Origin of the sequence: Streptomyces sp. NPDC046915 (genome assembly GCF_040644935.1) — a bacterium.
Taxonomy (GTDB): domain Bacteria; phylum Actinomycetota; class Actinomycetes; order Streptomycetales; family Streptomycetaceae; genus Streptomyces.
This window is the reverse complement of sequence record NZ_JBEYXB010000034.1, coordinates 1-54,749: the sequence shown is the minus strand read 5'-3', so window position 1 is coordinate 54,749 and position 54,749 is coordinate 1. Positions and strand designations below refer to the sequence as shown.

The window sequence follows — 54,749 nt, the reverse complement described above, 5'->3', positions numbered from 1 at the left end:
ATACGGGTAGCGCACCCGATCCCATACGACCTCCGTGCGCGCGCCGTCGAGACCGATCACGAACAGCCGTACGTCCGCGTTTCCGGTCCCCGCCGCCGGGTAGGCGACGTGGTTCGGCTCACTCTCCGGATGGGCCGGGTCGGCGATCCACCACCGCCCCACCGGCGTGTCGTCCGCGCGCGCCACGAGCAGCCGGTCCGACCGCGGGGACCACCAGAAGCCACGCGAACGAGACATCTCCTCGGCCGCGATGAACTCGGCCAGCCCGTAGGTGACGCCCTCCGACTCCGGCTCCGCCAGCGCCCGGTCGCCCTCACCCTCGGCACCCACCACCCGCAGGGCGCCCCCGACGACATACGCCACGTGCCGTCCGTCGGGCGCCGGCCGCGGATCGATCACCGGCCCCGGAACGGGCAGTTCACGCGCGGTCCCGGCCCGCAGCTCCGCCGCGAAAAGCCGCCCTGACAAGGTGAAAGACGCCAACTCGACGGCCGCGTCGGTGGCGTAGCCGACGATGCCGGCGCCGCCCTCACGGCTGCGCTCGCGGCGTGCTCGCTCCTCGGGCGAGAGCTGTTCCGAGGCGCCTTGCAGCAGAGCGCGCGGGTCGGCCGCCACGCGCTCCCCGCCGTCCACCACATCGATGACCCACAGGGAGTTCGCCCGGTCCGTACCGGAGTGCGAGCGCAGGAACGCGACACGCGAACCGTCGGGCGCCACGGTGAATGAGCGCGGCGCGCCGAGGGTGAACCGCTGGGTGCGGGCGTGCCGTCGGGGGAAGGAGACAGGCTCGGTCGTCATGCCTTGACCATATTGGCCATGCGCCCCCTTGTGCGGCCGTGCGCCCAGCGATGCGCAAGGGCGGATAGTTATGATCACTACCGCCATGTGGGTATGAACCTGCTGGCTTGCGTATGGAATTGCTGGACCGATCTACAACCCCCATAGTCCGTCCCACCCCCCGCGTCCCTGGATCTTTGGAGGTGAGCCGCCGTGGCACTCTCGATTTCGGCGGTGGTGCTGCTGGCGATCATCGTCTTCCTGCTGGTCAAGAAGTCAGGCCTGAAGGGCGGTCATGCGCTCGTCTGCGTCCTCCTCGGCTTCTACCTGGCCTCCTCGACGGTCGCCCCGACGATCAGCGAGCTGACGACCAACGTGGCCAGCATGATCGGGAGCATCAAGTTCTGACGGGGCCACCCGCTTCTCCCCCGTGCTGGAGCGCCCTTTACTCGGGTCGTGGAAGCACGACAATGCCGAAGAAGCGGGCGGCCCCTACGGTCACTCGCAAACGCCGGACACGAAAAACGCCCATGCCTCCGGCGCCAGCGCGAGCTGGGGGCCGGCGGTGTGCTTGGAGTCGCGGACCTGCACAGAGCGGGGTGCCATCGCGATCTCGACGCAGGAGTCGCCGTCAGGACCACTGCTGTAGCTGCTCTTGAACCACGCCAGTTCGGAGGCGTCGCCGACAGTGGGCTTGCGGATCATGCTTCTCCCAGCAGTTGTTCGATGACGGCTAGTGACTCCGTAGGGGGAAGAGCCTGCGCCCGGATGGTGCCATACCGAAGCTCAAGGATCCGCAATTCCCTCAGATTTTCGACCGGGCGGCCGTTGAACGCGCCATCGGAGCGCCCGACCCCCGTTCCATCCTGGAACCTCAGCAGTTCGATTCTTCCGCTCATTCCAGGATGCGGCCCGCTGTCCATCGGCATCACCTGAAGCGTGACGTTGCTCAGCTGCCCCACGTCAAGCAAGCGCTCGAACTGCTGCCGCCGCACCATTGTGCCTCCAACCCTGCGGCGCAGCGTGGCCTCTTCCAGGACGAAGCTGAGAGCGGGTGCGGGCGACCGTTCGAAGACGGATCGCCGGGACATGCGAGCGCCCACCCGTCGCTCCAAATCCTGAGGCGTATAAGCGGGCTGCCAGCACTCCAGCAGGGCTCGGGCGTACTCCGGTGTCTGCAACAGGCCGTGGATGTTGCTGGTTTCGTACACGCGGATCTCGACGGCCTGGGCTTCCAAGTCCGCCAAGGCCCGCACCTTCTTCGGGTACCGGACCTTCTCCACGTCCTCCTTCATCGCCGCGAGCAGCCCACCCGCCCCCAACACCTCGTCCGCCTTGTCCAGATACTCGGGCCGGGGGATCCGCTTCCCACCCTCGATCTTGTAGACCAGGTCCTCCCCGTAGCCGACCGCAGCCCCGAACTCGCCGGCCCGCAAGCCCGCTGCCTCCCGCCGCAGCTTCAACTGCCGCCCCACCGTGGCGATCACGGCCACGCCCCAGTCGTCGTCCGGGTCCACCTCCCAGCCCGGTTCGTCCGCCTCGGTCCTGAGCAGTACCGCCTCGCCGTCCACCGACATCCGCGCCCCTCTCCCGTAACGCCTGGTGCTCGCGCGCCCTACCCGTACGCCCGCAGCCGACAGTCCGGAAGCCGCCGGGCAACCAGCGGAGGGTCACCGTACGCAACTGCGTAGTCACGCATCACGGTATGCGTCACCAGCCACTCTGAGTGACGTGAATCAGGAAATCGGCGGCCTCCAGCGGCGGCACCCGGTCGACGCGGCGGAGGTGGCGGCCGGGGACGCGGGGTCGGGGGCGAGGAACTCGTAGGCTGGGCCCATGACGGAACTGCCCGATCGGCGTCTGCTGCTGGTGCACGCGCACCCGGACGACGAGTCGATCAACAACGGCGCGACCATGGCCGCGTACGCGGCCCGGGGTGCCCGGGTGACGTTGGTCACCTGCACGCTCGGGGAACGCGGTGAGGTCATTCCGCCCGAGCTGCGGCATCTGACCGGTGCCGCCCTCGGTGAGTACCGGCTGCGTGAGCTGGCCGCCGCGATGGGTGAGCTGGGCGTCGCGGACTTCCGGCTGCTCGGCGGCGCGGGGCGCTACGGGGACTCCGGGATGATGGGCATTCCGGACAATGACGACCCCGCTTGTTTCTGGCGGGCCGATCTCGACGAGGCCGCCGGACATCTCGTCCAGGTGATCCTCGAGGTCCGCCCCCAGGTCCTCGTCACCTACGACGAGAACGGGGGGTACGGCCACCCCGACCACATCCAGGCCCACCGCGTCGCCATGAGGGCCGTGGAGCTGGCCGCCGAGGCGGGCCGGCGGGTCCCCAAGGTCTACTGGAACCGGGTTCCGCGTCCCGTCGCCGAGGCCGCCTTCGGCCGGCTGGCCGATGATCTGCCCGGTCTGCCCTTCGCGAAGGCCGCTGCCGTGGACGACGTGCCCGGCGTGGTCGAGGAGGAGCGGATCACCACCGCGATCGACGGCAGTGCCCACGCCGCCGCCAAGGCCGCCGCGATGCGCGCGCACGCCACCCAGATCGAGGTCGCCGAGCCCTACTTCGCGCTCTCCAACGAGCTGGCGCAGCCCCTGTTCACCACCGAGTACTACGAGTTGGTGAGCGGTGAGCGACCGGACGCCGTCGGGCAATCCGGGCGCGAGACCGATCTGTTCGCCGGGATCGAGGAGACGTCATGAGCGGGGCAGACCGGGGCTCGATGCTCGCGCAGCCGTTGCGGCGTCCCTCGGGCGGACGGATCGCCGCCCTTCTGGGGCTGTTCGTGCTCGGTGTGGTGGTCGCCATGGCCGGGGCCCTGGTGCAGGCCGGCTGGTTCCCGGGCGGGCTGCTGCTCGCCCTGGCGGGCGCCGCCGGGCTGTTCCTCGGAGGGGCGTACGCGATGGGCAGTCGCGCCGGGGCGGTCGCGCCGGTGGTCGGCTGGATCGTTACCGTCATCTTCCTCACCGCCAGCCGTCCCGAAGGGGATTTCCTGTTCGGCGCGGGTGGCGGTTCCTATCTGTTCCTGCTCGGCGGCATGGCCCTCGCTGTGATCTGCGCCACCCTTGCGCCCGGACGGCAACCTGGGGCCGGTGCCGCCCGACTTGGCAAGTGACGTACCACTTCGCCATGCGGCGCGCGTGCGAGTCCGGTGTGGGTTTCCCCAGCGGTCGTGGGATAAGCGCCAGAAGTGGCCAGTATGGTGGTGCGCGCCGCCGAGTCGCCCGAGAGAGGTCGTAACGCGGGCGGCGGAGCCAACCGGGAGAACCTGCCTTGAGTCGTGAAACTGACACTCCGTCCTCCGGGCCCAACGGGCGCGGCGGAGCCGCATACCCCTCGGGCACGCCGCCGTACGGGACCCCCATGGTTTCCGACGACGGTGCGGACGCGGGCCGTTCGGCCGCGCAGCCGGAGGAACGCAAGACCGAGACCACGCTGACGACCCGCATCCGGATCAACATCCCCGGATCGCGGCCCATCCCGCCGGTCGTGATGCGCACGCCCGTCGCGACGGACACCGAGAGCGTGGCCGACGACGCGGGCGCGGACCCGCAGCCCGCGGCCCCCACCGCGACCTCCACGGGCACCGTGGAGCCCCCCGCCGAGCCCGCCGCGCCGGGCGAGGAGAAGACCAGCGACTGGTTCGCGCCCCGCAAGTCCGGCGCGCCCAAGGGCGGTCCGGGCGGCGGCGGCACGAACGGCGCCGGTCTGCCCGGCGGTTCCGCCGCGGGTGCCGCCGCGACGCCGGGCGCCGCCACGACGCCGGGCGCGGGAGCCGCGGGCGGTACGCGTCCGAACGGTTCCGGGGCTTCGGGCGCCACGCGTCCGGGTGGCTCCGGCACCTCGGGCGGTACGCGTCCGGGCGCGGGGCGTCCCGGTGGTGTGGTCGGCTCTATGAGCGTGCCGGGCGCGTCCCGGTCCGGCGGGACGAACGGCGCGGGCCTTCCCGGCGCCACCGGCGGTCCCGTCGCCCCCGGGCACGGCGGCGGCACCGGATCGTTCGACGTCACCGAGGCGCTGGCCGCGGGCCCACTGGGCAACGGCAACGGCAAGGGCAACGGTCCCCGCCCCGGCGGCGACGAGCCACGCCGCGACGAACTGCCGTACTTCGCGGACAACGGCCGCGGCGGTCCGAACACCCAGGGCGGCCCGGCCGGGCCCGGCGGCCCCAGCAACTTCAACGGCCAGGGCGGCCGAGGCGGCGCCGGCGGACCGCAGGGCCCCGCGGGCCCCACCAGTGGCCCGGTCACCGGCGACGGCCCGCTGGCCCTGCCCGTCGGCGCCGCCCCGGGCGGTCCGAGTGCTCCGGGTGGACCGGCCGGACCGGGTGGCCTTGGCGACATCGGTCTGGACCCCGGTATGGCGTTCGACGCCCCGGGCGGTTTCGGCGGCCCTGGCGCCACCGGCGCCCCCGGTGCCCCCCGTACGCGTCCCGGCACGGGCCCGGTCCCGGGCCGCGGTCCCGGCGGCGGCCTGAGCGACGACACCGCCGTCCTCACCCCGCAGAAGCCCGCCCCCGAGGGCACCCCCGGCTACGCTTCCCCGGCGGACAACGTCTCCGGGCACACCGTCACCAGCGGCATCCCGGTCGTCCCGCCGGGCTCGGGGTCCCCGTTCGGGCCGGGCACGCCTGCCGACGGGCCGCTGGCGCACACGCCGCCCAAGCTGCCCGAGCCGGTCGCGCAGAACGTGCCGGAGACCAAGCCCAAGAAGGCCAAGAAGAAGGGCCGCAGCAAGCTGGTGCTGCTCGGCGGCGGTGTGGTCATGGTCGCCGGTGTCGCCTACGGCGCCGGGCTGCTGATGAACCACTCCGACGTGCCCAAGGGCACCACCGTGCTCGGCGTCGAGATCGGCGGCGGCACCCGTGACGAAGCCGTCAAGAAGCTCGACGACGCCTTCGGCGACCGGGTGAACAAGCCGCTGAAGCTGTCGGTGGGCGGCAAGACGGTCTCCCTCACGCCGGACCAGGCGGGCCTCCAGTTCGACTTCCAGTCCACGGTCGGCTCGGCGGCGAAGAGCGACTACAACCCCGTCTCCGTGATCGGGTCGCTCTTCGGCCAGAAGCGGGTCGTCGAGCCCGCGATGCCGGTCGACGAGGAGAAGCTCCAGGCGGCCCTGGAGGGCGTCGGCGGCGGCTCCGGCTCGGTCACCGAGGGCACGATCGAGTTCAAGTCCGGCAAGGCCGTCGCGGTCTACGGCAAGGCCGGCAAGGCCGTCGACGCCGCCCGGTCCACGGAGGCCGTCAAGGAGGCCTACCGCACGGCGGTGGAGACCGGCACCGGCACTCCGGTGACCGTGCCGACGACCACCAAGCAGCCGACGGTCTCCAACGCCGAGGTCGACCGCGAGATGAAGAAGTTCGCGGAGCCGGCGATGTCGGCCAACGCGACGGTGCAGACGGACGCCGCGCACTCGGTCCCGATGAGCCCGCAGAACTCGCTGTGGAAATTCCTCAGGGTGACGCCGGTCAACGGCAAGCTGGTCGACAAGCCCGACCTGGCCGCCCTGAAGAAGCTGTACGGCCAGACGTTCGACGGCGTGCTGATCACCCGGGCCAACGGCAAGAAGACCCCCCTCACGCCGGAAGAGGTCTACATCAACCTGCGCACCGCGCTGATGAGCAAGACCAACCGGATCGCGGTCATCGACACGAATCCGAGCTGAGCGGGCCCGACGCGGAGGGGGCGCCCGGTGATCACCGGGCGCCCCCTCTTGTCATGTCATGCCCTTCGCATGACATCTGTCATCCGGCACTCAGGACCGCCGACACTGACGACGACCCGGGCCCTGAAGCCAGCATGTACGTCATGACAACGACAGCGGCGACCACCACCCCGGTGGTCGGGTTCGATCAGGTGAGCAAGACGTACGGGAGCACACGGGCCGTGGACGGGCTCTCGCTCCAGCTCCACCCGGGCGAGACCGTGGCCCTGCTGGGCCCGAACGGTGCCGGCAAGTCCACCACCCTCGACCTGCTGCTCGGCCTCAAGCAGGCCGACGGCGGCACGGTGAGCGTCTTCGGCACCAGCCCGCGCGAGGCGATCGTCGCCGGACGCGTGGGCGCCATGCTCCAGAGCGGCGGGCTGATGGACGAGGTCACCGTCGCCGAGCTGGTCAAGCTCGCCTGCGATCTGCACCCGAAGCCGTACAAGGTCGCCGACGTGCTCGCCCGCGCGGGCATCGCCCAGATCGCCGACCGCAAGGTCAACAAGCTCTCCGGCGGCCAGGCCCAGCGCGTCCGCTTCGCCCTCGCCACGGCCGGCGACAGCGACCTGATCGTCCTGGACGAGCCGACCACCGGCATGGACGTCTCCGCCCGCCAGGCCTTCTGGGCCACCATGCGCGAGCAGGCCGACCAGGGGCGGACCGTGCTGTTCGCCACGCACTACCTCGAAGAGGCCGACGCCATCGCCGACCGCGTGCTCGTCCTGCACCGGGGCCGGCTGCTGGCCGACGGCACCGCCGCCGAGATCAAGGCCAAGGCGGGAGCCCGCCGCGTCTCCTTCGACCTGGAGGGCGAGATCGACGAGACCGCGCTGCGCGGCCTGCCGTTCCTCGCCACGATCGGCATATCGGGCCAGACGGTCCGCATCCAGTCCACCGACGCCGACGCCACCGTGCACGCCCTGTACGGCCTCGGTGTCTACCCCCGCAACCTCGAAGTCGCCGGGCTCGGGCTCGAGCAGGCCTTCGTCGCCATCACGGAGGCCGAGGAGGCCAAGGAGGTCACGCAGTCGTGAACAGTCTCATCAAGCTGGAGCTCGCGCGCTCCCTGCGCAACCGCAAGTTCCTGTTCTTCTCGGTGATCTACCCCTCGGCCCTGTTCCTGCTCATCGCGGGCAACGCCGACAGCCACACCAAGATCGACGGCACCGGTCTGACCGTGCCGACCTACATGATGGTCTCCATGGCGTCCTTCGGCGCCCTGACCGCCGTCCTCATGGGCAACAGCGAGCGCATCGCCAAGGAGCGCGAGAGCGGCTGGGTACGGCAGCTGCGGCTGACCACGCTGCCCGGGCGCGGTTACGTGCTCGCCAAGACCGCGAGCGCCGCCGTGGTCAGCCTGCCGTCCATCGTCATCGTGTTCGTCGTCGCCGCGGCCGTGAAGGACGTACGCCTCGACGCCTGGCAGTGGCTGGCGCTCACCGGCTCCATCTGGGCCGGCAGCCTGGTCTTCGCCGCGCTCGGCGTGGCCATCGGCTACCTCGCCACCGGGGACGCGGTCCGCCCGATCACGATGATCACCTACTTCGGCCTGTCGATGCTCGGCGGCCTGTGGATGCCCTCGACGACCTTCCCGCAGTGGCTCCAGGACATCGCCAAGTGGCTCCCCACGCACGCGTACGCTGCTCTGGGACGGGCGATCGAGCAGAGTCAGGCCCCGCATGCCCAGGACATCGCCATCCTCGCCGTGTTCTTCCTCCTCTTCGCGGGCAGCGCGGCCTGGCTGTACCGGAAGGACACGCTGAAGGCGTGAGCGTCATGATGGAAGACCTGCGGGCCGCCGACGAGGCCCGGACAGAGCGGCTGATGCGCATGGGGGAGGCGCCCCGCAACAGGAGCGAGCTCGTGCGCAAACTGGTGTGGATCGTGCCCTGGCTGTTCTTCCTCGCCGGCCCGGTGAGCGACCTGACCGGGGGCCACCACACCACCGGCGCCACCGTGGCCGGCTGGGCGGGGTTCGTCTCCTTCACCGGGATCTATCTGGCCGTGGTCTTCCGCAACATGGGGCGCCCCTTCCGCGGCCCGTTGGTCGGGGCCCTGGTGGCCGTGCTCTTCGCACTGGCCGTCGTCCTGTCCCTCACGCTGGGTGACAACTGGCTCGGCCTGTTCGTGTACGTCTCGGTCACCTGCGGGGCGACCCTCCCGCTGCGCGTGGCGTACTGGACGATCCCGACGACCACCGTCGCGATGATCCTGGTCGGGCTGCACGTCGGTCAGGAGACGGCCTGGGGCCTGTTCCTCGTCGTGCTGCTCGTCGGCTACTCCATGAGCGGCGTACGCCAACTCGTCCACACGACCGTGGAGTTGCGCAAGGCCCGGGCCACCGTCGCCCAGCTCGCCGCCAACGAGGAACGGCTCCGCCTCGCCCGTGACCTGCACGACCTGCTCGGCCACTCGCTCTCCCTGATCACGCTCAAGAGCGAACTGGCGGGCCGTATGCTCCCCGACCACCCCGACAAGGCGGCCCAGCAGGTCGCCGACATCGAACAGGTCAGCCGTCAGGCCCTGGTCGACGTCCGCGAGGCGGTCACCGGCTACCGCCGCCCCCGGCTGGCCGCCGAACTCGCCGGCGCCCAGGTCGCCCTGACCGCCGCCGGGGTCGCCGCCGAGGTGCCCGCCGAACCGGACCTCGCCGGCGTCCCCGAGGAGGCCGAGGCCACCCTCGCCTGGGCGCTGCGCGAGGCGGTCACCAACGTCGTGCGGCACAGCGGCGCCGGCCGCTGCACGGTGGAGGTGCTGCGCCGCCAGACCCTGGACGGCCCCGTCCTCGAACTCGCCGTCGAGGACGACGGATCGGGCGGCTCCGGCAAGGGTCCCGGCAACGGCCTGACCGGTCTGACCGAACGTCTGGAGAAGGTCGGCGGCACCCTGGAGGCGGGCCGCGTCAGGCTCGGTTTCCGGCTGGTCGCCCGCGTGCCCACGGCCACCGCGGCCGACGTAGGATCCGGTGCATGAGCAGTACGATCAAGGTCCTCCTCGCCGAGGACCAGTCGATGGTCCGGGAGGCGCTGGCCGCCCTGCTCGGCCTCGAGGACGACATCGACGTCGTCGTCCAGGTGTCACGCGGGGACGAGGTGCTGGCCGCCGCCCGCGAGCACGGCGTGGACGTCGCCCTGCTCGACATAGAGATGCCGGGCTGCACCGGTATCGAGGCCGCCGCGCAGGTCCACAAGGAGCTGCCCGCGGTCAAGCTGGTCGTGCTCACCACCTTCGGCCGCCCCGGCTATCTGCGCAGCGCCATGGAGGCGGGCGCCGACGCCTTCCTCGTCAAGGACGCCCCCGCGTCCCAACTCGCCGAAGCCGTACGCAAGGTGCTGGCCGGCGAGCGCGTCATCGACCCCGTACTCGCCGCGGCGGCCCTGGCCGAGGGCGCCAACCCCCTCACCGACCGCGAACGCGAGGTCCTCCGCGCCGCCGCCGACGGCTCCACCAACGCCGAACTGGCGGCCGCCCTGCACCTGTCCCAGGGGACGGTACGCAACTACCTCTCGACGGCGATCCAGAAGCTCGCGGTCAGAAACCGGGCGGAGGCGGTACGGATCGCGAGGGAGAAGGGCTGGCTCTGACCCCGTGACCCGCGGCACTAGTTGAGCATCGCCCGGGCCGCGTGGGCCTGCCGTCGTACCCGGTCCGCGGTCGCCTCGTCGACCACCTCCACCAGCTCGGCGTACGCGTCGAGTTCGGACGCGCCCCCGACGAAGTCCCCGCGCTGCACGAGCAGCTGCGCCCGGTCGTAGCGCAACCGGGCCGGATGGTGCGGCAGCAGCAGTGACAGCTCCACGCCCCACAGCGCCACGTCCGACCGCTCGGGCCGGGCCGCGGCCCACGCCCGGACGTTGTTCAGGATCCGCACCATCACGTCCAGCGGATCGGCCGGCTCCAGCATCTCCGGGACCGGCGGAGCCCCCGTAGCCCCGACGACGAGCAACTCCGTGTCCGACCCCGTCAGCACCCGTCCCCCGTCGAACGGATCGGCGAGCACCTGCTCCGCCGCCGCACCGAACCCCACCACGAAGTGCCCGGGCAGCGCGACCCCGTACACCGGCGCGCCGGCCCGCCGGGCGACCTCCATCCACACCACCGACAGCAGGATCGGCAGCCCGCGCCGCCGCCGCAGCACCTCGTGCAGCAGCGACGACTCCAGCCGCTGGTAGTCCGCGGCGCAGCCCCGGAACCCGTACCGGTCGCCGAGCAGATCACAGAGCGCCGTGGCCCACGCGTGCGGCCCGCCGGGCCGGAACGGCAGCTCGCCCGCGAGCCGGTCCAGCTCCATCTGCGCGGCGTCGATGCCGGCCTCGTCGAGGGAGCCGTCCGCCTGCGCGGCGAGCAGCAGACACAGCGCCGACAGGTCGGGCCGCTCGGACCGTGCCTCCTCGGCGAACCGCTGGCGCAGCTCGGCGGAGCGTTCCGGGGGTGGGGGGCAAGGGGGACGCATGACCGGCACCTGCCCCTCAGACGGACCGGTAGTGGTGGTAGGCGTGGTGCGCCGAGAAGCCCATACCGGCGTACAGCGCCCGCGCCCCCTCGTTGTCCGTCTCGACCTGGAGCCAGGCCGCCGAGGCGCCCTCGTCCAGGGCCCGGCGGGCGAGGGCGGCCATCACGACGCCGGCCAGCCCGCGACGCCGCTCGGCCGGGTCGACCTCGACCGCGGCGAACCCGGCCCACCGCCCGTCCACGACACACCGGCCGATGGCGAGCGGCTCGCCGCCCCCCTCCCGGGGGACGGTCGCGAACCACACCGACGGCCCTCCCCCACTCTCGGCTTCGCCCGAGCGGGGGGACCCGCATCCCAACACCGTCAGGGCCACCTCACTCACCCCTTTGCGCTGATACCGCGCCAGCCACGCCTCGTCCGCCGTCCGGGCCAGCAGCACCCCGGTGCCCTCGGCCCGGTCGGCGACCGGTGCCAGCGCGCCGATCCACAGCTCGGCGGTCACCTCGCGCTCCCAGCCGCGCCGCTCCAGCTCCGCGCAGAGCAGCTCCTGTGTGCCCTCGGCGCCGGTCGCGGTCTGGATGTACGCGGGGAGTCCGCGCTCGCCGTACCAGCGTCGTACGGCCGCGAGGGCTTCGTCGAGAGGCAGCCCGGGATCGCCGAGCGGCAGCACACTGTTGGCCCTCCGCGTGAACCCGCCGGCGGCCCGCAGCTCCCACTCGCCCAGCCGCTCGCTCTCCACCGGCCGCCACGCCCGGGACGCGACGTGCGCGAGTTCCGCGTAGGAGGCCGCGGGGCCGCGCCGACGCGCCGGAGCGGCCGGCACCACCTTGCCCGCCACCAGCGCGGATTCCGGGATCCGGACACTCCGGCCGTCCCGCTGTGTGATCAGCAGCACGCCGTTGTCCCATGATGTGAGAACACCCACCGTGTCGGTGAACTTCTCTGTCGGCGCTTCAACCTCGCTCAAGCGTCGCACCGAGACCCGTTTTCCCACGTCAGCAGCGGTGATGCGGACTTCGAAGCGCCCGGCGGCCGAGATTTCCACAGGTCAGTTCACCCCTCCTGTTCGGATCATGCCCAAGAACGGAGATACTAGGGGCGGGCATCGACGACGCCGCGCTCCCGCGCGCCAGGCGGCGGAGCCTGAGGAGGCCCGCCGGCGCCCTATCGAGGAGGAACGACAGCGTGACCTACGTCATCGCGCAGCCTTGTGTCGACGTCAAGGACAAGGCGTGCATCGAGGAGTGCCCGGTCGACTGCATCTACGAGGGCCAGCGGTCCTTGTACATCCACCCGGACGAATGCGTCGACTGTGGTGCCTGTGAGCCGGTCTGCCCGGTCGAGGCGATCTTCTACGAGGACGACACTCCGGAGGAGTGGAAGGACTACTACAAGGCGAACGTCGAGTTCTTCGACGAGCTCGGCTCCCCTGGCGGTGCCAGCAAGCTGGGTCTGATCGAGCGGGACCACCCCTTCATCGCCGCGCTGCCGCCGCAGGGCGAGTAACCCCGTAAGCGGCCCGCATCCGCGCCGCCTCGGTCCCGTACGGCCTGATCGCCCCGATCACGGCCCTACGGGACCGAGGCGTTTGCCGTACCGAAGAAAGTGAGCCAGACCCGTGTCCGCAGTCTCCGACCGCCTCCCGACCTTCCCCTGGGACAAGCTGGAGCCCTACAAGAAGACGGCCGCCGCGCACCCCGACGGCATCGTCGACCTGTCCGTGGGCACCCCGGTCGACCCGGTCCCCGAGATCGTCCAGAAGGCCCTGATCGCCGCGGCCGACTCCCCGGGCTATCCGACGGTCTGGGGCACCCCGGCGCTGCGCGACGCCATCACGGGCTGGCTGGAGCGCCGTCTCGGCGCCCGCGAGGTCACCCACCGCCACGTCCTGCCGATCGTGGGCTCCAAGGAGCTGGTGGCCTGGCTCCCGACCCAGCTGGGCCTCGGCCCCGGCGACAAGGTCGCCTTCCCCCGTCTGGCCTACCCGACCTACGAGGTCGGCGCCCGGCTCGCCCGAGCGGAGTACGAGGCCTACACGCTGACACCAGGCGCTGACGCGCCGGGCCCCACCGAGCTGGACCCCGAGGGCCTGAAGCTCCTCTGGCTGAACTCGCCGTCCAACCCCACCGGCCAGGTGCTGGCCAAGGACGAGCTGACCCGGATCGTCGCCTGGGCCCGTGAGCACGGCGTGCTGCTGGTGTCCGACGAGTGCTACCTGGAGCTGGGCTGGGAGGCCGACCCGGTCTCGGTGCTGCACCCGGACGTGAACGGCGGCTCCTACGAGGGCATCGTGGCCGTCCACTCGCTCTCCAAGCGCTCCAACCTGGCGGGCTACCGCGCGGCCTTCCTGGCCGGCGATCCGGCCGTCCTGGGCCCGCTCCTGGAGATCCGCAAGCACGGCGGCATGATGACCTCCGCGCCCACCCAGGCGGCGGCCGTGGCCGCGCTGGGCGACGACACCCATGTGCACGAGCAGCGCGAGCGCTACGCCGCCCGCCGCACCGCCCTGCGTGACGCCCTCCTCGCCCACGGCTTCCGCATCGAACACAGCGAGGCCAGCCTCTACCTGTGGGCCACCCGCGACGAGTCCTGCTGGTCCACGGTCGCCCACCTGGCCGAGCGGGGCATCCTCGTCGCGCCGGGCGACTTCTACGGTCCGGCGGGTGAGAAGTACGTCCGCGTGGCGTTCACGGCCACGGACGAGCGCGTGGCGGCGGCGGTACGAAGGCTGGCCGAGTAGCCGGCCCGGCCGCGCCGCCGACGTACGCACGCGAAGGCGGCGGGGCCCAGGACGTTCCCTGGGACCCCGCCGCCGGAGGCGAGTCGCGGCCGGGCTCAGCCGCCCAGCGCCACACCCTTGGTGGCCGGCAGCGAGGACGTCGGCAGTCCGCCCTTGGTCGGCAGTCCCTTCGTCGGCAGCCCACCCTTGGTCGGCAGTCCGCCCTTGGCGAGAGCGTCCGTGGGCAGCCCGCCCTTCGTGGCCGATGCGGCAGTGTCACCGAGGACACCGCCGGCGGCTCCCGCCAAGTCCCCGGCGGTCTTCTGCGCGGCCGGCGTCGCCTGCTTCAGGGCCTTGCCGCCGGTCTTGCCCGCGGCCGGCACCGCCTTCTTGACCGCCTGGCTGCCGGACTCACCCGCGACCCCGGTGACGTGCTGCGTGGTGCTGTCGACGGCGTTGCCGGCGTTGGCCCCGTCCAATGCGGTCAGCCCGCCGAGGTTCGGCGTGGTGGCGGGCAGGCTCGTGGCCGCGCCGGCAGAGCCGGCCGCACCGACCCCGGCGGCCGCTCCCGCTGCGACGAGCAGCGCGGCACGGGCGATCCGGCGGGTCAGGGGGAGGGACATGATGCTCCTTCGACGGGAGGGAACTGATCGTCCGGACTCGGACGCAGTGACTACCGCACGAGTCCCCTGAAGGTTGCGGAGGCCGAAGGTAAAGAATTGGCAACGCATCGCATTATCTGCTGTGGGTGAAAACGGGCAAAAAGTACTCGTCCGGGCATCCCGCAGAATCCTTACGGCCCTGATGCCCCAAGGGATCGAGGGCCCCCGAAGGCGACCGCGAAAACCTGCGCACCCCGCATTCCCGACCCGTGCCGCGTAACCCCGGCGAGTGAGTGCCCGTACTACTGCCCGGTCACGATCCGCACGGCACTCGCGGACGCCTCGGCCCCCTTGGTGCCCGTCGACTCGGTGCTGCGCCACTGGCTGTCCGTGCTCCCGGCGGCCCACTGCCGCCCGGCGTACGACACCTGTTCGATGTGCAGGGCGGAGGAGTTGGCCACCGCCCAGTGCGCCAGCTGCCAGCCGCGCTCCGTCTCGGTCCGCTTCGTCCGCGGCTTCGTCCGCGTGTCGCCCGTCGGCGCGTCGTCGGCGGGCACCGGCACGGTCACGGTCCGCCCGTGGGCCTCGGCGGTCACGCTCGGGGACGGCGTCGCCGGCTTCCTGCCGCTCACCTCGGCGCCGGCCTCCTCGAAGGCGTCGCGCCCGAAGTCCCGTACCAGCGCGGCCCGTACCGCGTCCGGGCCGGTGGCCGCGAGCTGGGTCTCAGGCCGCCCGTCGCAGGTCAGCGTGGCCGCGGCCGTCCCGGTCAGGGCGGCGGCGAGCAGGGTGGCGTCCGGCTCGTGCTTGGCGTACGCCTCCGGGAAGCCGCTGCGCTGCACGCGCTGCGCGGCCACGGTGAGCGGCAGCTTCGTGTAGCCGGGGACCTTGTCCAGATGCTCGTAGAAGATGCCCGCCGCGTACGTCGGGTCCATGATCTGCTTCCCGGTGCCCCAGCCCTGCGAGGGCCGTTGCTGGAACAGGCCCAGCGAATCCCGGTCGCCGTGCTCGATGTTGCGCAGCCCTGACTCCTGGAGCGCGGTCGCCAGCGCGATGGCCACCGCTCTCTCGGGCATGTCGCGCCCGGTGCCGACGGCGGCGATCGTCGCCGCGTTCACCGCCTGTTCGGGGGTGAACTGGTACGACGCCCCGTCCTCCTCGGACGAGACGACCTTGCAGCCCGGACTGCTGCCTGCGGTGATGTACTGCACCACGAGGTAGCCGGTGACGGCCAGCAGTACCAAGAAGGCCGCCCCGAAACGGAAGAGGCGGCCGCGGCGTTTGGGAGTGGGGGGCGGCTCTGACACGCGTTGAGGGTACTGGAGCCCGCCGCGGTCCCCACCCGGGGTGCCCGATGGCAGGTTAGGGTCGACGACATGGCCGACAGCACCCTTGACCTGACTGTGGACGCCGCCGAGCTCACCGCGCGGCTGGTCGACTTCCCCTCGGAGAGCGGCACCGAGAAGCCGCTCGCGGACGCGATCGAGGCCGCGCTGCGGGCCCTGCCGCATCTGACGGTCGACCGGTACGGCAACAACGTGATCGCCCGTACGGACCTCGGCCGGCCGGAGCGGGTGATCCTGGCGGGCCACATCGACACGGTTCCGATCGCCGGCAACGTGCCCTCCCGGCTGGACGACGACGGTGTCCTGTGGGGCTGCGGCACCTGCGACATGAAGTCGGGCGTCGCGGTCCAGCTCCGCATCGCGGCGACGGTCCCGGCCCCCAACCGCGACCTCACCTTCGTCTTCTACGACAACGAGGAGGTCGCCGCCGACCTGAACGGCCTCAAGCACGTGTCTCAGGCCCACCCGGAGTGGCTCGCGGGCGACTTCGCGGTGCTGCTGGAGCCGTCGGACGGGCAGGTCGAGGGCGGCTGCCAGGGCACCCTGCGGGTCCTGCTCAGGACCAAGGGGGAGCGGGCCCACTCCGCGCGCGGCTGGATGGGCTCCAACGCGATCCACGCGGCGGCCCCCATCCTGGCCCGCCTGGCCTCCTACGAGCCGCGCTACCCGGTCATCGACGGCCTGGAGTACCGCGAGGGCCTGAACGCGGTGGGCATCGGCGGCGGTGTGGCCGGCAACGTCATCCCCGACGAGTGCGTGGTCACGGTCAACTTCCGCTTCGCGCCCGACCGTACGGAGGAGGAGGCCGTGGCGCACGTCCGCGAGGTCTTCGCCGGCTGCGGTGTCGAGGAGTTCGTGGTGGACGACCTCAGCGGCGGGGCGCTGCCGGGGCTGTCCCACCCGGCGGCGGTGGAGTTCATCGAGGCGGTGGGCGGCACCCCGCAGCCCAAGTACGGCTGGACGGACGTCTCCCGCTTCTCGGCCCTGGGTGTCCCCGCGGTCAACTACGGTCCCGGAAATCCGCATTTGGCACACAAACGGGATGAAAGGGTCGAAACATCCAAGATCCTTTTGGCCGAGGAACGCCTGCGGGGCTGGCTCACCCGGTGACGGCCCGCGACGGCGTTCGTGGCGGACATGCTCACGTCCCCCGTCCGTAACCCCCGGCGATCTAGGCTGAGGCGGAACGACCCTGCAAGTGGAGGGAGCGCACATGGCTACTGGCAACCCCGAGGGCAAGAAGCAGCCACCGGAGGAGCAGCGGCTGGGGCCGGTTCTGAGGCGGCGCGGCCAGGTGACCGCGAGCACGACGGACCAGCGGCTGCTGGACGAGCGCGCCCCCACCGACTGGGTGCACACCGACCCGTGGCGGGTCCTGCGCATCCAGTCGGAGTTCATCGAGGGCTTCGGCACCCTCGCTGAACTCCCGCCTGCCATCAGTGTGTTCGGCTCGGCGCGGACGCCCGTCGACTCACCCGAGTACGACGCCGGAGTACGCCTCGGCCGCGGCCTGGTCCAGGCGGGCTGGGCGGTCATCACGGGTGGCGGCCCGGGAGCCATGGAGGCGGCCAACAAGGGTGCCAGCGAGGCGGGAGGGACCTCGGTCGGCCTCGGCATCGAGCTGCCCTTCGAGCAGGGCCTCAACCCCTACGTCGACATCGGGCTCAACTTCCGGTACTTCTTCGTCCGCAAGATGATGTTCGTCAAGTACGCCCAGGGCTTCGTGGTCCTCCCCGGCGGCCTCGGCACCCTCGACGAACTCTTCGAGGCCCTCACCCTCGTCCAGACCCAGAAGGTCACCCGCTTCCCCATCGTCCTCTTCGGCAGCGACTACTGGGGCGGCCTCGTCTCCTGGCTCCGGAAGACCGTCGTGGCCCAGGGCAAGGCAGCGGAGAAGGACCTGCTCCTCTTCCACGTCACGGACGAGGTGGACGAGGCGGTAGCCCTGGTGTCGAAGGAGGCGGGCCGCTAGCACGGGCCGCTCGCGCGGGGCGGGGTCCTCTTGTCAGCCCGTCCGGCGTTTGAGGACGAGGCCGTTCAGGCCGATGGGGGGGGGTCCAGGGGGCGCAGCCCCCTGGCGGGGTCGAAGGGGCGGAGCCCCTGGGGACGGGAAGGGCAGGGGCGGCGGGGGCGAGGAAAGGCTAGGCCAGCCCCCGCCGGGTCGCCGCCGGCGGGCGGTGGCCCGCGATGGACGCCACCATGTCCAGCACCTGCCGCGTCTCCGCCACCTCGTGCACCCGGTACACCTGCGCCCCCAGCCACGCCGACACGGCGGTGGTCGCCAGCGTCCCCACCACCCGCTCCTTGACCGGCCGGTCCAGCGTCTCCCCGACGAAGTCCTTGTTCGACAGCGACACCAGCACGGGCCAGCCCGTGTCGACCATCTCCCCGAGCCGCCGCGTCGCCTCCAGGCTGTGCCGGGTGTTCTTCCCGAAGTCATGCCCGGGATCGATCAGCACCGACTCCCGCGGCACCCCGAGCGCGACCGCCCGCTCGGCCAGCCCCACCGTCACCCGCAGAATGTCCGCCATGACGTCGTCGTACGTCACCCGATGCGGCCGGGTACGCGGCTCGGCACCCCCCGCATGCGTACACACCAGCCCCACCCCGTACCGCGCGGCGACCTCGGCCAGCCCCGGATCCACCCCGCCCCACGCGTCGTTCAGCAGATCCGCCCCGGCCTCGCAGACCGCCTCCCCGACCTCGGCCCGCCAGGTGTCCACGCTGATGATCACGTCCGGGAAGCGACGCCGTACCTCCGCCACGAAGCCGACCGTCCGCCGTGCCTCCTCCCGCGCCGACACCTCCTCGCCGGGCCCGGCCTTCACCCCGCCGATGTCGATGATCGCGGCTCCCTCGGCCACCGCCCCCTCCACGCGCGCGAGAGCCGGCTCGTCCCGGAACGTGGCCCCCCGGTCGTAGAAGGAGTCCGGGGTCCGGTTGACGATCGCCATGATCACCCGCTCGTGCGGCCCGAATTCCCGCCTGCCCAGCCTGAGCATCCCCTGTGACCTCTCCTAGTACATACCGGTCAACGGCCGCCTGCGACCCTAACTGTCAGCCTCGCATGGCACGATCGGACCAAGACACTTCAGTAGTCGGTGTTCGACACCGAGCACACCGAGCGTGGGGACCCACAGCGATGGTTATGTTCTTGTTCCTGGTCGTCGCGCTCGCCGTCGTGGTCGCCGCGGTGACACTCGCCGTGGTGGGCGGCGGCGAGAGCGGTCCGCTGCCCGAGGCCGCGCCGGAACGCCTGGACGACCGGTTGCCGCCGGACCGCCCGGTCGGCCGCGCGGACGTGGAGAGTCTCCGTTTCCCGCTCGCCCCCCGCGGCTACCGCATGGCCGACGTGGACGACGCGCTCGGCCGCCTCGGCGCCGAACTCTCCGAGCGGGACTCCCGTATCGCCGACCTGGAGTCCGCGCTGGCCGGCGCCCGGGCCGCGGCCCACGCCGCGGCCGACAAGCCCGCGCAGGAGGGACAGCAGTGAGTGACGGCACCGCCCTCGCCGGCCCGGACGGCGTACTGCGCTGCCCCTGGGCCCTGTCCACCGCGGAGTACGTGACGTACCACGACGAGGAGTGGGGCCGCCCGGTCCACGGCGACGACGCCCTCTACGAGCGCCTCAGTCTGGAGGCCTTCCAGTCGGGCCTGTCCTGGATCACGATCCTGCGCCGCCGCCCCGGCTTCCGTGCCGCGTTCGCCGACTTCAAGATCGCCGCGGTGGCCGCCTTCACCGACGAGGACCGCGAACGCCTCCTCGCCGACGCCGGCATCATCCGCAACCGAGCCAAGATCGACGCGACGCTCGCCAACGCGCGCGTGCTCGCCGACTGGTCCCCGGGCGAGCTGGACGAGCTGATCTGGTCCCACGCTCCGGACCCGGCCGACCGCCCCGTCCCGAAGACCCTGTCCGACGTCCCGCCGGTCACCCCGGAGTCCACGGCCCTGTCCAAGGCGCTGAAGCAGCGGGGCCTGCGCTTCGTCGGCCCGACGACGGCGTACGCCCTGATGCAGGCGTGCGGGCTGGTGGACGACCACCTTCAGGAGTGCGCGGCGAGACGGGCCTGAGCGGCTGGGCGATCCCGCCGGGACCGCCCAGGCCCGGGGAACTCACCGGCCCAGGTACTTCGGCCTCTCCTTGTTCACGAAGGCCTGCACCGCGATCGCGTGGTCCTCGGACCGGCCGGCCCGCGTCTGGAGCTCGTCCTCCTTCTCGAGGGTCTCCTCGAGAGAGTGGGTGAGCCCGTAGGCCACGGCCTCCTTGAGCGCCGAGTACGCCACGGTCGGCCCCTCCGCCAGCGCCCGCGCCACCTTCTCCGCCTCGGCCCGCAGCTCACCGGCGGGCACGAGACGGTTGGCGATCCCCAGCTCGTACGCCTCCTGCGCGGAGATGCTGCGTGGGAAGAGCAGCAGGTCGGCCGCCCGGCCCGGGCCGACGACCCGCGGCAGGGTCCAGGAGATGCCGGAGTCGGCGGTCAGGGCCACGCCCGCGAAGGACGTGTTGAAGGCCGCCGTGTCCGCGACCACCCGGTAGTCGGCCGCGAGCGCGAAGCCGAAGCCCGCCCCCGCCGCGACCCCGTTGACCGCCGCGACCACCGGCTTGGGTGCGCCGGCCAGGGCCCGCACGATCGGGTTGTAGTGCTCCCGCACGGTGCTCATCGTCTGCCCCGACCCGGTCTCCCGGTCGGCGGCCAGCAGCCCGATGTGCTCCTTGAGGTCCTGCCCCACGCAGAACGCCCGGTCCCCGGCCGCGGTCAGCAGCACCGCCCGTACGGCGTCGTCGGAGACCGCCGCCTGTGCCGCGTCCCGGAGGGCGACCTTGGTCGCGATGTTCAGCGCGTTCATCGCCTCGGGGCGGTTCAGCGTGATCGTCGCGAGCCCGTCGCTGACCTCGTAGAGCACGGTGTCGGCCATGGCGTATCCCCTTCGGTGTCGCGGCTGGGACGTACCGATCGGTACGTCCCGTGTCTGAAGGACAGCATGGCCGAGATCATCGTCGGCGTATCGGAGCGGACGTGTGACCTGCGTCAAAGAATCCCGTTACGGATCCGGTCGGCGGATGTCCGTGCGGCTGCGCAGTATCGCAGTCACATCGCCGAATTGAGTGGTTTTGCTCGCGCGCGTTGCCCAAGCGATGCCTACTGATGTTGGTCATCGGGTCGTGAGATGCGGGATAATGGCTTGGAAGCAATGTGTTCGACGCCGGTGTCGCGTGTCCTGCCGGACCGCGCGTGCCCTCCCAGGGCCGTCGGCTGACGATGAGCTGGGTTTCAGGAAGGGGAACGAGCATGGCGGCCATGAAGCCGCGGACGGGTGACGGCCCGCTCGAGGTGACCAAGGAGGGGCGGGGCATCGTCATGCGCGTTCCGCTCGAAGGCGGCGGTCGGCTCGTCGTCGAGCTGACCCCCGACGAGGCCGAGGCGCTCGGCGACGCCCTGAAGAAGGTCGTCGTCTGACGCGCCAGCGACCCTGTCCTTACGGCTGCCCCGACACCGCCCCGGTGCCGGGGCAGCCGCGTTCCCGGATCTGCCCCGCCCCTCGCGTACCCGCGCGCACGGCCTTCACGCCTCCCGGGTGACCGGAGGGCCCGCACTATCCCGCGTGCGGGCTGCTCACCGATTGACCGCTCACCGATTGACCGCTCACCGTTTGACCGCGCACAGCAGCCCGTCGCCCACCGGCAGTAAGGACGGCACGAGTTCCTGGCTCTCCCGGACCGTGCGCAGCAGCTCCCGCAGGCGCAGCACCTCGGTGGGCTGCGGTCCCGAGTCCACCGTCCGGCCGTTGCCGAAGACGCCCTCGAAGACCACCACGCCGCCCGGACGCAGCAGACGCAACGATTCAGCGAGGTAGTCGAGGTACTCGAGGCGGTCACCGTCGCAGAAGACCAGGTCGTAGCCGGCGTCCGCGAGGCGGGGCAGTACGTCCAGGGCGCGGCCGGGGATGAAGCGGGCGCGGTTGCTGGCGAAGCCGCAGGCACGGAACGCCTGCCGGGCGAACTGCTGGTGCTCCGGCTCCGGGTCCACGGTGGTCAGCACGCCGTCGGGCCGCATCCCGTGCAGCAGATGGATCCCGGAGACGCCGGTACCGGTCCCGATCTCCGCCACCGCCTTGGCGGCCACGGTGGCGGCGAGCAACCGTAGCGCGGCGCCCGTGCCGGGCGACACCGAGCGCAGCCCAGCCTCCCGGGCCCGGTCGCGGGCCCAGTGCAGCGCGTCGTCCTCGGCGACAAAGGCGTCGGCGAACGCCCAGCTCGTCTGCCGGTTGCCGGTAATGGCCCTCTCCTGTCCCATGGTTGCCTGGGCGTGACTGTATCCGTTGCCCCGGGAACCCGCAGATGGGACCGGGCGTTTAACAGGTTGAGCGAGTGGCGGGGGACCCGACGGGGGGTAAGAGGTGGATCGGAGCGACGAGCAAGTGCTGACGCAGCCGTATGAGCCGTATCAGCACAGATCAAATTCTCGTAAAACCGCTTATCCGGAGCTAACGGACGAGGTGGCTATGGTAGGGACTCCACTGGACACCACCAGAGCCGACAGGGGAGGTGCGGCCGCGCCTGTGGATCGGGGCGGAGTGCTACGGCGCTTCCTCGGATCGGCGGGCAGGCCGAAATCCGTGAACGACACCGCTGCCGACCACGGCCACACGGCCGACGTCGCCCAGACCGCGACCTTCTCCACCGACGCGGACGGGCAGGCGTGGACTCCGCCCACCTGGGAGGAGATCGTCAGCACGCACAGCGGCCGGGTCTACCGGCTGGCGTACCGTCTCACGGGCAACCAGCACGACGCCGAGGACCTCACCCAGGAGGTCTTCGTCCGCGTCTTCCGTTCCCTGTCGACGTACTCGCCGGGCACCTTCGAGGGCTGGCTGCACCGCATCACCACCAACCTCTTCCTGGACATGGTCCGGCGCAAGCAGCGCATCCGCTTCGACGCCCTCGGCGAGGACGCGGCCGAGCGGCTGCCCAGCAAGGAGCCGACCCCGCAGCAGGCCTTCAACGACGCGCACTTCGACGCGGACGTTCAGCAGGCCCTGGACACCCTCGCGCCGGAGTTCCGTGCCGCGGTCGTCCTGTGCGACATCGAAGGACTGTCGTACGAGGAGATCGCCGCGACCCTCGGCGTGAAGCTCGGCACGGTCCGCTCCCGCATCCACCGCGGCCGCTCCCAGCTCCGCAAGGCCCTCGCGCACCGCTCGCCCCAGGCCCGAGCGGCCGAGCGGCGCTCCTTCGTGGCCCGCGTCCCCGTCCTGGGGGGAGGGAGCGCGACCGCGTGAGTGGATCACGGCCGAAACCTGCCGAGGGACAACTGGCAGAGCAGCACCTGGGAGACCGACTCTCCGCCCTGGTCGACGGAGAGCTCGGTCATGAGTCGCGTGATCGTGTCCTGGCCCACCTGGCCACCTGCACCCGGTGCAAGGCGGAGGCGGACGCCCAGCGCCGACTGAAGAACGTGTTCGCGGAGGCGGCCCCTCCACCGCCCTCCGAGAGCTTCCTGGCGCGCCTCCAGGGGCTGCCCGGGGGAGGTGACCCGGACGGCGGTGGTACGCCGCTGGGCGGGGGCGGATTCCCCGGAGGGTCCTCCGGCGCCGGAGTCTTCGGCGTGAGCCGGGGCGAATCGTTCGAGTTCGGTTACGTCCCCGCCCACCCGCACACCTCCGACCCCGCCGACCGCGGTTTCCGCATCCACCCCGTCGGCCGCCCGGACACCGACCGCTCCGCCTCGCGCGGGCGTCGGTTCGCGTTCGTCGCCGCCGGGGCGGTGTCGCTGGCCGCGGTCGCGCTCGGCGGGGTGACCGCCGGCTTCCCCGCAGACCCGACCGCGGACGCCCGCGGCGGATCCGGCACCGGCGGCAGTGTGGCCCCGGCCCGCACGGCGGGCACGGGAGCGACATCGGTACCCGAGAACCAGCGCCGCCGGAACGCGCCGCTGCTGGCGCAGAGCACACGGCTGGCGACGCCGACGGCGCCGACTTCGGTGTCCGCGCCGCTGCTGCCCGGGCAACCGTCGCCCACCGCCGGCCGGCACCAGGAGGTCACGCTCACCACGCCGGTGGTGGTCGGCGCGGCCGTCATGTCCCCGTTGATACGTCCGCTCGCTCCGGCCCCGCCCTTCGCTCTCACCTCGTGGTCCTCGGCCCCCGAGGTCGCCGGCCCCGGCCTCGTCGCCGTGCCGGTCCCGGGTACGACGTCCACGCCCTCCCCGTTCCCCTCTTCACGCCCCGCTTCGCGCTTCGCTCCCTGACCGGCCTCTGCGCCCCGGCCCGCACACCTGGTTGAATCCTGTGTGGGCCGTGCCCGCGGTGGAGGCCGGGGCGCGGTACCGACGATCCGCGGCCACCATCGACGAGCCGGGCCGCGGCGAGCCGTGGGGAGAACATGAACGAGGGCAACGGGGTCCGGCCGGGGGACACCGAGGAGGGCGAGCCCACGCCGGGCGGAGGGCCGGCCGACGGCGACTTCGAACTGGCACGGCCCGCGACGGCCTCCGGTGGTCCGGCCGGGGAGGACTTCGAAGCGGTCGGCCCGTCGACTCCGGGTGCCGGTGAGCCGGAGGGCGGTGAGCCGGAGACGGTGACCGGGGCCGAGGCGCCCGTGGCGGCTGCCCAGGTCCCCCCGCCGGCCGATCGCCCCAAGCCCCTGCACGACCCGGACCCGTACAGCACCCCGCCGTACGGCCGGCCGGGCCCCTGGGCGCCCGCCCCGCCGGTCCAGCACCCGGCGACCACACCGGCCCACGGCACGGCGTTCCCGGCGCCCGCGGAGCAGCCGCTACCCGCACCCCCGGCGAGCGCCCGGCTCCAGCCCCCGGACACCGAGCCCGCCGCACCGGTTCCCGCCGACGACCCGGCCACCCCACCGCCCGCCGACCCGTGGCACCGCTACGACCCCTGGGCAGCCCAGGCGCCGGCCCCGTCCTCGGCACCGGCCCACGCCCCGCTCCAGCAGACCGGTGCGGCCGTGCCCACGGTGCGGCAGCGGCGCAGGCGGGCCAGGCGGATCCTCGTGGTCGGGGCGCTGGCGCTCGCGGTGGTCTCCGGGGGCGTCGGCGGTGCCGTGGGCGCGTATCTGGAGCGCGAGGGCGGGACGGGGACCGTACGGCTGCCGCAGGCCGGGAAGGAGCCCGCCGGGCGCCCCGCGGACAGTGTGGCGGGGATCGCCGCCCGCGCGCTGCCCAGTGTCGTCACGCTGCATGTGAAGGGCAGCGACGAGCAGGACACCGGCACCGGCTTCGTCCTCGACGCGCGGGGCCACATCCTCACCAACAACCACGTCGTCGAGCCCGCCGCGGCCGACGGCGCCATCACGGTGACCTTCAGCGGCGGCGACACCGCCAAGGCGCGGATCATCGGCCGGGACACCGGCTACGACCTGGCGGTCGTCCAGGTCAGCGGCGTACGCGGGCTCACGCCCCTGCCCCTCGGCAACTCCGACAACGTCCGGGTGGGCGACCCCGTCGTCGCCATCGGCGCCCCCTTCGACCTCGCGGGCACCGTCACCTCCGGCATCATCAGCGCCACCGAACGGCCCATCACGGCGGGCGGCGAGCAGGGAGACGGCAGCGACGTGTCGTACGTCGACGCGCTCCAGACCGACGCCCCGATCAACCCCGGCAACTCCGGCGGGCCCCTGCTCGACTCCCGGGCCCGGGTCGTCGGCATCAACTCGGCCATCCGCTCCGCCGACAGCGGCGCGGACTCCGGCGACGGCCAGGCCGGCTCCATAGGCCTCGGCTTCGCCATCCCCGTCAACCAGGCCCGACGCGTCGCCGAGGAGCTGATCAACACGGGGAAGGCGACCCACCCGGTGATCGGCGTCACCCTCGACATGGACTACGCCGGCGACGGTGCCCGCATCGGCACCAAGGGCGGGAACGGCGGCCCCGCGGTCACCGTGGGCGGCCCCGGTGACCGGGCCGGCCTCGACGCGGGCGACGTCATCACCGCGGTCGACGGCAAGGCCGTCCACTCCGGCGACGAGCTGATCGTCAGGACCCGCGCGCACCGTCCCGGCGACCATCTGCGTCTCACCGTCCGGCGCGACAGCCGTACGCGGGAGGTCTCCCTCGTACTGGGGTCGTCCGACAGCAACTGACAGAAACCTCATAGCAAGGGCCCGACCCGTGGCCCGACTAGGCAAACAACCCGGAAAACCGGCCGTCCGCACCCGGTCGGACGCCCTGGGACAGTACCGGTCGGACTGGTCCGCCGGGTACCGTGGATCCGGCCCGGACCACGGAAGACCCGCACGGCAGACCGCTGAGGGCCGAGGACCGAGGACATCGCGAGGAGCTTCAGGTGTTCAATGACATAGGACCACTCGAGCTGGTGACGATCGTTGTGCTCGCCGTGCTCGTCTTCGGTCCGGACAAGCTCCCGAAAGTCATCCAGGACGTCATGCGCACGGTCCGGAAGATCCGTGAGTTCTCCGAGAGTGCCAAGGAGGACATCCGGCACGAACTGGGCCCCGAGTTCAAGGACTTCGAGTTCGAGGACCTCAACCCCAAGACGTTCGTCCGCAAGCACCTGGACAGCGACGAACTGGGGCTCAAGGAGATCCGTAACGGCTTCGACCTGAAGAAGGAGATGGTCGAGGTCACCGACGCGGTCAACAGCCGCGAGACCGAGGCCTCGTCGTCCTCGTCCTCCTCCTCGTCCTCGTCCTCGTCGGCATCGTCCTCCTCCTCGTCCGGTGGCCGTCTCGACATGACGAAGAAGCCGGAGGACCCCGCCAAGGACGACCGCCCGCCGTTCGACGCGGACGCCACCTGAGTCTCGTACGCCTGCGCGGTTCGTGACGCGTCTCACTACTCCGCGCGTGCCCGCGCACGGCGTGAACCCCCCGCCTGGCGCCCTACGCGCCGGGCGGCTCCCCATCCGCGCTCAGCGGTGTGGATATGCTGCCGAGTTGTTGTGCGGACCGGGCGAGTACGTCCGAAGGGGGGCGGGCCGCCCCGGTCCGACGAGAGCTAGGAGGCGTCCGGGCACATGGAGACGACAAGTCGGTCAGTCGCGCAGGCGCCGGCCGCGGAGGGCGGACAACGTTTCGCCTCCGCCCGGCGCACGGTCGACGGTTACCTGTTGGCGCCCTTCCCCTGGTACGGCCTCGACGAGGCGTTCACGGGGCCGCGCCGGCTGATGCAGGTCGGTATGGCGGCCGACGGCGCCGTCGAGCACGGGTCGATCGGGCACGGCGACGAACCCTCGGTACGCAACGAGCACGTCGCCGCGGCCGGGGACGAGTCGAGGGAGAAGTTCGCGGTCGTGGTCACCGTCGCCGCGAATCCGTCCCGGAGGAGCGCCGACGGTACGGGGCTGCTGGAGGCCACCTCGGTCTCCTCGGCGGCCTGGCTGGCCGGAGTGGGCCTGCTGTCCGTCACCTGGCCCGGCCAGATGGACCACAGCCTGCGCGACGACTGGCTGGAGCAGCAGACGGAGACGGCGTGGGCCCTGGCCGACGACCTCTCCGGCCCCGAGTGGTCCACCCTGTCCCTGCCCGTGGACGGCGTGCCCACGCCCTTCCACTACCGGGAGTCGGAGTTCGGCTGGGTACTCGCCGGCTCCACCGAGGCGGGGGTCCACCTGGGCGCGTACGGCAGGGGCATGAGCGCGTACGGCCTGGGCTTCGCCGTGGTCAAGGACATCGCGGCGTACGCCTGAGCACGCCGTTCCCCGGCAAGGCATACGACGAGGGGCCGCCGTCCCTGGAAGACGGCGGCCCCTCGTCGTATGAGCCCTGGATCGTCGTACGAGCCCTAGAACTTGTTCTTCGGCGTGATCCCCAGGGACAGCCCCGAGAGTCCCCGCTGCCTGCCCCCCAGCTTCCCCGCGATCGACCGCAGTGCGGAGCCCGCCGGGGAGTCCGGGTCGGTGAGGACGACCGGCTTGCCCTCGTCGCCGCCCTCGCGGAGGCGGACGTCGATGGGGATGCTGCCGAGGACCGGGACGGTCGCACCCGTGGTGCGGGTGAGGCCGTCGGCGACCCGCTGGCCGCCGCCCGTGCCGAAGACGTCGACCATCTCGCCGCAGTGCGGGCAGGGCAGCCCGGACATGTTCTCGACGACGCCGACGATCTTCTGGTGGGTCTGCACGGCGATGGAGCCCGCGCGCTCGGCGACCTCGGCCGCCGCCTGCTGCGGGGTCGTGACGACGAGGATCTCGGCGTTGGGAACCAGCTGGGCCACCGAGATGGCGATGTCGCCGGTGCCGGGCGGCAGGTCCAGCAGCAGGACGTCGAGGTCGCCCCAGTAGACGTCCGCGAGGAACTGCTGGAGGGCGCGGTGGAGCATCGGGCCGCGCCAGACGACCGGCGCGTTGCCCGGGGTGAACATGCCGATGGAGATGACCTTCACGCCGTTCGCGGACGGCGGCATGATCATGTTCTCGACCTGGGTGGGGCGGCCGTCGGCACCCAGCATGCGCGGCACCGAGTGGCCGTAGATGTCGGCGTCGACCACGCCGACCTTGAGGCCGTCGGCCGCCATCGCCGCCGCGAGGTTCACCGTCACCGAGGACTTGCCCACGCCGCCCTTGCCGGAGGCGACCGCGTAGACACGGGTCAGGCTGCCGGGCTTGGCGAAGGGGACCTCGCGCTCGGTCTGGCCGCCGCGCAGGGAGGCAGCCAGCTCGCGCCGCTGCTCGTCGCTCATCACGTCGAGCGTGACGTCGACGCGGGTGACGCCCTCGACCCGCGAGACCGCCTCGGTGACGCGCTGCGTGATCGTCTCGCGCATCGGGCAGCCGGAGACCGTCAGGTACACCGTGACCGCGACCGCCCCGTCCGCGCCGAGCTCCACCGATTTGACCATCCCCAGCTCGGTGATGGGTCGGTTGATCTCGGGGTCGTTCACCGTCGCCAGTGCCTCGCGCACCGCGTCTTCCGTAGCCATAAGGACGATGGTACGGCGCCCGGAGGGGCCTGCGGGTAGCCCCTCAGCGGTCGTCTGCGTCACGTCCGGGCGACCGTTCCGACCGCTCTGCCGGGAATACGACATGCCCGTCGTGGCGGCGCCGGTCCTCGATCTCCTTCACCAGGTCCTGGAGCTCGGAGCGCATCCAGTCCCGGGTCGCCACCTCGCCCAGGCCCGTCCGCAGCGCGGCGATCTCACGCGTCAGGTACTCGGTGTCCGCGATCGACCGCTCGTTCTGCTTGCGGTCCTGTTCGAGATTGACCCGGTCGCGGTCGTCCTGCCGGTTCTGCGCGAGCAGGATCAGCGGGGCGGCGTAGGAGGCCTGGAGCGACAGCATCAGGGTCAGGAAGATGAACGGGTACTGGTCGAACCGCAGGGCCCCCGGCGCGGCGATGTTCCACACCACCCACAGGATGATGACGACCGTCATCCAGACGATGAAGCGTCCCGTGCCCAGGAAGCGGGCGATCCTCTCCGACAGCCGTCCGAAGGCCTCCGGATCCCATTCGGGCAGGATCCGGCGCCGGGGCGGGCGCGGCTGGTCGAGGCGGGGGGCACGCGGCCGGGTGGCGGCGGTGGCCCCCGCCGGGGTGCGCTCACGGACGCCGGTCTCCCGCTCAGGAACCATGCGCTTCCACCTCCTCGTCCAGGTGGAACTCCGTCTCCCGCCAGTCGTCCGGCAGCATGTGGTCCAGCACGTCGTCCACGGTGACCGCCCCCAGCAGCGCCCCGGCCTCGTCGACGACGGGCGCCGCGACCATGTCGTACGTGGCGAAGAACCCGGCGACGACGGGCAGCGCGGCGTCCGGGCCGAGCGTCTGGAGGTCGTCGTCGACGAGCGAGCTGACCAGGGTGTACGGGGGGTCGCGCAGCAGACGCTGGAAGTGGACCGTGCCGAGGTACTTGCCGGTCGGGGTCTCGTCGGGCGGCCGGCAGACGTAGACCTGGGCGGCCAGGGCGGGGGACAGGTCGCGGTTGCGGACCCGGGCGAGCGCGTCGGCGACCGTGGCGTCCGGCCGCAGCACGATCGGCTCGGTGGTCATCAGACCGCCCGCGGTGTGCTCCTCGTACGACATCAGGCGCCGCATGTCGGCCGCGTCGCCGGGCTGCATCAGGCTCAGCAGCCGCTCCTTGTCCTCCTCGGGCAGTTCGGCGAGCAGGTCGGCCGCGTCGTCGGGGTCCATGGCCTCCAGGACGTCCGCCGCGCGCTCCTCCTTCAGCTTGCCGAGGATCTCGATCTGGTCGTCCTCCGGCAGCTCCTCCAGGACGTCGGCGAGCCGGTCGTCGTCCAGGGCGGCGGCGACCTCGGCGCGCCGCTTGGCGGAGAGGTGGTGCAGCACGTTGGCCAGGTCGGCGGGGCGCAGCTGCTCGAAGGTGGCGAGCAGGCTCTCGGCGCCCTGCCCCTGCTCCTCCAGGGAGAACCCGGTGACGGCGGACCACTCCACGGTCAGCGTCTCGCCCTTCGCCCGCCGGAAGGCGCCGCCCTTTCTGCCCTTGCGCACGAAGACCCGGTCGACCTCCCAGTCGCGGCGGGCCGGCAGCTGCTGCACCGACAGGTCCAGGACGGTCACCTCCTCGTCGGTCTCGACGAGCTTGACGCGCCGGTCGAGCAGTTCCCCGAAGACGAGGCGCTCGGTGGGCCGCTGTTCGAAGCGGCGGACGTTGAGCACGCCGGTGGAGATGATCTGTCCGGACTCGATGCTCGTCACCCGGGTCATGGGCAGGAAGATGCGGCGCCGGGTGGTCAGTTCGACGACCAGCCCGAGCAGCCTCGGGGGGCGTCGCCCGACGCGGAGCATGACGACCAGTTCGCGGACGCGGCCCACCTGGTCGCCGGTCGGATCGAAGACGGGGACACCGGCGAGGTGCGAGACGAAGATGCGGGGGACGCCGGCTGCCATGGCTGTGCTTCCTTTTCGTACGGCGTGCTCCGGGCTGTGGCGCTGGATGCGCTCTTGAGGGGTCCTCGCACTATGCCCGCCCGGGTCGCGCGGCCTGGCACCGCACCTCGCCGCGTTGCCGAAAAGCCCAGGTAGCTCCGCTACCAGGACTCTCCGGCGCCTTGCGATGCACGACACCAGACCACGCGACCTGCTCGGGCGCTCATAGTGCAAGGACCCCGTGTTCCGAATTGCCCGCTCGGTGGGGTTCAGGCTAGCCCGTCCCGATGACGGGCGCGCTGGTGAGCGGTCCGGACGGACTGGCTCCGCTCGTGGTCCGCCGCCCCGGTACGCTGCCGTACGCCGCTCAGGATCCGTCAGAAAGGCAGCCCCACCTGTGACTGCGATTCCCCAGGGCCGTACTCGCCGGGCCGCGCTGCTGAGCGCGACGTGCGCATTGGTCGTGACAGGGGCGGCACTCACGGGATGCAGCAGCGAGGATCCGGACGCCGGCACGAACGGGGTCGGCAAACTGGCACCGGACAAGATCCAGTCGCAGACGCGCACGGCGGCCCGGTCCGCGAGGGCGGTGCGGCTGTCGGGGACCGTGGCCACCAGCGGGCGCACGTACACGCTGGACATGCGCCTGAAGGAGGACGGCGGCACGGGCTCGGTCACCTCGAAGGGGGCGACCTTCCGGCTGCTGCGGGTCGGCGAGCAGCTGTATCTGAAGGCCGGCGCGGACTTCTGGAACCACGCCGACGGCAGCGACGGGAACGCGGCGGCCGCGGGCAAGCTCGACGGCAAGTACGTCAAGGTGCCTACGGGCGACCCCGCGTACAAGAAGTTCAGCGGCTTCACGGACATGGACCTCCTCCTCGACGGTCTGCTGACCCTGCACGGCGAGCTGGCCAGGGACGGCCATTACGAGCAGTCCGGCGTCCGCACCATCCGCATCACCGGCGACAAGGGCTCCGGCGGCACGCTGGACGTCTCCCTGGAGGGCAAGCCGTATCCGCTCCGCCTGGTCCGCGCCGGCGACGCGGGGACGCTCCGCTTCTCGGACTGGGGCAAGGACTTCTCCGTCTCCGAACCGGCAAAGGGAGACACGGTGGACTACGGCAAGCAGCTGCCGACGTCATAGGGGAGTCGCGGGACCGCCGGGCGGGCGGCGTGGCCGGCCTGTTCGGCCAGTGGGGCCGGCGGTCGCACGAACTGGTCGGTCCGGTCGGCCCCCGGTCGAAAGAATCCGCCGCGCCGGCGCTCGGCCACGACGGCGGTCGTCGGCGGTGCCGAACCGCGTTCAGCCCCGCTGCTTCCCCTTGCGCCCCTTCGCGAGCAACCGCGGCAGCCCCGCCGGGATCGGCCGGCGCGTCGTCGCCGGGGACGGCACCGGCGGCTCGGCCAGGCTGCCCTCGGGCAACGGCCGCGACGGCCCCGTCGGCACCAGCCGGAGCACCCGGCACTCGCTGAGCCAGCGCCGCGTCATCGCCTCCCCGTCGGGCGCGTTCAGCCGCTTGCCCTTCAGCTCGGCGACCGCCGCCTCCCACGCCTCGGAGCCGGGCGCGAGCTCGGACACGGTGGCCGCCCAGGTGACCAGCCGACCGCCCTTGTCCTTGCTGCGCACGGTGACCTCGGCCGAGCCGCCGTCGGCCAGCCCGGGCAGCGGCTGCTCCCCGGGCCCGTCGCCGACCAGGCACACCGCGCCCTCGTGCCACACGTGCCACAGCGCACGCGCGGCGGGGACGCCGGCGCCCTTGACCCAGACGAGGCCGGACTTCTTGGTGGCCTCCTCGACGAGGGCCTGGTCGAGCAGCTCGGGAGTTGTCATGGCGCCCAGCCTATCCAGGCGTCCCTACAGCCAGCCGTTGCGCTTCAGCGTGCGGTGGATGCCCACGCAGATCACCATGGTGATGCCCATGATCACCGGGTAGCCGTACTTCCAGTGGGTCTCCGGCATGAACTTGAAGTTCATGCCGTACACCCCGCACACCATCGTCGGCACCGCGATGATCGCGGCCCAGGCGGTGATCTTGCGCATGTCCTCGTTCTGCGCGACGGACGCCTGCGCGAGGTTGGCCTGGAGGATGGAGTTCAGCAGTTCGTCGAAGCCCAGCACCTGCTCCTGGACCCGGGCGAGGTGGTCGGCGACGTCCCGGAAGTACTTCTGGATGTCGGGGTCGATCAGCCGCATCGGCCGCTCGCTCAGCAGCTGGAGGGGCCGCAGCAGGGGCGACACCGCGCGCTTGAACTCCAGTACCTCGCGCTTGAGTTGGTAGATCCGCGCCGAGTCCACACCACGGGACACCCCGCCCTTGCGGCCGGGCGAGAAGACCTCGGTCTCCACCTCGTCGATGTCGTCCTGCACGGCGTCGGCCACCGCGATGTACCCGTCGACGACGTGGTCGGCGATGGCGTGCAGCACCGCCGAGGGGCCCTTGGCGAGCAGCTCGGGGTCGTCCTGGAGCCGGTGCCTGAGCGCCCGCAGCGAGCCCTGCCCGCCGTGCCGGACGGTGATGAAGAAGTCCCGGCCGGTGAAGCACATGACCTCACCGGTCTCCACGACCTCGCTGTCGCCGGTGAGCCGGTCGTGCTCGACGTAGTGGATGGTCTTGAAGACGGTGAAGAGCGAGTCGTCGTACCGCTCCAGCTTCGGCCGCTGGTGGGCCTGCACGGCGTCCTCGACGGCCAGCGGGTGCAGCCCGAACTCACCGGCGATACCGGCGAATTCGGCCTCGGTCGGCTCGTGCAGGCCGATCCACACGAAGCCCCCGTCGCGCCGCACCTGGCGCATCGCCTCCTGCGGGGTCAGCGACTTGCCGAAGTCCACGCGGGCGCCGTCGCGGTAGACGGCGCAGTCGACGACGGCCGACGGGGTGGCGGGGTCACGGGTGGTGTCGTAGGCGCCGGTGTCCTTGCGCAGCGAGACACGGGAGGGGCGGACGACGGCGCGCAGATCGCGAATCATCGACATGGGCAGGCTCCTTCGCGGGCGAGCAACGAAAGACCGCCGGGGGCGGGTGGAACTACCCGGAATGAGGACGTTTTCACTGCGGATGTTTGGCACGTCCACAAAGCGGGGAGCACCGCACCGTCACGGTGGCGGTTTCGCTACTGATTCAGAACTGATGCAGATCAGGCGAAAATCAGGCAAAGCGAAACGAAGTGCTCTTCCGAACGACGACCGAACGACGACGCGAACGTGAAGGCGGCAGCCAGCCAGGAGACAATCAGCAGCCGGAAGAGCGAGTGGTACTGCACGGTCGACTTCGATCCATGACAGCCCCACCTCCTCCGGCCGGTCCCTCGTAAGGGAGTCTCGTCGGCGTCGGGACTCGATAGCGACGCTTCTGCGTGCTGCCCCGAACCACCGGCTCAGAATACCAGCCGCCCGAAGTGTCAAGGCGCCGCTTTGCCCGCTACTGACGAGTTCTATGCTCACCGCATGGTTGATGTTCTGCCTCTCGTCGAGGCCCGGTTGAGTACCGCGCTGGGAGAACCGGGCGCGCGCGCCGCGGTCACCTTCCTCGGCACGGACCGCATCGAGGTGCTCCGCTTCCAGGAGGGGGACGTCGTCCGCTACGCCACGCTCGGCATGTCCGCGCACCCCATGGCGGACCCCACGGCGATGCTCGCCGACCCCGTCGAGGGCCCCCGCGCCGAACTGTTCCTGTCCGTCCGCGCCGGCCTGGCGGAAACCGACAAGGTGCTGCGCCCGCTGGCCGTGCTCGCCGCGTCCCCGCAGGTGGAGGGCGTGGTGGTGGCCCCAGGTGCCTCCCTGGACGTGGGTGAACCGCTGTGGCCCGGCGCTCCCTTCACCTCGGTGCTGGTCGGTGAGCCGGGTGGCCTGGTCGAGGATCTGGAGCTCGACGAGCCGATGGACCCCGTACGGTTCCTGCCGCTGCTGCCGATGACCCCGAACGAGGCCGCCTGGAAGCGGGTGCACGGTGCGCAGGCCCTCCAGGAGCGCTGGCTGACGAACGGGACGGACCTGAGGGATCCCTCTCGCAGGTCCGTCCCGCTGGAGTGAGCAAGCTCACCAAGCGCCGCTCGGGCGGGGTCAGTTGGCGAAGACGGTGACTCCGTCCTCGACGGCGTGGGGGGTCTGAAGTTCCTCCGCCTCGTGGGTGAGGGCGTTGCGCCGTACGAGGACCACCAGCGCGCCCAGCACCGCGGTGACCGCCGCGACCACGAACGGGACGTGGATGTCGGTCCACTCCTCGATCTTCGGCGCGAAGTAGGGCGCCGCCGCGGCGGCGAACCACCGCACGAAGTTGTAGCCCGCGCTCGCCACCGGCCGCGGCGCGTCCGACACGCCCAGGGCCAGCTCGGTGTAGACCGTGTTGTTCACGCCGATGAAGGCGCCGGACAGGATCGTGCAGACGACCGCCGTGGTGTGGTCGCCGTAGCCGAGGACGAGCACGTCGGCCGCGAGCAGCAGCAGAGAGCCGCCGAGCACCTTCAGCGAGCCGAACCGCGCCTGCATGCGCGGCGCCACGATCACCGAGAAGACGGCGAGGAGCAGGCCCCAGGCGAAGAACACGGCACCCGAGCGGTACGGGGTCATGTCCAGCACGAACGGGGTGAAGGCCAGCACGGTGAAGAACGTGTAGTTGTAGAAGAACGCCGAGGCCGCCGCCGAGGCCAGGCCGCCGTGGCCCAGTGCCTTGACGGGGTCCAGGACCGAGGTCTTGCGGGCGGGCTTCGGCTGCTCCTTCAGGAACGCCGTGATGCACAGGAAGCCGATCGCCATCAGCGTGGCCGTGCCGAAGAACGGGTAGCGCCAGCTGATGTTGCCGAGCACCGCGCCCAGCAGCGGCCCGCAGGCCATGCCGAGGCCGAGGGCGGACTCGTAGAGCAGGATCGCCGCGGCGCTTCCTCCCGCCCGTCGCCCGCCACCACCCTTGTTCGACGCGCTACGCGCGGCCCCTATTGGATTCGCCGCGCCGACGATGACCGCGAGGGCCGTCGACACGAACAGGGCGTTGCCCAGCCCCCAGCCGGCCCGGAAGCCGACCAGTTCGGCGACCGAGCCCGAGGTGCCGGCGAGCCCGGCGAAGACCACCACGAAGGCGAGGCCGAGCAGCAGGGTCCTGCGGCCGCCGATCCGGCTGGAGACGAAGCCGGTGAGCAGCATCGCGACGGCGGTGATCAGGAAGTACGAGGTGAAGAGCAGCGAGACCTGGCTGGGGGTGGCGTCGAGGCCGCGGGCGATGGACGGCAGGATCGGGTCGACCAGGCCGATGCCCATGAAGGCGACGACGGACGCGCCGGCCGTCGCCCAGACCGCCTTGGGCTGCCGCAGGAGGCCGCCGGCTCCCGCATCGAAGGTGTCCATGCCCTCTCTCCCGTCCACTGAGGTAGTTGGTATATACACACGATACGTTAGAGTGGCTAACTAATGCAAGATGCACCTAGTTCTTCCCGGTCAAGTGTCGCCTCCGGACGGGTGATCGTCCTTGACGTGGCGCGGCGGGGGTAGGACCGTGGAGCCCTATGAGGGGCGAACCCAGTTGCCCGAAGTGTGGTGGCCGGGTCAGGGCTCCCGGTCTCTTCGCCGACTCCTGGCAGTGCGATGTGCACGGGGCGGTGCATCCGCTTCAGCCCGTGATCCCGCCCAGCGTCGAGGCGCTCAGCGTGGTCGTGCACCGCACCCAGGTGCCGGTGTGGATGCCGTGGCCGCTGCCGGTCGGCTGGCTGTTCACCGGCGTGCGGTACGCGGGTGACGACCGCAGCGGCGGCCGGGCCACCGCCGTGGCCTGCTCCGGCCCCGGCCCGCTCGGCGGCGTGGGGGAGCTGATCCTGGTCGCCGAGGAACTCGGCGTCGGCCTCGGCGCGCGCTACGCGGGCATCGACGCCCCGGACCCGGGGCCGTACATGAACGTCGAGAAACCACCCCAGGCCAAGGTCCTCGCCGCCGGCCGTCCCACCCCGCTCTGGCATGTCTACCGCACCCCCGACGACCGTGCCGTCTTCGCGGGCGAGGCGCTCGGACTGTGGGTGTGGGCGGTGGTGTGGCCGGAGACGACCGGGCTGCTGATGTACGACGAGCTGGTGCTCACGGACCTGCGGGACGCCGGGGCGGAGCTGGACCTGGTGCCGTGCGGCGCGCTGTCCCCGCGGCTGTTGGAACCCTGAGAGCCGGCTGTAGGGGGTGCAGCGGGGCTGCGGGTGTGACAAGGCATCCGCTTGGTCCCGCTATTCTTAGGTGTCCCCTTCCGTACCGTCCCCGCCTGGAGTCCGCGTCGTGCGCATCGATCTGCACTGCCACTCCACGGCCTCCGACGGCACGGACACCCCGGCCGAACTGGTGAAGAACGCCGCCGCGGCCGGTCTGGACGTCGTCGCGCTGACCGACCACGACACCACCCGCGGGTACGCCGAGGCGATCGGCGCGCTGCCCGAGGGCCTCACCCTGGTCACCGGCGCGGAGCTGTCCTGTCGTGTCGACGGCGTCTCCATGCACATGCTGGCCTACCTCTTCGACCCCGAGGAGCCCGCCCTGCTCGCCGAGCGCGAGCTGGTCCGGGACGACCGGGTGCCCCGGGCCAAGGGCATGATCGCCAAGCTGAACGAGCTGGGCGTGCCGGTCACCTGGGAGCAGGTGAAGCGCATCGCCGGGGACGGCTCGGTCGGGCGCCCGCACGTGGCTTCCGCGCTCGTCGAGCTGGGTGTCGTGCCCACGGTGAGCGACGCGTTCACCGAGCAGTGGCTCGCCGACGGCGGCCGGGCCTTCATGGAGAAGCACGAGACCGACCCCTTCGAGGCGATCCGGCTGGTCAAGGGCGCGGGCGGAGTCTGCGTCTTCGCGCACCCGGCCGCCGCCAAGCGGGGCCGCACGGTGCCCGAGGCCCGCATCGCCGAGCTGGCCGCGGCCGGCCTGGACGGCATCGAGGTCGACCACATGGACCACGACGCCGACGCCAGGGCGCGGCTGCGCGGGCTGGCCCGGGAGCTGGGGCTGCTGGCCACGGGGTCCTCGGACTACCACGGCAGCCGGAAGACCGTGGCGCTGGGCGAGTACACGACGGATCCCGAGGTGTACGGGGAGATCACGCGGCGGGCCACCGGGGCGTTCCCGGTGCCGGGGACCGGCGGAGCCTGAGTTTCCGGTCCTCCCGTCCCGCACGCCCATCTTCGTACCGCTTCTTCGTACCTCTTCCAGCAAGGCCTGTTGCTCACCCATGTTCGACGTCGCTGTCTTCGGCTCCCTGTTCCTCACCCTTTTTGTCATCATGGATCCCCCGGGGATCACCCCGATCTTCCTGGCCCTGACCGCCGGACGCCCCGCCAAGGTGCAGAAGCGGATGGCTTTCCAGGCGGTCTGCGTGGCCGGCGGGGTCATCGCCGTGTTCGGTGTCCTCGGCCACCAGATCCTCGACTACCTGCACGTCTCCGTCCCCGCGCTGATGATCGCGGGCGGGCTGCTGCTCCTGCTGATCGCGCTCGACCTGCTCACCGGCAAGACCGACGAGCCCAAGCAGACCAAGGACGTCAACGTCGCCCTCGTACCGCTCGGCATGCCGCTGCTGGCGGGCCCGGGGGCCATCGTGTCGGTGATCCTGGCCGTGCAGAAGGCCGGCAGCGTCGCCACACAGGTGTCGGTGTGGACCGCGATCCTCGCCATCCACGTCGTGCTGTGGCTCGTGATGCGCTACTCGCTGCTGATCATCCGGGTCATCAAGGACGGTGGCGTCGTCCTGGTGACGCGGCTCGCGGGCATGATGCTGTCCGCGATCGCCGTGCAGCAGATCATCAACGGCGTCACGCAGGTGATCAAGGGCGCCTGACCGCCGGGTGCGCCCGCCGCGCGCGCCCGCCAAGCGCAGAGCCCCCGTACGGCACCGATGCCGTACGGGGGCTCTGAAGCTTCCGCGGTACTACGCGTCTGTTATGAGACCGGGGTCTCGGCCGGTCGGATCCACAGTCGCTGCCCTATGGCGGCGGCCTGCTGCACGATCCGGTTGACGGAGGCGGCGTCCACGACGGTGCTGTCCACGGTGCTGCCGTCGACCTCGTCGAGTCGCATGATCTCGAAGCGCATGGCTTCTCCCTTCGTCTGGTCATCCTCCTGCGGAGAACTACTGGTGTCGTCGTGACATACGTATTCAACGGGCTGCGTGTTACAAACATTCCCTACGCTAAGGAAATTTTTCGAACGTCTAACTACTGACCGGTAAGGAGTATTCGGGAGACTGACCGGGACCGGTTGTGTTCGCAGCGTGACCGCCGGGACAATGGAGTCGATGAACGACGACCTCGCGGCCCTGCAAGCCCGCATCGACCGCACGAACGAGCTGCTCCAGCGCATGCTCGCCGAAGTGGCGAAGACGCCCTCGACCCATGCGATCTTCGTCGACGCGGGGTACCTCTACGCTGCCGCGGGCCGCCTGGTGGCCGGGACCGAGGACCGTCGGGCCTTCGACCTCGACGCCGAGGGCCTCATCGACGCGCTGATCGACCGCGCCCGCACCATCTTCGCGGACAGCAGGCTGCTGCGGGTCTACTGGTACGACGGCGCCCGGCGCCGCATCCACACCGCCGAGCAGCAGTCCATCGCGGAACTGCCCGACGTCAAGGTGCGCCTGGGCAACCTCAACGCCAACAACCAGCAGAAGGGCGTCGATTCACTCATCCGCTCCGACCTGGAGTCCCTCGCCCGCCACCGCGCGATCAGCGACGCGGCCCTCCTCGGCGGCGACGAGGACCTGGTGTCGGCGGTGGAGGCGGCGCAGGGGTACGGCGCCCGCGTCCACCTCTGGGGCATCGAGGCCCCCGAAGGCCGCAACCAGGCCGAGCCGCTGCTCTGGGAGGTCGACAGCCAGCGCACCTTCGACCTCGAGTTCTTCAAGCCGTACGTCTCCCGGCGCACGGCCCTCGCCTACGACGCGTCGGCGGCGGCCCGGCCCTCCCGCGAGGACGTCCGCTTCGTCGGCGCCCAGATCGCGGCGAAGTGGCTCGCCGCCCGAGGCCGGGACGCCCTGGTGGAACTGCTGCCCGGCCACCCCTACCTGCCCGGCTCCGTCGACCAGGACCTCCTCGTCGAGGCCGAGGGCATCCTCCAGTACTCCCTGCGCGGCCAGGCGGACCTGCGCCGCGCCCTGCGGGACGGGTTCTGGGAGCACCTCCAGACGCAGTACTAGGGCCTGGCGCAGGGCCTAGGGCCTGGGCAGGTGGCCGTCGTCCCAGAAGTCGGCGATCGCGCGGGCGGTCGCCGGCGGCTGGTCGGTGTTGGGCGAGTGCAGGGCGCCTTCTATGACCGTGCGGCGGGCGCGGAGCCGTACGGCCATCTCGTCGAGGAGCGGCACCGGCCAGGTGTCGTCGACCGCGCCGGAGAGCACGTGGAAGGGCAGCGGCACGGCCGCCAGTTCGGCGACCCGGTCCGGCTCCGTGCACAACTGCCGTCCGGTGGCGATGAGCTGGGCGGGCCTGTTGCCCAGCCAGCGGCGCCGCAGGTCGTCCCGGTCGTCGAGACCGCTGTCGAGCTCGCCGGTGTCGGCCTCCTCGGGCAGCTCCATCGCCTGGATGGCCTCCCACACCTCGGCCATCGTCATCACGGTGAGCGCGTCGCGCAGCAGCTTCACGCGCTGCTGCTGGCCGACGGAGATCTGGGCCGGTCCTGAGGCCATCAGGGTCAGCGAGCGAAAGGGCGAGTGGTCGGCGAGGACGGCGGCGCGGGAGATCTGCCCGCCCAGGGAGTGCCCCAGCAGATGCACCGGCGTGCCCAGCGCCTCGGCCTGCGCCAGCAGGTCCTTCGCCAACTCCTCCTGCGCGTACGGGGATTCGTCGTGCTCGGGCCCGCCCGACTCGAACTGGCCACGGCCGTCGACGGCGACGGTCCGGTAGCCGCGCTCCGCGAGCGGCACCTGCAACGCGTTGAAGTCCTCCTTGCTGCCCGTGAATCCGGGCACCAGCAGGGCGACCCCCTTGGGCTCGGCACCGGCGGCCACGGGCGCGTCGACGACTGCGAACTCACCGCGCGCGGTGCGCAGTCGGTAGGCGCGGGCGCCGGGGGGCGGGGCGAAGGTGGGAGGCCTGCTCATGAGCAGAGGCTATCGGGAGCGGAAGAAGGGTGGAACGCCGACGGCCCGGCCCACACGAGGTGGGCCGGGCCGTCGGGTACCAGGTACCGGATGCCGGATCAGGCTTCCGGAGCTTCGACGGTGGCCGTGGCGGTCGCCGCGGTCGCCGCCGTCTTGCGGGTGCGGCGCGGCTTGGCCTCCGTGGCCTCGGCCGGGTCGACCGCCACCTCGGCCGCCTTGCGCGTACGGCGGCGCGGCTTGACCTCCGGCTCCTCGCCACCGGCCTGCGCCGGGATCTCGGCGACGGCCTTGCGGGTGCGGCGCGCCCTGGGCTTGGCCTCCGTGGCCTCGGCGGTGTCGACCGCGGCCTCGGCGGTTGCCGCCGTCTTGCGGGTGCGGCGTGCCTTGGGCTTGGCCTCGACCTCGGCTTCCACCTCTGCCGGGGCTTCGGTGGCGGTGGCCGCGGTGGCCGCGGTGGCCGCGGTCTTGCGGGTGCGGCGGGGCTTGGCCTCCGTGGCCTCGGCCGTGTCGACCGCGGCCTCGGCGGGGGCCGTCGCCTTGCGGGTGCGGCGTGCCTTGGGCTTGGCCTCGACCTCGGCTTCCACCTCTGCCGGGGCTTCGGTGGCGGTGGCCGCGGTGGCCGCGGTCTTGCGGGTGCGGCGGGGCTTGGCCTCCGTGGCCTCGGCCGTGTCGACCGCGGCCTCGGCGGGAGCCGCCACCTTGCGGGTGCGGGTCCGACGGGGCTTGACCTCGGTGGCTTCGGCGGTGTCGACCGCGGCCTCGGCGGGGGCCGCCACCTTGCGGGTGCGGGTCCGGCGCGGCTTCTCCTCCGGCGTCTCCACGACGGGGGTCACCTCGGCCTCGACCGCGGGCGCTGCCTCGGCCGGGGCGACGACCGGTTCCGCCGCCTTGCGGGTGCGGCGGCGGCGCGGCTTCTCGGCGGCGTCGGCCGTGGCCTCACCCTCCGCCGTCGCCACGACGGCCTCCGCGGCCGGCGCGACCTCGGTCACCACGGTCTCGGCGGCCGTGACGGCCGGGGCCGCCTCCGCCGAAGCCCCGCCGCGCGTACGGCGACGGCGGCGCAGCGTCCGGGGCGCGGTGGTCTCCTCCGCCGAGACCGTCTCGGCGGCCGGCGACGCGGCGTCCAGCGGGGCACCACCGCGCGTGCGGCGGCGACTGCGCGGCGAACGCGCCGGACGCTCGCGCTCGGCGGTACGGGCGTCACCGCCACGGGAGTCGCCACGGGAGTCGCCCCGGCCACCCCGGCCACCGCGACCGCGTGCACCGCGGCCACCGGTCTCGCCGAGGTCCTCCAGCTCCTCCGCGTCCAGCCCGGCGCGCGTACGCTCCGAGCGCGGCAGGGTGCCCTTGGTGCCCTCGGGGATGGAGAGGTCCGAGAACAGGTGCGGAGAGCTCGAGTAGGTCTCCACCGGGTCGTTGAAGTCCAGCTCCAGCGCCTTGTTGATCAGCTGCCAGCGCGGGATGTCGTCCCAGTCGACGAACGTGATCGCCGTACCCTTCGCGCCCGCGCGGCCCGTACGGCCGACCCGGTGCAGGTACGTCTTCTCGTCCTCGGGGGACTGGTAGTTGATGACGTGGGTGACGCCCTCGACGTCGATGCCGCGCGCGGCCACGTCGGTGCAGACCAGGACGTCGACCTTGCCGTTGCGGAAGGCGCGCAGCGCCTGCTCGCGGGCGCCCTGGCCGAGGTCGCCGTGGACCGCGCCGGAGGCGAACCCGCGGCGCTGGAGCTGCTCGGCGATGTCGGCCGCGGTGCGCTTGGTGCGGCAGAAGATCATCGCCAGACCGCGGCCGTCGGCCTGGAGGATGCGGGCGACCATCTCCGGCTTGTCCATGTTGTGGGCGCGGTACACGAACTGCTTGATGTTCGCGACCGTCGCGCCCTCGTCGTCCGGCGCGGTGGCGCGGATGTGCGTGGGCCGCGACATGTAGCGGCGCGCGAGGCCGATGACCGCGCCCGGCATGGTGGCCGAGAACAGCATGGTCTGGCGCTTGACCGGCAGCATGTCGATGATCTTCTCGACGTCGGGCAGGAAGCCCAGGTCGAGCATCTCGTCGGCCTCGTCGAGGACCAGGCACTTGACGTGCTTCAGGTTCAGCTTCTTCTGGCCGGCCAGGTCGAGCAGCCGGCCCGGGGTGCCGACGACCACGTCGACGCCCTTCTTCAGGGCCTCGACCTGGGGCTCGTAGGCCCGGCCGCCGTAGATCGCGGTGACGCGCACGTTGCGCACCTTGCCCGCGGTCAGCAGGTCGTTGGTGACCTGCGTGCACAGCTCGCGCGTGGGGACGACGACGAGCGCCTGCGGGGCGTCGGTGAGGGCCTCGGGCTGGGCGCGGCCCGCCTCCACGTCGGCGGGGACGGTCACGCGCTCGAGGAGCGGAAGGCCAAAGCCCAGCGTCTTGCCGGTGCCGGTCTTGGCCTGGCCGATGACGTCCGTGCCCGAGAGGGCGACCGGGAGCGTCATCTCCTGGATGGGGAAGGGAGTGGTGATGCCGACGGCCTCCAGGGCCTCGGCGGTCTCGGGAAGGATTCCGAGTTCTCGAAACGTCGTAGTCAGGGTGCTGCCTCTTCTGTGTGTGCGGCGCGAGGCGAGCGCGGGGGTCGTGTCGGACCATGCCGGGGGACGTCGGCTGCCGTACGGACAAACCGCTCGGGCAAGCCGTATGGCACGGGACCTCTGCCGACGCTCTAGCGCTCGTACCGCTGAGGGTGTCCCTCCGGTCGTCGTACACACGGTGGCGTACGGCCGGGGAGGGCTGTCGGGTCGGAGCCGATCGGGCCACCGACCGGGCATCCTCATGCGTGCGCCCTGTCGCGGTACGTCGAGCAGTGTCGACCCACCTAGCAGGCGCATTACCACCATACCCCGGAATCGTGCACATGTGATGGCCGATTTGGTCACGTAGTCGTCGTCACAGTGGTTGACCAGGGGCTTCATCCAGGCGGCGAGCGGGCTATTGTGCGCTTCATGACGAGCTCTGACAAGCCTGACAACGCCACCGCCGAACACACCGGCGTCGCCGCCCAGGACTGGGCCAAGGCCTCCGGCGACCCGCAGTACCGCGCCGCGGTCGTGGACCTGCTCGGCGCGCTCGCCTACGGGGAACTCGCGGCGTTCGAGCGCCTCGCGGAGGACGCCAAGCTGGCGCCCACGCTGGCGGACAAGGCGGAGCTGGCGAAGATGGCGTCCGCGGAGTTCCACCACTTCGAGCGGCTGCGGGACCGGCTCACCGAGATCGGCGCGGAACCGACCCTCGCCATGGAGCCGTTCGTCGCGGCGCTCGACGGCTTCCACAAGCAGACCGCGCCCTCGGACTGGCTGGAGGGCCTGGTCAAGGCGTACGTCGGCGACTCGATCGCCAGCGACTTCTACCGGGAGGTCGCGGCCCGCCTCGACTCCGACACCCGCGAGCTGGTGCTGGCCGTCCTCGACGACACCGGGCACGCCGGCTTCGCGGTGGAGAAGGTGCGCGCCGCCATCGACGCGGACCCGCGCGTCGGCGGCCGGCTCGCGCTGTGGGCGCGGCGTCTGATGGGCGAGGCCCTGTCGCAGTCCCAGCGGGTCGTCGCCGACCGGGACGCCCTGTCCACGATGCTCGTCGGTGGTGTGGCGGACGGCTTCGACCTCGCCGAGGTCGGCAGGATGTTCTCCCGCATCACCGAGGCCCACACCAAGCGGATGGCCGCGCTGGGCCTGGCGGCGTAGTACTTCGTGCGGCGCGGGGGCGGCTGCCCCTACGCCGTCGCTGATCGTCGGCGCAGGCGGCCGGCCGGGCGCAGCAGGAGCGACAGCGACGCCGCGGAGACGGCCGCCGCGCCGAGCAGGCTCGGCAGTACGCTGCCCGAGCCCAGCGCGCTGTGGGTGACGAAGTCACCGAAGAGAGCCCCGGCGACGCCCGTGCCGAACACCAGGGCGCGGGCGGGCAGCCGGTGGGCGAGCCGGTGCACCGCGGCCCAGGCCAGCGCCAGCCCCAGCAAGGCGGAGCCGAGAGCTTCCAGGATCATTGCGGGTCCCTCCCACGTGGCCTGCTGCGCTTCACGGTCGTAGCCCGTCATACCCGTGACCTGCGGAATGCAATCCTCCCCTGTGGACGACTTGTGCTCCCTTTGTGAGCGGGTCGGAGCGGGTCCGGACGCGGGAAGGGGCCCGGCGGCGAACAGCCGCCGGGCCCCTTCCCGGTGCGTGCGTAGGACGTCTCCCGTGTACGGACTACAGCGGGCCGAAACCCACCTTCCGGACGGAAGGCTCGCCGAGCTCGACGTACGCCAAGCGGTCCGACGGGACCAGGACCTTGCGGCCCTTCTCGTCCTCGAGGCTCAGCAGCTGCGTCTTTCCGGCCAGCGCCTCGGCCACCACGCGCTCGACCTCCTCCGCGCTCTGACCGCTCTCCAGAACGATCTCGCGGGGCGCGTGCTGCACGCCGATCTTGACCTCCACGGCTATGTCCCTCCGACGGTCAGTGAGTGCGCGACGTTCCGCGCCGTACCCAGCACACATTAGCCCGGTGAGGGGACGTACATGTTCAGCGCGAGAACGCCAGGAGCGAACAGCGGGCGGAACAAATCTCTCCCGCCCGCCACGCGCGTGTGTGTGCTCAGTGGTGCTCGGTGCCGTGCAGCGGGAAGCCCGCGATGCCCCGCCAGGCCAGCGAGGCCAGCAGCTGCACCGCCTGGTCGCGCGGGACGCTGCGGTCGCTGTGCAGCCAGGAGCGCGCCACCACCTGGGCGAGCCCGCCGAGGCCGGAGGCCAGCAGCATCGACTCGGCCCGCGACAGGCCCGTGTCCTCGGCGATCACTTCGCAGATCGCCTCGGCGCACTCGTTCGTGACCTTGTCGACGCGCTCGCGCACCGCGGGCTCGTTCGTCAGGTCCGACTCGAAGACCAGGCGGAAGGCGCCGCCGTCGTCCTCCACGTACGCGAAGTAGGCGTCCATCGTCGCCCGCACGCGCTGCTTGTTGTCGTTCGTCGACGCGAGCGCGTTCCGTACGGACTGGATCAGCGCCTCGCAGTGCTGGTCCAGCAGGGCGAGGTAGAGGTCCAGCTTGCCCGGGAAGTGCTGGTAGAGCACCGGCTTGCTGACGCCGGCGCGCTCGGCGATGTCGTCCATGGCGGCCGCGTGGTAGCCCTGGGCCACGAAGACTTCCTGGGCGGCACCCAGGAGCTGGTTCCGGCGGGCACGGCGCGGCAGGCGAGTGCCCCGCGGGCGTGCCGCCTCTGTCTGCTCGATGGCTGTCACGCCGCCTCCCAAAATCACGTCCACATGCGGTGTGCGCCGCGCGGCCATCGTACTTTTCGGTAACCGTGCTGTGCGCGGTGAGAGCGCAGAATTTCACGTACCGGACGACAGCGAAAGCCGTACGGACAGCCATAAAACCGGGCAGATCGTCGCCTGCCCGGTCGGAGATGACCGGCCGGAGGTCAGCGATAGTCGTCCTCGTCGAGGGAGACGACCCGTGCCTGTTCGATGAGGTCGGCCTCGTTCGCGCGGTCCGGGTCCACTCCTGTGAGGGGGTCGTCGTGGTCCGGGGCGAGGTCCGCGTGCTGCTCGGCGGCGTCCACCTCGGGAGCCTCGACGTCGATCTCCGTCAGGTCGTCCTCGGTCTCGAGTTCCTGAAACGTCTCGGGATCGCTGGGGTCATAGGCCATGGTGGGCTCCCTTCCTACGAACGTCCCTGGAAGCATCAGGGGCCACATTCGGGTGCCCTTTGTATGAGCGTAGGAGACACCCGATGCGGACGCTATGCCATCTGCCCCCGATCGTTGTGCGGCTCGTCAGCCGACTCACCAGTGGGGAACGTTCCATTCTGTGACGGCGAACACATGAACCACTGCGTGATCGTCTCGTAACATTGCCGCATGTCTTCGACCGAGTTGCCGTCCGTGCCGGCCGCGAGCGTCCTTCCAAGGGTGTCGCCCGTGAGGGTCGCGGAGGGCGAGCGGCTCAGGTCGGTGGGTCTGCCGGGGGTCACGCTGACGATCCGGTCGAGACCACCCGCGCGCGAGGGGCTGCCGCCCGCGCTGTACGTGCACGGTCTCGGCGGTTCCTCGCAGAACTGGTCGGCGCTGATGGTCGAGCTCGACGGTGTCGTCGACGGCGAGGCGGTCGACCTGCCGGGCTTCGGGGACTCCCCGCCGCCGGACGACGGCGACTACTCCGTGACCGGACACGCGCGCGCGGTCATCCGCTATCTCGACGCGTCCGGCCGCCGCCCGGTCCACCTCTTCGGCAACTCCCTGGGCGGCGCGGTCACCACGCGCGTGGCCGCCGTGCGGCCCGATCTCGTCCGCACCCTCACGCTGGTCTCGCCCGCGCTTCCCGAACTGCGCGTGCAGCGGACGGCGGTGCCGACGGCGCTGCTGGGCGTGCCCGGTGTGGCCGCGCTCTTCACCCGCGTCACCAAGGAGTGGTCGGCCGAGCAGCGCGTCCGGGGTGTCACGGCCCTGTGCTACGGCGACCCCGGGCGGGTGTCGCCGGAGGCGTTCGGGCACGCCGTGGAGGAACTGGAGCGGCGGCTGCGGCTGCCGTACTTCTGGGACGCCATGACGCGCTCCGCGCGCGGGATCGTCAACGCCTACACGCTCGGCGGCCAGCACGGCCTCTGGCGCCAGGCCGAACGCGTCCTCGCCCCGACGCTCCTGATCTACGGCGGCCGTGACCAGCTGGTCGGCTACCGCATGGCCCGGAAGGCGGCCCGTGCCTTCCGCGACTCCCGTCTGCTGTCCCTGCCGGACGCGGGACACGTGGCGATGATGGAGTACCCGGACACGGTGGCCGGGGCCTTCCGGGAACTTCTCACCGAGGTGGGCGAGTTGGTACTCGAAGGCGGGCCGGCCGCCGCCGGTGCGGACGGCTCCGCCGCCAAGGGTGCGGGGGGCTGAGGGGCGACGTGGGACGCCACAGCCGCCGCGGGAAGGCACCCAAGGGTGACCCCGGCTCCGCGGCCACAACCGCACAGACCTCCGGCGAGAGCCGCACCGAGCAGGGCGCTGCCCGGGACGGGCGGGAGCCGGGCGCCGCGCCGGGAGCGGCTCCGGGAGTGATGCCGGGCGGCCGGCCGGGTGCCGGGCCCGTACCGGTGCCGGGACAGCGCCGGGCGCCGCTGGGCGGGGGACCGGGGTACGGCGTGCCGCGTGGCCCCGGCGGGGCGCCCGCTCAGGGCACGCCCGCTCGGGGTGTACCTCGTATGCCTGACGGCACTCCGGCGCGCGGTGTGCCGCGTATGCAGGACGGCACTCCGGCGCGTGGTATGCCACGTATGCAGGACGGTACTCAGACGCGTGACGTGCCCCGGGCGCAGGACGGCACTCCGGCCGGCGGCGTGCCCCGTTTCCCCGGTGGTCCGGCCGGCCGCGGCGCACCCCAGGCCCGTGGCGGCCACCCCGAGCAGCGGGAACCCGGCGGTGGCTGGGGCGAGTTCGCGGGCCGCGGTGAAGACGGCCGGGACGCGCGCTCCGGTGGGGCCGGGCCTCAGACCGCCGTGCCGCGGCAGCGGCGGAAGGTTCCCGGCGGGCCCCGCAAGGAGTACCTGGACGCCTTCGACGGCGGGCTCGACGAGGACGACGACGTCTTCGCGTCCCGGCCGGGAGCGGGCACGCGGCGCACGGAGTCGCTCGTCCCCGCGCCGGCCCGGGAACCCGAGACCGCCGGAGCGGACGACGACGCGCCCCCGGCCGGTGATCCCGCGCAGCCCAGGCGGAGCAGGGGGCGGACCTTCACCGGTATCGCGGCGGCCGCCGTCACCACCGTGCTGGCCGTGATCGTGGCCGGGCAGGTCACCGACGGCCAGGACGGCACCGACACGCAGTCCCGGTCCGCCACCGACGGGTCCGGCGACTCCGCCTCGCGCGGGGACGGCCGGCCGGCGCCTTCCGGATCCGCGAATGTGGCGCCACTGACGTACGACCAGAAGATGGCCGAGAAGTACGCGCTCAGCGCCACCCTGAAGGGCTCGGGGAAGTTCGAGGCGGTCCCCGGTGCGGCCAAGGCGCCCGGCAAGGGGCGCAAGTACACCTACCGTGTGGACATCGAGCAGGGGCTCGGCCTGGACGGTGAGCTCTTCGCCGAGGCGGTGCAGAAGACGCTCAACGACGAGCGCAGCTGGGCCCACGACGGGGCCCGTACCTTCGAGCGCGTCGACTCCGGCAAGCCCGACTTCGTCATCACCCTCGCCAGCCCCGGCACCACCGCCACCTGGTGCGCCAAGTCCGGCCTGGACACCACGGAGGACAACGTCTCCTGCGACTCGGCCGCCACCGAACGCGTGATGATCAACGCCTATCGCTGGGCACAGGGCTCGAAGACGTACGGCGACGAGATCCACGCCTACCGCCAGATGCTCATCAACCACGAGGTCGGCCACCGGCTCGGCTACGGCCATGTCACCTGCGACAAGGACGGCGAGCTGGCCCCGGTGATGCAGCAGCAGACCAAGTTCCTGAACCACAACGGCATCCACTGTCTGCCCAACCCCTGGCCCTTTCCCAGGAGTTGACAGGCAGCGCTTACCTCACATTGACATGCGCCGAAAGTTCGTTCATATTTCTGCGCATGTGGTCTAGTCATTCCGTCGACAGCAGCGCCGCCATCGAGCTGGCGCTCTTCGGCGTGACCGCGCTCTGCGTGGCCGACATCCACTGTCGCTGACGCCGCCTCCTGGCGTTCGCGTCGCGATCTTCACCGCTTTCTCCGTGATGTGATCACGGCTTTTTCGACGACCCGGCGCCGGGGCAGACGTCTGTTCATTTTCGTCTCACTCCTCGTCCATCTGTCTCATCATCCGAGAAGACTCGAGAGACAGCCGGCAAACCAACCGAGAGGTCGTCACTCCGATGCGTCAACCGTCCCTCAGAGCGCGCCGCGTGGCCGCGGTATCCGTCAGCCTGGTCGTGGCAGCGGGCGCCGCCGCCTGCGGGCCGAAGGACAACGATGCCAAGGCCTCCGGTGGCGACTCCACGCCCCACAAGGGCGGCACCCTCACGGTCCTGAACTCCGAGGCGCAGACGGACTTCGACCCCGCCCGCCTGTACACCTCCGGCGGCGGCAACGTCCCCTCCCTCGTCTTCCGCACGCTCACCACCCGCAACCGCGAGAACGGCGCGGCCGGCGCCAAGGTCGTCCCCGACCTGGCCACCGACACCGGGCGCCCCAGCAAGGACGCGACCGTGTGGACGTACACCCTGAAGAAGGGCCTCAAGTACGAGGACGGCACCCCAATCACCTCGGCCGACATCAAGTACGGCATCGAGCGCTCCTTCGCCCCCGAACTCTCCGGCGGCGCCCCCTACCTGCGGGACTGGCTGGTCGGCGCCGCCGGCTACCAGGGGCCGTACAAGGACAAGAAGGGCCTGTCGGCGATCGAGACGCCGGACAGCCGGACCATCGTCTTCCATCTGGACAAGCCCGAGGGCGAGTTCCCCTACCTGGCCACCCAGACGCAGTTCACGCCCGTCCCCAAGAGCAAGGACACCGGCACCAAGTACGAGGAGCACCCCCTCTCCTCGGGACCGTACAAGGTCGTCGAGAACGAGAACGACGGCGAGCACCTGCTCCTGGAGCGCAACACGTACTGGTCGTCGGCGACGGACCCGGAGCGCAAGGCCTACCCGGACAAGGTGGACGTACGCTCCGGGCTCGACTCCTCGGTGATCAACCAGCGGCTGGCCGCGTCCCAGGGTGCGGACGCCGCCGCGGTCACCACCGACACCAACCTCGGCCCGGCCGAACTCGCCAAGGTGACCGGCGACAGGGAACTGGCCGCGCGCGTGGGCACCGGCCACTTCGGCTACACGAACTACCTCGCGTTCAATCCGACGGTCAAGCCGTTCGACAACGCAAAGGTGCGCCAGGCGATCTCGTACGCGATCGACCGGTCGTCCGTCGTCAACGCGGCGGGCGGTTCCGCGCTCGCCGAGCCCGCGACCACCTACCTGCCGAACCAGAAGTCCTTCGGCTACACGCCGTACGACCTCTTCCCGGCCGGGAAGACGGGCAACGCGGCGAAGGCCAAGGAACTGCTGAAGGAGGCCGGTTACAAGAACGGGCTCACGGTGACGCTCACCCACTCCAACAGCAAGGACTTCGAGACCAGCCCGGAGATCGCGACCGCCGTCCAGGACGCGCTCAAGAAGGCCGGCATCACGGTCAAGCTCCAGGGCCTGGAGGACAACGACTACCGGGACAAGATCCACAGCGTGAAGACCGAGCCCGGCCTCTTCCTCGCCCACTGGGGTGCCGACTGGCCCTCCGGTGGTCCCTTCCTCGCCCCGATCTTCGACGGCCGGCAGATCGTCAAGGACGGCGCGAACTTCAACACCGGCCTGCTGAACGACAAGTCGGTCAACGCCGAGATCGACGCGATCAACAAGTTGACGGACCTGGACGCCGCCGCCAAGCGGTGGGGTGCGCTGGACAAGAAGATCGGCGAGCAGGCGCTGACCGTGCCGCTCTTCCACCCCGTCTACAAGCGCCTGGTCGGCAAGGACATCAAGAACGTCGTGATCAGCGACTGGACCGGTGTCCTGGACATCTCCCAGGCCGCGGTGAAGTAGCGCCGTGAGCGAGGCACTTGTCGCCGTCGGGACCGCCGGGACGGACACCTCCGTCCCGGCGGTCTCGGGGGCCCGTCAGTTCTGGCGGCGGCTGCGCGAGCAGCGCGCCGCCCTCGTCGCGGCCGTCGTCGTCGCGCTGCTCGTCCTGGTCGCGCTCGCCGCGCCGCTGCTCACCGCGATCGAGGGCCAGGACCCGACCACGTACCACCCGTCCCTGATCGACTCCGCGCGCGGGGGTGTGCCCATCGGCTCGTTCGGCGGGGCCGGCGGCGACCACTGGCTGGGCGTGGAACCGCAGACCGGACGCGACCTGTTCGCGCGGCTGGTGTACGGGGCTCGGGTCTCCCTCGGGGTCGCGCTGGCCGCGACGGTGGTGCAGGTCGCCCTCGGTGTCACGATCGGCATCGCCTCCGCGCTCGGCACCCGGTGGGTTGATCAACTGTTGAGCCGGGCCACCGACGTCATCGTCTCCATGCCACTGATGATCATGTCGCTGTCCCTGCTCGCGGTCGTCCCCGCCGGCTTCCCGCGGCCGGTCCTCGTCACCCTGGTCATCGGCCTCATCGCCTGGGGCAACATCGCGAAGATCACACGCGCCCAGACACTCACCCTGAAGGGGCTCGACTACGTCTCCGCCGCCCGGCTGAGCGGCTGGGGCACCTGGCGCGTCGCCCGCCGGGAACTCCTGCCGGGCCTCGCCGCACCCGTCATCACCTACGCGGCGCTGCTCGTCCCCACGAACATCTCCATCGAGGCGGCCCTGTCCTTCCTCGGCGTCGGCGTGAAGCCGCCGACGCCCTCCTGGGGACAGATGCTCACCGCCGCCGACGTCTGGTACCAGGCGGCACCGCAGTACCTGCTGCTGCCCGCCGGCGCGCTGTTCCTCACCGTCCTCGCCCTCACCGTCCTCGGCGACGGCGTGCGCACGGCACTCGACCCGCGCGCGGCCTCGCGGCTGCGCGTCGGCACCGGCCGCAAGCGGGAGGCCAAGGCATGAACGGCTTCGGAGGATTCGTCCTGCGCCGCACCGCCGGCGCCCTGGTCACCCTGTTCGTCCTCTCGGTGATCGTCTACGTCGTCTTCTACGTCACCCCCGGCAACGTCGCCCAGATCACCTGCGGCCCGCGCTGCTCGCCGGAGCAGGTGCACCAGGTCGCCCAGCAGCTGAAGCTCGACGACCCGCTGTACGTGCGCTACTGGCACTTCCTGCTGGGAATCGTCGCGGGCCAGGACTACTCGACCGGAACGTCCGTGGCGCACTGCCCGGCGCCCTGCCTCGGGCTCTCGTACCGCAGCGACCAGCAGGTCACCGACATCATCCTGGCGAAGCTCCCGGTCAGCCTGTCGCTCGTGCTCGGCGCGATGGTGCTGTGGCTCGTCCTCGGGGTCGGCACCGGTGTCCTCTCCGCGTGGCGGCGCGGCCGGCTCACCGAACGGGTGCTGACCGCCCTGACCCTGGCCGGCTGGGCCACGCCGGTCTTCGTCATCGGCCTGATCCTGATGATCGTCGTCTGCGGCCAACTCCAGCTGCTGCCCTTCCCGCAGTACGTGAAGTTCACCGACGACCCCGAGCAGTGGACGTGGAACCTGCTGCTGCCCTGGCTCTCGCTGGCCCTGATCGAGGCCGCCGGGTTCGCGCGCCTCACCAGGGCGGCCATGCTGGAGACCCTCGCCGAGGACCACATCCGCACCTTCCGCGCGTACGGCGTGGGGGAGCGCTCGATCGTCGGACGGCACGCGCTGCGCGGCGCGCTGGCGCCCGTCATCGCGCTGAACGCCAACAACTTCGGCTCGGCCGTCGGCGGCGCGGTCCTCACCGAGACCCTGTTCGGCCTGCCCGGCATCGGCCAGGAGCTGGTGCACGCGGTGAACGTCGTCGACCTGCCGGTGGTCGTCGGCATGGTCCTGGTCGTCGGCTTCTTCGTGGTCCTCGCCAACGCCGCCGCGGACGTGCTGTACGCGGTGGCCGACCGACGGGTGGTGCTCGCATGAGCCTGGTGGAAGTGACGGACCTGAGCGTCGAGTTCGGGTCCCTCAGGGCCGTGGACGGGCTGTCGTTCCGCCTGGAGCCCGGCGCCGCCCTCGCCCTGGTCGGCGAGTCCGGCTCCGGCAAGTCCACGGTCGCCGGCGCCCTGCTGGGCCTGCACCGGGGCACGGGAGCCCGGGTCGCCGGCTCGGTCCACGTCGCCGGCACCGACGTGCACGGCGCCTCCGACGAGGAACTCCGGCGGCTGCGCGGGGCGAAGGCCGCCATGGTCTTCCAGGACCCGCTGTCCTCGCTCGACCCGTACTACGCCATCGGCGACCAGATCGCCGAGGTGCACCGCGTGCACACGCGCGTGTCGCGACGGGTGGCACGCGCGCGTGCCGCCGAGGTCCTCGACCGGGTGGGCATTCCGGACGCGGTACGGCGGTCCCGCTCGCGCCCGCACGAGTTCAGCGGCGGCATGCGCCAGCGCGCCCTGATCGCCATGGCGCTGGCGTGCGAGCCGGAACTGCTCATCGCCGACGAGCCGACCACCGCGCTGGACGTGACCGTGCAGGCCCAGATCCTCGACCTGCTGCACACTCTGCGCGAGGAGACCGGCCTGGGGCTCCTCCTCGTCACCCACGACGTCGGCGTGGCCGCCGAGAGTGTCGACGAGGTGCTGGTCATGCGGCACGGCAAGGCGGTCGAGCACGGGCCGGCCGGCACCGTCCTGGGGACGCCCCGCGAGCCGTACACCCGGGAGCTGCTCGGCGCGGTGCCGCGTGTGGACGCGCCGCGTGCCGCCTCGGGGGCGACCGAGGAGGTGGTCCTGGAGGCGACCGGCCTCCGGCGCGCGTTCGGGCGCGGCAAGGGGGCGGTCACGGCCGTCGACGACGTGTCGCTGACCGTCCGCCGGGGCGAGACCCTCGGCATCGTGGGCGAGAGCGGCAGCGGCAAGACGACGCTCGGGCGCATGCTGGTCGGGCTGCTGGAGCCGACGGCGGGCGGGGTCAGCTTCGAGGGCCGCGCGGTGCGCGGCGTGAACCCGGCCGTGCAGATGGTCTTCCAGGACCCCGTCTCCTCCCTCAACCCCCGCCGCAGCGTGGGCGAGTCCATCGCAGACCCGCTCCGCGCGCGGGGCGAAAGGGATGAGGAGCGCATCCGGGGGCGCGTGACGGAACTGCTGGAGCGCGTGGGACTCGAAGCGGCGCACTACGGCCGCTACCCGCACGAGTTCAGCGGCGGACAGCGCCAGCGCGTGGGCATCGCGCGGGCGCTCGCGGCCGACCCGCGCGTCATCGTCTGCGACGAGCCCGTCTCGGCCCTCGACGTCACCACGCAGGCCCAGGTGGTGGCCCTGCTCGGCGAGTTGCAGCGTGAACTCGGACTCGCACTGGTATTCGTCGCGCACGACCTCGCCGTCGTACGACAGGTGAGCGACCGGGTCGCGGTGATGCGCCGCGGACGGGTCGTGGAGTCCGGGCCCGCCGACGAGGTGTACGACAACCCGCGGGAGCCGTACACCAGGCAACTGCTGGCCGCCGTACCCGCTCTGGACCCCCGGGTCGCGGCCGAGCGGCGGGCCGCCCGCCGGGAGCTCGCGGCGGCATGACCGTACGCGTCCGCGTGATCTCATAGCGCGACGGAACGCGACCCGCACGGGAAAGTTACGACCGTTCACCCCTTTTGGTGGGGGGCGGCGCCACACCACCGGGCCCCCCCACCCCGGGCCGCCCACCGGCTGCCCCCCCCCCGCCCCCCGCCCCCCCCCCCCGCCCCCCCC

General features: G+C 71.8%; 59 protein-coding genes (1 of these 59 running past the window's edge). 35 read left to right on the top strand and 24 right to left on the bottom strand.

Features of this window, described 5'->3' with window-relative positions; genetic code table 11:
* On the bottom strand, positions 1-798 hold the start of the coding sequence (locus tag ABZ915_RS45270; protein WP_361816200.1) for a prolyl oligopeptidase family serine peptidase. It extends 1,338 nt beyond the left edge of the window; the window shows 798 of its 2,136 coding nt (coding positions 1-798); its start codon is at positions 796-798; its stop codon lies off the left edge, out of view.
* A 192-nt stretch (positions 799-990) separates the two neighbouring features.
* Between ABZ915_RS45270 and ABZ915_RS45265 the strand changes: the two genes are divergently transcribed.
* On the top strand, positions 991-1,185 hold the full coding sequence (locus ABZ915_RS45265) for a hypothetical protein (protein WP_356818200.1): 195 nt from the start codon (positions 991-993) through the stop codon (positions 1,183-1,185).
* 90 nt (positions 1,186-1,275) lie between these two features.
* On the opposite strand, the gene ABZ915_RS45260 is transcribed toward ABZ915_RS45265, so the two are convergent.
* Positions 1,276-1,482, bottom strand: coding sequence for a DUF397 domain-containing protein (locus ABZ915_RS45260; RefSeq protein WP_361816195.1), 207 nt, complete (start codon positions 1,480-1,482; stop codon positions 1,276-1,278).
* Positions 1,479-2,354 (bottom strand): helix-turn-helix transcriptional regulator, encoded by an 876-nt coding sequence (locus tag ABZ915_RS45255; protein WP_361816192.1) that lies wholly within the window; start codon positions 2,352-2,354, stop codon positions 1,479-1,481. Before ABZ915_RS45255 ends, ABZ915_RS45260 begins: the two co-directional genes overlap by 4 nt.
* A gap of 259 nt (positions 2,355-2,613) precedes the next feature.
* On the opposite strand from ABZ915_RS45255, the gene mshB reads away from it, so the two are divergent.
* From mshB to ABZ915_RS45220, 7 genes are all read left to right on the top strand, one after another.
* The gene (gene mshB, locus ABZ915_RS45250) at positions 2,614-3,486 is read left to right on the top strand and encodes an N-acetyl-1-D-myo-inositol-2-amino-2-deoxy-alpha-D-glucopyranoside deacetylase (RefSeq protein ID WP_361816189.1); all 873 of its coding nucleotides are present in this window, start codon (positions 2,614-2,616) and stop codon (positions 3,484-3,486) included.
* The gene (locus ABZ915_RS45245) at positions 3,483-3,899 is read left to right on the top strand and encodes a DUF6113 family protein (protein WP_361816186.1); all 417 of its coding nucleotides are present in this window, start codon (positions 3,483-3,485) and stop codon (positions 3,897-3,899) included. Before mshB ends, ABZ915_RS45245 begins: the two co-directional genes overlap by 4 nt.
* A 158-nt stretch (positions 3,900-4,057) precedes the next feature.
* A complete protein-coding gene (locus ABZ915_RS45240; RefSeq protein ID WP_361816183.1) occupies positions 4,058-6,448 on the top strand; it encodes a hypothetical protein in 2,391 nt (796 codons plus the stop codon).
* A gap of 143 nt (positions 6,449-6,591) precedes the next feature.
* Positions 6,592-7,524: an ABC transporter ATP-binding protein gene (locus ABZ915_RS45235; protein ID WP_361816181.1), complete on the top strand. Its 933-nt coding sequence runs from the start codon at positions 6,592-6,594 to the stop codon at positions 7,522-7,524.
* A complete protein-coding gene (locus ABZ915_RS45230; RefSeq protein WP_361816178.1) occupies positions 7,521-8,261 on the top strand; it encodes an ABC transporter permease in 741 nt (246 codons plus the stop codon). The genes ABZ915_RS45235 and ABZ915_RS45230 overlap by 4 nt, the downstream gene beginning before the upstream one ends.
* Positions 8,262-8,266: 5 nt before the next feature.
* Positions 8,267-9,463: a histidine kinase gene (locus tag ABZ915_RS45225; RefSeq protein WP_361816255.1), complete on the top strand. Its 1,197-nt coding sequence runs from the start codon at positions 8,267-8,269 to the stop codon at positions 9,461-9,463.
* Positions 9,460-10,074: a response regulator transcription factor gene (locus tag ABZ915_RS45220; protein ID WP_361816176.1), complete on the top strand. Its 615-nt coding sequence runs from the start codon at positions 9,460-9,462 to the stop codon at positions 10,072-10,074. Before ABZ915_RS45225 ends, ABZ915_RS45220 begins: the two co-directional genes overlap by 4 nt.
* A gap of 17 nt (positions 10,075-10,091) precedes the next feature.
* Here ABZ915_RS45220 and ABZ915_RS45215 read toward each other — a convergent pair whose 3' ends face one another.
* Positions 10,092-10,943: a transglutaminase-like domain-containing protein gene (locus tag ABZ915_RS45215; RefSeq protein WP_361816173.1), complete on the bottom strand. Its 852-nt coding sequence runs from the start codon at positions 10,941-10,943 to the stop codon at positions 10,092-10,094.
* Positions 10,944-10,959: 16 nt separating this feature from the next.
* Positions 10,960-11,988: a GNAT family N-acetyltransferase gene (locus tag ABZ915_RS45210; RefSeq protein WP_361816170.1), complete on the bottom strand. Its 1,029-nt coding sequence runs from the start codon at positions 11,986-11,988 to the stop codon at positions 10,960-10,962.
* A gap of 140 nt (positions 11,989-12,128) precedes the next feature.
* On the opposite strand from ABZ915_RS45210, the gene fdxA reads away from it, so the two are divergent.
* A complete protein-coding gene (gene fdxA / locus ABZ915_RS45205) occupies positions 12,129-12,449 on the top strand; it encodes a ferredoxin (RefSeq protein WP_018561461.1) in 321 nt (106 codons plus the stop codon).
* A 112-nt stretch (positions 12,450-12,561) separates the two neighbouring features.
* Positions 12,562-13,683 carry a bifunctional succinyldiaminopimelate transaminase/glutamate-prephenate aminotransferase gene (locus tag ABZ915_RS45200; RefSeq protein WP_361816167.1) on the top strand — a complete coding sequence of 374 codons (1,122 nt, stop codon included), beginning with the start codon at positions 12,562-12,564 and terminating at the stop codon, positions 13,681-13,683.
* A 95-nt stretch (positions 13,684-13,778) separates the two neighbouring features.
* On the opposite strand, the gene ABZ915_RS45195 is transcribed toward ABZ915_RS45200, so the two are convergent.
* Both ABZ915_RS45195 and ABZ915_RS45190 read right to left on the bottom strand, forming a co-directional pair.
* Entirely contained in the window at positions 13,779-14,285 is a 507-nt protein-coding gene (locus ABZ915_RS45195; protein WP_361816165.1) for an ATP-binding protein, read from the bottom strand.
* Between the two features lie 281 nt (positions 14,286-14,566).
* Entirely contained in the window at positions 14,567-15,568 is a 1,002-nt protein-coding gene (locus tag ABZ915_RS45190; RefSeq protein ID WP_361816162.1) for a heavy metal transporter, read from the bottom strand.
* 69 nt (positions 15,569-15,637) lie between these two features.
* Here ABZ915_RS45190 and dapE point away from each other — a divergent pair, with 69 nt between their 5' ends.
* Both dapE and ABZ915_RS45180 read left to right on the top strand, forming a co-directional pair.
* Positions 15,638-16,717 carry a succinyl-diaminopimelate desuccinylase gene (gene dapE / locus ABZ915_RS45185; RefSeq protein ID WP_361816159.1) on the top strand — a complete coding sequence of 360 codons (1,080 nt, stop codon included), beginning with the start codon at positions 15,638-15,640 and terminating at the stop codon, positions 16,715-16,717.
* 103 nt (positions 16,718-16,820) lie between these two features.
* A complete protein-coding gene (locus ABZ915_RS45180) occupies positions 16,821-17,579 on the top strand; it encodes a TIGR00730 family Rossman fold protein (RefSeq protein WP_361816157.1) in 759 nt (252 codons plus the stop codon).
* Positions 17,580-17,748: 169 nt separating this feature from the next.
* Here ABZ915_RS45180 and folP read toward each other — a convergent pair whose 3' ends face one another.
* Entirely contained in the window at positions 17,749-18,609 is an 861-nt protein-coding gene (folP, locus tag ABZ915_RS45175) for a dihydropteroate synthase (RefSeq protein ID WP_361816154.1), read from the bottom strand.
* Positions 18,610-18,749: 140 nt separating this feature from the next.
* Between folP and ABZ915_RS45170 the strand changes: the two genes are divergently transcribed.
* Positions 18,750-19,100: a DivIVA domain-containing protein gene (locus ABZ915_RS45170; RefSeq protein WP_361816151.1), complete on the top strand. Its 351-nt coding sequence runs from the start codon at positions 18,750-18,752 to the stop codon at positions 19,098-19,100.
* Positions 19,097-19,681, top strand: a complete 585-nt coding sequence (locus tag ABZ915_RS45165) for a DNA-3-methyladenine glycosylase I (protein WP_361816149.1) — start codon at positions 19,097-19,099, stop codon at positions 19,679-19,681. The genes ABZ915_RS45170 and ABZ915_RS45165 overlap by 4 nt, the downstream gene beginning before the upstream one ends.
* A gap of 42 nt (positions 19,682-19,723) precedes the next feature.
* Here the strand turns inward: ABZ915_RS45165 and ABZ915_RS45160 are convergent, their stop codons facing one another.
* Entirely contained in the window at positions 19,724-20,527 is an 804-nt protein-coding gene (locus ABZ915_RS45160) for an enoyl-CoA hydratase-related protein (protein WP_361816146.1), read from the bottom strand.
* Between the two features lie 66 nt (positions 20,528-20,593).
* On the opposite strand from ABZ915_RS45160, the gene ABZ915_RS45155 reads away from it, so the two are divergent.
* Complete coding sequence (locus tag ABZ915_RS45155; protein WP_361816143.1) at positions 20,594-20,758, top strand: hypothetical protein; 165 nt, start codon at positions 20,594-20,596, stop codon at positions 20,756-20,758.
* A gap of 143 nt (positions 20,759-20,901) precedes the next feature.
* A complete protein-coding gene (locus tag ABZ915_RS45150; protein ID WP_018544333.1) occupies positions 20,902-21,069 on the top strand; it encodes a DUF3117 domain-containing protein in 168 nt (55 codons plus the stop codon).
* A gap of 186 nt (positions 21,070-21,255) precedes the next feature.
* Here the strand turns inward: ABZ915_RS45150 and ABZ915_RS45145 are convergent, their stop codons facing one another.
* Positions 21,256-21,906 (bottom strand): O-methyltransferase, encoded by a 651-nt coding sequence (locus ABZ915_RS45145; RefSeq protein ID WP_361816140.1) that lies wholly within the window; start codon positions 21,904-21,906, stop codon positions 21,256-21,258.
* Positions 21,907-22,186: 280 nt separating this feature from the next.
* On the opposite strand from ABZ915_RS45145, the gene sigE reads away from it, so the two are divergent.
* The 5 genes from sigE to ABZ915_RS45120 all read left to right on the top strand — a co-directional run bounded on the left by sigE (position 22,187) and on the right by ABZ915_RS45120 (position 27,274).
* On the top strand, positions 22,187-22,891 hold the full coding sequence (gene sigE, locus ABZ915_RS45140; RefSeq protein WP_361816252.1) for an RNA polymerase sigma factor SigE: 705 nt from the start codon (positions 22,187-22,189) through the stop codon (positions 22,889-22,891).
* Positions 22,888-23,859 carry a zf-HC2 domain-containing protein gene (locus ABZ915_RS45135; RefSeq protein ID WP_361816137.1) on the top strand — a complete coding sequence of 324 codons (972 nt, stop codon included), beginning with the start codon at positions 22,888-22,890 and terminating at the stop codon, positions 23,857-23,859. Before sigE ends, ABZ915_RS45135 begins: the two co-directional genes overlap by 4 nt.
* Positions 23,860-23,993: 134 nt before the next feature.
* The gene (locus ABZ915_RS45130) at positions 23,994-25,709 is read left to right on the top strand and encodes a trypsin-like peptidase domain-containing protein (protein ID WP_361816134.1); all 1,716 of its coding nucleotides are present in this window, start codon (positions 23,994-23,996) and stop codon (positions 25,707-25,709) included.
* A 203-nt stretch (positions 25,710-25,912) separates the two neighbouring features.
* Complete coding sequence (locus ABZ915_RS45125; RefSeq protein WP_361816131.1) at positions 25,913-26,386, top strand: sec-independent translocase; 474 nt, start codon at positions 25,913-25,915, stop codon at positions 26,384-26,386.
* 216 nt (positions 26,387-26,602) lie between these two features.
* Positions 26,603-27,274: a hypothetical protein gene (locus ABZ915_RS45120; RefSeq protein WP_361816128.1), complete on the top strand. Its 672-nt coding sequence runs from the start codon at positions 26,603-26,605 to the stop codon at positions 27,272-27,274.
* A gap of 95 nt (positions 27,275-27,369) precedes the next feature.
* Here ABZ915_RS45120 and ABZ915_RS45115 read toward each other — a convergent pair whose 3' ends face one another.
* Genes ABZ915_RS45115 through ABZ915_RS45105 form a run of 3 tightly spaced genes read right to left on the bottom strand, consistent with a single transcriptional unit; the run spans position 27,370 to position 30,425 of the window.
* On the bottom strand, positions 27,370-28,503 hold the full coding sequence (locus ABZ915_RS45115; RefSeq protein WP_361816125.1) for an Mrp/NBP35 family ATP-binding protein: 1,134 nt from the start codon (positions 28,501-28,503) through the stop codon (positions 27,370-27,372).
* Positions 28,504-28,546: 43 nt separating this feature from the next.
* The gene (locus ABZ915_RS45110; RefSeq protein ID WP_361816122.1) at positions 28,547-29,152 is read right to left on the bottom strand and encodes a DUF1003 domain-containing protein; all 606 of its coding nucleotides are present in this window, start codon (positions 29,150-29,152) and stop codon (positions 28,547-28,549) included.
* Positions 29,142-30,425, bottom strand: coding sequence for a CBS domain-containing protein (locus tag ABZ915_RS45105; protein ID WP_361816119.1), 1,284 nt, complete (start codon positions 30,423-30,425; stop codon positions 29,142-29,144). Before ABZ915_RS45105 ends, ABZ915_RS45110 begins: the two co-directional genes overlap by 11 nt.
* 376 nt (positions 30,426-30,801) lie before the next feature.
* Between ABZ915_RS45105 and ABZ915_RS45100 the strand changes: the two genes are divergently transcribed.
* The gene (locus ABZ915_RS45100) at positions 30,802-31,548 is read left to right on the top strand and encodes a hypothetical protein (protein WP_361816116.1); all 747 of its coding nucleotides are present in this window, start codon (positions 30,802-30,804) and stop codon (positions 31,546-31,548) included.
* Between the two features lie 159 nt (positions 31,549-31,707).
* Here ABZ915_RS45100 and ABZ915_RS45095 read toward each other — a convergent pair whose 3' ends face one another.
* The 3 genes from ABZ915_RS45095 to ABZ915_RS45085 form a co-directional block, all read right to left on the bottom strand.
* A complete protein-coding gene (locus tag ABZ915_RS45095; RefSeq protein ID WP_361816113.1) occupies positions 31,708-32,235 on the bottom strand; it encodes a hypothetical protein in 528 nt (175 codons plus the stop codon).
* A gap of 24 nt (positions 32,236-32,259) precedes the next feature.
* Positions 32,260-33,378, bottom strand: a complete 1,119-nt coding sequence (locus tag ABZ915_RS45090; RefSeq protein WP_361816110.1) for a magnesium and cobalt transport protein CorA — start codon at positions 33,376-33,378, stop codon at positions 32,260-32,262.
* Between the two features lie 161 nt (positions 33,379-33,539).
* Positions 33,540-33,665, bottom strand: coding sequence for a hypothetical protein (locus ABZ915_RS45085; RefSeq protein WP_361816107.1), 126 nt, complete (start codon positions 33,663-33,665; stop codon positions 33,540-33,542).
* Positions 33,666-33,849: 184 nt separating this feature from the next.
* On the opposite strand from ABZ915_RS45085, the gene ABZ915_RS45080 reads away from it, so the two are divergent.
* On the top strand, positions 33,850-34,434 hold the full coding sequence (locus ABZ915_RS45080) for a suppressor of fused domain protein (RefSeq protein ID WP_361816104.1): 585 nt from the start codon (positions 33,850-33,852) through the stop codon (positions 34,432-34,434).
* Between the two features lie 30 nt (positions 34,435-34,464).
* Here the strand turns inward: ABZ915_RS45080 and ABZ915_RS45075 are convergent, their stop codons facing one another.
* Complete coding sequence (locus ABZ915_RS45075) at positions 34,465-35,742, bottom strand: MFS transporter (protein WP_361816101.1); 1,278 nt, start codon at positions 35,740-35,742, stop codon at positions 34,465-34,467.
* Between the two features lie 158 nt (positions 35,743-35,900).
* On the opposite strand from ABZ915_RS45075, the gene ABZ915_RS45070 reads away from it, so the two are divergent.
* The 3 genes from ABZ915_RS45070 (at position 35,901) to ABZ915_RS45060 (ending at position 38,194) form a co-directional block, all read left to right on the top strand.
* Positions 35,901-36,542 (top strand): DUF6758 family protein, encoded by a 642-nt coding sequence (locus ABZ915_RS45070; RefSeq protein ID WP_361457792.1) that lies wholly within the window; start codon positions 35,901-35,903, stop codon positions 36,540-36,542.
* A gap of 109 nt (positions 36,543-36,651) precedes the next feature.
* On the top strand, positions 36,652-37,509 hold the full coding sequence (locus ABZ915_RS45065; protein ID WP_361816098.1) for a PHP domain-containing protein: 858 nt from the start codon (positions 36,652-36,654) through the stop codon (positions 37,507-37,509).
* Positions 37,510-37,588: 79 nt separating this feature from the next.
* Complete coding sequence (locus ABZ915_RS45060) at positions 37,589-38,194, top strand: MarC family protein (RefSeq protein WP_361457798.1); 606 nt, start codon at positions 37,589-37,591, stop codon at positions 38,192-38,194.
* A gap of 101 nt (positions 38,195-38,295) precedes the next feature.
* Here the strand turns inward: ABZ915_RS45060 and ABZ915_RS45055 are convergent, their stop codons facing one another.
* A complete protein-coding gene (locus ABZ915_RS45055; protein ID WP_361816095.1) occupies positions 38,296-38,448 on the bottom strand; it encodes a hypothetical protein in 153 nt (50 codons plus the stop codon).
* Between the two features lie 193 nt (positions 38,449-38,641).
* Between ABZ915_RS45055 and ABZ915_RS45050 the strand changes: the two genes are divergently transcribed.
* Positions 38,642-39,547, top strand: a complete 906-nt coding sequence (locus ABZ915_RS45050) for an NYN domain-containing protein (RefSeq protein ID WP_361816249.1) — start codon at positions 38,642-38,644, stop codon at positions 39,545-39,547.
* A 15-nt stretch (positions 39,548-39,562) separates the two neighbouring features.
* On the opposite strand, the gene ABZ915_RS45045 is transcribed toward ABZ915_RS45050, so the two are convergent.
* Together ABZ915_RS45045 and ABZ915_RS45040 are read right to left on the bottom strand one after the other, a co-directional pair.
* On the bottom strand, positions 39,563-40,447 hold the full coding sequence (locus ABZ915_RS45045; RefSeq protein WP_361816093.1) for an alpha/beta hydrolase: 885 nt from the start codon (positions 40,445-40,447) through the stop codon (positions 39,563-39,565).
* A 98-nt stretch (positions 40,448-40,545) separates the two neighbouring features.
* Positions 40,546-42,912 carry a DEAD/DEAH box helicase gene (locus tag ABZ915_RS45040; protein WP_361816090.1) on the bottom strand — a complete coding sequence of 789 codons (2,367 nt, stop codon included), beginning with the start codon at positions 42,910-42,912 and terminating at the stop codon, positions 40,546-40,548.
* 495 nt (positions 42,913-43,407) lie between these two features.
* Here ABZ915_RS45040 and ABZ915_RS45035 point away from each other — a divergent pair, with 495 nt between their 5' ends.
* Positions 43,408-44,154, top strand: coding sequence for a ferritin-like fold-containing protein (locus tag ABZ915_RS45035; protein WP_361816087.1), 747 nt, complete (start codon positions 43,408-43,410; stop codon positions 44,152-44,154).
* A gap of 29 nt (positions 44,155-44,183) precedes the next feature.
* On the opposite strand, the gene ABZ915_RS45030 is transcribed toward ABZ915_RS45035, so the two are convergent.
* The 4 genes from ABZ915_RS45030 to ABZ915_RS45015 all read right to left on the bottom strand — a co-directional run bounded on the left by ABZ915_RS45030 (position 44,184) and on the right by ABZ915_RS45015 (position 46,095).
* Positions 44,184-44,453 carry a hypothetical protein gene (locus tag ABZ915_RS45030; RefSeq protein ID WP_361816085.1) on the bottom strand — a complete coding sequence of 90 codons (270 nt, stop codon included), beginning with the start codon at positions 44,451-44,453 and terminating at the stop codon, positions 44,184-44,186.
* A gap of 205 nt (positions 44,454-44,658) precedes the next feature.
* Positions 44,659-44,886, bottom strand: coding sequence for a DUF3107 domain-containing protein (locus ABZ915_RS45025; RefSeq protein ID WP_361816082.1), 228 nt, complete (start codon positions 44,884-44,886; stop codon positions 44,659-44,661).
* A 157-nt stretch (positions 44,887-45,043) separates the two neighbouring features.
* Positions 45,044-45,685, bottom strand: a complete 642-nt coding sequence (locus ABZ915_RS45020) for a TetR/AcrR family transcriptional regulator (protein WP_361816079.1) — start codon at positions 45,683-45,685, stop codon at positions 45,044-45,046.
* A 182-nt stretch (positions 45,686-45,867) separates the two neighbouring features.
* Positions 45,868-46,095, bottom strand: coding sequence for a hypothetical protein (locus tag ABZ915_RS45015; protein WP_361816077.1), 228 nt, complete (start codon positions 46,093-46,095; stop codon positions 45,868-45,870).
* 210 nt (positions 46,096-46,305) lie between these two features.
* Here ABZ915_RS45015 and ABZ915_RS45010 point away from each other — a divergent pair, with 210 nt between their 5' ends.
* The 7 genes from ABZ915_RS45010 to ABZ915_RS44980 all read left to right on the top strand — a co-directional run bounded on the left by ABZ915_RS45010 (position 46,306) and on the right by ABZ915_RS44980 (position 54,578).
* Positions 46,306-47,328, top strand: a complete 1,023-nt coding sequence (locus ABZ915_RS45010) for an alpha/beta hydrolase (protein ID WP_361816074.1) — start codon at positions 46,306-46,308, stop codon at positions 47,326-47,328.
* Between the two features lie 8 nt (positions 47,329-47,336).
* Positions 47,337-48,941, top strand: coding sequence for a DUF3152 domain-containing protein (locus ABZ915_RS45005; RefSeq protein WP_361816071.1), 1,605 nt, complete (start codon positions 47,337-47,339; stop codon positions 48,939-48,941).
* A gap of 56 nt (positions 48,942-48,997) precedes the next feature.
* A complete protein-coding gene (locus ABZ915_RS45000; RefSeq protein WP_361816068.1) occupies positions 48,998-49,093 on the top strand; it encodes an Ms4533A family Cys-rich leader peptide in 96 nt (31 codons plus the stop codon).
* A gap of 185 nt (positions 49,094-49,278) precedes the next feature.
* Positions 49,279-50,997 (top strand): ABC transporter substrate-binding protein, encoded by a 1,719-nt coding sequence (locus ABZ915_RS44995; protein ID WP_361816065.1) that lies wholly within the window; start codon positions 49,279-49,281, stop codon positions 50,995-50,997.
* Between the two features lie 4 nt (positions 50,998-51,001).
* Positions 51,002-51,994: an ABC transporter permease gene (locus tag ABZ915_RS44990; RefSeq protein ID WP_361816062.1), complete on the top strand. Its 993-nt coding sequence runs from the start codon at positions 51,002-51,004 to the stop codon at positions 51,992-51,994.
* Positions 51,991-52,989, top strand: a complete 999-nt coding sequence (locus tag ABZ915_RS44985) for an ABC transporter permease (protein WP_361816059.1) — start codon at positions 51,991-51,993, stop codon at positions 52,987-52,989. The genes ABZ915_RS44990 and ABZ915_RS44985 overlap by 4 nt, the downstream gene beginning before the upstream one ends.
* Complete coding sequence (locus ABZ915_RS44980) at positions 52,986-54,578, top strand: ABC transporter ATP-binding protein (protein WP_361816056.1); 1,593 nt, start codon at positions 52,986-52,988, stop codon at positions 54,576-54,578. Before ABZ915_RS44985 ends, ABZ915_RS44980 begins: the two co-directional genes overlap by 4 nt.
* Positions 54,579-54,749: the final 171 nt, after the last annotated feature.

Bases quoted from the DNA above. Each gene is read 5' to 3' on its own strand.
- ABZ915_RS45260 (WP_361816195.1), bottom strand. From the start codon at position 1,482: ATGATCCGCAAGCCCACTGTCGGCGACGCCTCCGAACTGGCGTGGTTC.
- ABZ915_RS45255 (WP_361816192.1), bottom strand. From the start codon at position 2,354: ATGTCGGTGGACGGCGAGGCGGTACTGCTCAGGACCGAGGCGGACGAA.
- mshB (WP_361816189.1), top strand. From the start codon at position 2,614: ATGACGGAACTGCCCGATCGGCGTCTGCTGCTGGTGCACGCGCACCCG.
- ABZ915_RS45245 (WP_361816186.1), top strand. From the start codon at position 3,483: ATGAGCGGGGCAGACCGGGGCTCGATGCTCGCGCAGCCGTTGCGGCGT.
- ABZ915_RS45235 (WP_361816181.1), top strand. From the start codon at position 6,592: ATGACAACGACAGCGGCGACCACCACCCCGGTGGTCGGGTTCGATCAG.
- ABZ915_RS45225 (WP_361816255.1), top strand. From the start codon at position 8,267: ATGATGGAAGACCTGCGGGCCGCCGACGAGGCCCGGACAGAGCGGCTG.
- ABZ915_RS45220 (WP_361816176.1), top strand. From the start codon at position 9,460: ATGAGCAGTACGATCAAGGTCCTCCTCGCCGAGGACCAGTCGATGGTC.
- ABZ915_RS45215 (WP_361816173.1), bottom strand. From the start codon at position 10,943: ATGCGTCCCCCTTGCCCCCCACCCCCGGAACGCTCCGCCGAGCTGCGC.
- ABZ915_RS45195 (WP_361816165.1), bottom strand. From the start codon at position 14,285: ATGTCCCTCCCCCTGACCCGCCGGATCGCCCGTGCCGCGCTGCTCGTC.
- dapE (WP_361816159.1), top strand. From the start codon at position 15,638: ATGGCCGACAGCACCCTTGACCTGACTGTGGACGCCGCCGAGCTCACC.
- ABZ915_RS45180 (WP_361816157.1), top strand. From the start codon at position 16,821: ATGGCTACTGGCAACCCCGAGGGCAAGAAGCAGCCACCGGAGGAGCAG.
- folP (WP_361816154.1), bottom strand. From the start codon at position 18,609: ATGCTCAGGCTGGGCAGGCGGGAATTCGGGCCGCACGAGCGGGTGATC.
- ABZ915_RS45170 (WP_361816151.1), top strand. From the start codon at position 18,750: ATGGTTATGTTCTTGTTCCTGGTCGTCGCGCTCGCCGTCGTGGTCGCC.
- ABZ915_RS45160 (WP_361816146.1), bottom strand. From the start codon at position 20,527: ATGGCCGACACCGTGCTCTACGAGGTCAGCGACGGGCTCGCGACGATC.
- ABZ915_RS45155 (WP_361816143.1), top strand. From the start codon at position 20,594: ATGGCCGAGATCATCGTCGGCGTATCGGAGCGGACGTGTGACCTGCGT.
- ABZ915_RS45150 (WP_018544333.1), top strand. From the start codon at position 20,902: ATGGCGGCCATGAAGCCGCGGACGGGTGACGGCCCGCTCGAGGTGACC.
- ABZ915_RS45145 (WP_361816140.1), bottom strand. From the start codon at position 21,906: ATGGGACAGGAGAGGGCCATTACCGGCAACCGGCAGACGAGCTGGGCG.
- ABZ915_RS45130 (WP_361816134.1), top strand. From the start codon at position 23,994: ATGAACGAGGGCAACGGGGTCCGGCCGGGGGACACCGAGGAGGGCGAG.
- ABZ915_RS45120 (WP_361816128.1), top strand. From the start codon at position 26,603: ATGGAGACGACAAGTCGGTCAGTCGCGCAGGCGCCGGCCGCGGAGGGC.
- ABZ915_RS45115 (WP_361816125.1), bottom strand. From the start codon at position 28,503: ATGGCTACGGAAGACGCGGTGCGCGAGGCACTGGCGACGGTGAACGAC.
- ABZ915_RS45110 (WP_361816122.1), bottom strand. From the start codon at position 29,152: ATGGTTCCTGAGCGGGAGACCGGCGTCCGTGAGCGCACCCCGGCGGGG.
- ABZ915_RS45105 (WP_361816119.1), bottom strand. From the start codon at position 30,425: ATGGCAGCCGGCGTCCCCCGCATCTTCGTCTCGCACCTCGCCGGTGTC.
- ABZ915_RS45095 (WP_361816113.1), bottom strand. From the start codon at position 32,235: ATGACAACTCCCGAGCTGCTCGACCAGGCCCTCGTCGAGGAGGCCACC.
- ABZ915_RS45090 (WP_361816110.1), bottom strand. From the start codon at position 33,378: ATGTCGATGATTCGCGATCTGCGCGCCGTCGTCCGCCCCTCCCGTGTC.
- ABZ915_RS45080 (WP_361816104.1), top strand. From the start codon at position 33,850: ATGGTTGATGTTCTGCCTCTCGTCGAGGCCCGGTTGAGTACCGCGCTG.
- ABZ915_RS45075 (WP_361816101.1), bottom strand. From the start codon at position 35,742: ATGGACACCTTCGATGCGGGAGCCGGCGGCCTCCTGCGGCAGCCCAAG.
- ABZ915_RS45070 (WP_361457792.1), top strand. From the start codon at position 35,901: ATGAGGGGCGAACCCAGTTGCCCGAAGTGTGGTGGCCGGGTCAGGGCT.
- ABZ915_RS45060 (WP_361457798.1), top strand. From the start codon at position 37,589: ATGTTCGACGTCGCTGTCTTCGGCTCCCTGTTCCTCACCCTTTTTGTC.
- ABZ915_RS45055 (WP_361816095.1), bottom strand. From the start codon at position 38,448: ATGCGCTTCGAGATCATGCGACTCGACGAGGTCGACGGCAGCACCGTG.
- ABZ915_RS45050 (WP_361816249.1), top strand. From the start codon at position 38,642: ATGGAGTCGATGAACGACGACCTCGCGGCCCTGCAAGCCCGCATCGAC.
- ABZ915_RS45045 (WP_361816093.1), bottom strand. From the start codon at position 40,447: ATGAGCAGGCCTCCCACCTTCGCCCCGCCCCCCGGCGCCCGCGCCTAC.
- ABZ915_RS45040 (WP_361816090.1), bottom strand. From the start codon at position 42,912: ATGACGCTCCCGGTCGCCCTCTCGGGCACGGACGTCATCGGCCAGGCC.
- ABZ915_RS45030 (WP_361816085.1), bottom strand. From the start codon at position 44,453: ATGATCCTGGAAGCTCTCGGCTCCGCCTTGCTGGGGCTGGCGCTGGCC.
- ABZ915_RS45015 (WP_361816077.1), bottom strand. From the start codon at position 46,095: ATGGCCTATGACCCCAGCGATCCCGAGACGTTTCAGGAACTCGAGACC.
- ABZ915_RS45010 (WP_361816074.1), top strand. From the start codon at position 46,306: ATGTCTTCGACCGAGTTGCCGTCCGTGCCGGCCGCGAGCGTCCTTCCA.
- ABZ915_RS45000 (WP_361816068.1), top strand. From the start codon at position 48,998: ATGTGGTCTAGTCATTCCGTCGACAGCAGCGCCGCCATCGAGCTGGCG.
- ABZ915_RS44995 (WP_361816065.1), top strand. From the start codon at position 49,279: ATGCGTCAACCGTCCCTCAGAGCGCGCCGCGTGGCCGCGGTATCCGTC.
- ABZ915_RS44985 (WP_361816059.1), top strand. From the start codon at position 51,991: ATGAACGGCTTCGGAGGATTCGTCCTGCGCCGCACCGCCGGCGCCCTG.
- ABZ915_RS44980 (WP_361816056.1), top strand. From the start codon at position 52,986: ATGAGCCTGGTGGAAGTGACGGACCTGAGCGTCGAGTTCGGGTCCCTC.